Annotated in this window: 47 protein-coding genes and 1 riboswitch (2 of these 48 running past the window's edge); of the genes, 18 read left to right on the top strand and 29 right to left on the bottom strand. The window is 58.1% G+C overall.

Annotation, left to right across the window (positions count from 1 at the left end; translation table 11 throughout):
• The 5 genes from KG007_RS09755 to KG007_RS09735 all read left to right on the top strand — a co-directional run.
• Positions 1-1,268: the end of a TonB-dependent receptor gene (locus KG007_RS09755; protein WP_213348524.1), read on the top strand. Its footprint begins 2,098 nt before the window's first position; the window shows 1,268 of its 3,366 coding nt (coding positions 2,099-3,366); the start codon falls outside the window, past its left edge; its stop codon occupies positions 1,266-1,268.
• A gap of 12 nt (positions 1,269-1,280) precedes the next feature.
• A complete protein-coding gene (locus KG007_RS09750; RefSeq protein ID WP_213348522.1) occupies positions 1,281-3,200 on the top strand; it encodes a RagB/SusD family nutrient uptake outer membrane protein in 1,920 nt (639 codons plus the stop codon).
• 98 nt (positions 3,201-3,298) lie between these two features.
• Positions 3,299-5,176 carry an alpha-1,3-galactosidase-related protein gene (locus KG007_RS09745; protein ID WP_213348520.1) on the top strand — a complete coding sequence of 626 codons (1,878 nt, stop codon included), beginning with the start codon at positions 3,299-3,301 and terminating at the stop codon, positions 5,174-5,176.
• Positions 5,177-5,432: 256 nt separating this feature from the next.
• Positions 5,433-8,543 carry a glycoside hydrolase family 2 TIM barrel-domain containing protein gene (locus tag KG007_RS09740; protein WP_213348519.1) on the top strand — a complete coding sequence of 1,037 codons (3,111 nt, stop codon included), beginning with the start codon at positions 5,433-5,435 and terminating at the stop codon, positions 8,541-8,543.
• A 117-nt stretch (positions 8,544-8,660) separates the two neighbouring features.
• On the top strand, positions 8,661-9,701 hold the full coding sequence (locus KG007_RS09735; RefSeq protein WP_213348517.1) for a nucleoid-associated protein: 1,041 nt from the start codon (positions 8,661-8,663) through the stop codon (positions 9,699-9,701).
• 5 nt (positions 9,702-9,706) lie between these two features.
• Here KG007_RS09735 and KG007_RS09730 read toward each other — a convergent pair whose 3' ends face one another.
• From KG007_RS09730 to KG007_RS09720, 3 genes are read right to left on the bottom strand one after another with little or no spacing between them, the layout of a single operon-like run.
• Entirely contained in the window at positions 9,707-10,099 is a 393-nt protein-coding gene (locus KG007_RS09730) for a hypothetical protein (RefSeq protein ID WP_195461088.1), read from the bottom strand.
• A 2-nt stretch (positions 10,100-10,101) separates the two neighbouring features.
• Positions 10,102-10,821 carry an SDR family NAD(P)-dependent oxidoreductase gene (locus tag KG007_RS09725; protein WP_213348515.1) on the bottom strand — a complete coding sequence of 240 codons (720 nt, stop codon included), beginning with the start codon at positions 10,819-10,821 and terminating at the stop codon, positions 10,102-10,104.
• Positions 10,822-10,874: 53 nt separating this feature from the next.
• Positions 10,875-11,435 carry a Crp/Fnr family transcriptional regulator gene (locus KG007_RS09720; protein ID WP_213348513.1) on the bottom strand — a complete coding sequence of 187 codons (561 nt, stop codon included), beginning with the start codon at positions 11,433-11,435 and terminating at the stop codon, positions 10,875-10,877.
• A gap of 122 nt (positions 11,436-11,557) precedes the next feature.
• Between KG007_RS09720 and KG007_RS09715 the strand changes: the two genes are divergently transcribed.
• From KG007_RS09715 to KG007_RS09705, 3 genes are read left to right on the top strand one after another with little or no spacing between them, the layout of a single operon-like run.
• Positions 11,558-11,953, top strand: a complete 396-nt coding sequence (locus KG007_RS09715; protein WP_213348511.1) for an HsmA family protein — start codon at positions 11,558-11,560, stop codon at positions 11,951-11,953.
• Between the two features lie 18 nt (positions 11,954-11,971).
• Complete coding sequence (locus KG007_RS09710; RefSeq protein WP_213348509.1) at positions 11,972-12,397, top strand: DoxX family protein; 426 nt, start codon at positions 11,972-11,974, stop codon at positions 12,395-12,397.
• 19 nt (positions 12,398-12,416) lie between these two features.
• The gene (locus tag KG007_RS09705; protein ID WP_195461083.1) at positions 12,417-12,827 is read left to right on the top strand and encodes a secondary thiamine-phosphate synthase enzyme YjbQ; all 411 of its coding nucleotides are present in this window, start codon (positions 12,417-12,419) and stop codon (positions 12,825-12,827) included.
• A gap of 68 nt (positions 12,828-12,895) precedes the next feature.
• Here the strand turns inward: KG007_RS09705 and KG007_RS09700 are convergent, their stop codons facing one another.
• Positions 12,896-14,233, bottom strand: a complete 1,338-nt coding sequence (locus KG007_RS09700; protein WP_213348507.1) for an LruC domain-containing protein — start codon at positions 14,231-14,233, stop codon at positions 12,896-12,898.
• Positions 14,234-14,558: 325 nt separating this feature from the next.
• Here KG007_RS09700 and KG007_RS09695 point away from each other — a divergent pair, with 325 nt between their 5' ends.
• Genes KG007_RS09695 through KG007_RS09680 form a run of 4 tightly spaced genes read left to right on the top strand, consistent with a single transcriptional unit; the run spans position 14,559 to position 16,511 of the window.
• Entirely contained in the window at positions 14,559-14,819 is a 261-nt protein-coding gene (locus KG007_RS09695) for a DUF6582 domain-containing protein (protein ID WP_195461081.1), read from the top strand.
• Between the two features lie 57 nt (positions 14,820-14,876).
• Complete coding sequence (locus tag KG007_RS09690) at positions 14,877-15,335, top strand: YqaA family protein (protein WP_195461080.1); 459 nt, start codon at positions 14,877-14,879, stop codon at positions 15,333-15,335.
• Between the two features lies 1 nt (position 15,336).
• Entirely contained in the window at positions 15,337-15,783 is a 447-nt protein-coding gene (locus KG007_RS09685) for a GNAT family N-acetyltransferase (RefSeq protein WP_195461079.1), read from the top strand.
• Positions 15,784-15,785: 2 nt separating this feature from the next.
• Positions 15,786-16,511, top strand: a complete 726-nt coding sequence (locus KG007_RS09680) for a DUF5131 family protein (RefSeq protein ID WP_213348505.1) — start codon at positions 15,786-15,788, stop codon at positions 16,509-16,511.
• Positions 16,512-16,515: 4 nt separating this feature from the next.
• Here the strand turns inward: KG007_RS09680 and KG007_RS09675 are convergent, their stop codons facing one another.
• The 10 genes from KG007_RS09675 to KG007_RS09630 form a co-directional block, all read right to left on the bottom strand.
• Positions 16,516-16,854, bottom strand: a complete 339-nt coding sequence (locus tag KG007_RS09675) for a TIGR04076 family protein (protein ID WP_213348503.1) — start codon at positions 16,852-16,854, stop codon at positions 16,516-16,518.
• Positions 16,855-16,985: 131 nt separating this feature from the next.
• The gene (locus KG007_RS09670; protein WP_213348501.1) at positions 16,986-17,510 is read right to left on the bottom strand and encodes a ferritin; all 525 of its coding nucleotides are present in this window, start codon (positions 17,508-17,510) and stop codon (positions 16,986-16,988) included.
• A gap of 188 nt (positions 17,511-17,698) precedes the next feature.
• Positions 17,699-18,142, bottom strand: coding sequence for a PepSY-like domain-containing protein (locus tag KG007_RS09665; RefSeq protein WP_195461076.1), 444 nt, complete (start codon positions 18,140-18,142; stop codon positions 17,699-17,701).
• An 83-nt stretch (positions 18,143-18,225) separates the two neighbouring features.
• Positions 18,226-19,515, bottom strand: coding sequence for a sensor histidine kinase (locus KG007_RS09660; protein ID WP_213348499.1), 1,290 nt, complete (start codon positions 19,513-19,515; stop codon positions 18,226-18,228).
• The gene (locus KG007_RS09655; RefSeq protein ID WP_195461074.1) at positions 19,512-20,189 is read right to left on the bottom strand and encodes a response regulator transcription factor; all 678 of its coding nucleotides are present in this window, start codon (positions 20,187-20,189) and stop codon (positions 19,512-19,514) included. Before KG007_RS09655 ends, KG007_RS09660 begins: the two co-directional genes overlap by 4 nt.
• A gap of 124 nt (positions 20,190-20,313) precedes the next feature.
• The gene (locus KG007_RS09650; RefSeq protein WP_249413302.1) at positions 20,314-21,291 is read right to left on the bottom strand and encodes a glycosyl transferase family 90; all 978 of its coding nucleotides are present in this window, start codon (positions 21,289-21,291) and stop codon (positions 20,314-20,316) included.
• Between the two features lie 103 nt (positions 21,292-21,394).
• Positions 21,395-22,399: a beta-ketoacyl-ACP synthase III gene (locus tag KG007_RS09645; protein ID WP_195461072.1), complete on the bottom strand. Its 1,005-nt coding sequence runs from the start codon at positions 22,397-22,399 to the stop codon at positions 21,395-21,397.
• A gap of 24 nt (positions 22,400-22,423) precedes the next feature.
• Entirely contained in the window at positions 22,424-23,371 is a 948-nt protein-coding gene (gene plsX, locus KG007_RS09640; RefSeq protein ID WP_195461071.1) for a phosphate acyltransferase PlsX, read from the bottom strand.
• A 150-nt stretch (positions 23,372-23,521) separates the two neighbouring features.
• Entirely contained in the window at positions 23,522-23,707 is a 186-nt protein-coding gene (rpmF, locus tag KG007_RS09635) for a 50S ribosomal protein L32 (RefSeq protein WP_141427982.1), read from the bottom strand.
• A 42-nt stretch (positions 23,708-23,749) separates the two neighbouring features.
• Entirely contained in the window at positions 23,750-24,346 is a 597-nt protein-coding gene (locus KG007_RS09630; protein ID WP_195461070.1) for a YceD family protein, read from the bottom strand.
• Between the two features lie 201 nt (positions 24,347-24,547).
• Between KG007_RS09630 and KG007_RS09625 the strand changes: the two genes are divergently transcribed.
• On the top strand, positions 24,548-24,952 hold the full coding sequence (locus KG007_RS09625; protein WP_195461069.1) for a hypothetical protein: 405 nt from the start codon (positions 24,548-24,550) through the stop codon (positions 24,950-24,952).
• Positions 24,953-25,412: 460 nt separating this feature from the next.
• On the opposite strand, the gene gap is transcribed toward KG007_RS09625, so the two are convergent.
• The 4 genes from gap to KG007_RS09605 all read right to left on the bottom strand — a co-directional run bounded on the left by gap (position 25,413) and on the right by KG007_RS09605 (position 28,523).
• A complete protein-coding gene (gene gap, locus KG007_RS09620; protein ID WP_195461068.1) occupies positions 25,413-26,429 on the bottom strand; it encodes a type I glyceraldehyde-3-phosphate dehydrogenase in 1,017 nt (338 codons plus the stop codon).
• 186 nt (positions 26,430-26,615) lie between these two features.
• Entirely contained in the window at positions 26,616-27,371 is a 756-nt protein-coding gene (locus KG007_RS09615; RefSeq protein ID WP_195461067.1) for an ABC transporter ATP-binding protein, read from the bottom strand.
• Positions 27,368-28,111, bottom strand: coding sequence for an MlaE family ABC transporter permease (locus tag KG007_RS09610; protein WP_213348495.1), 744 nt, complete (start codon positions 28,109-28,111; stop codon positions 27,368-27,370). The genes KG007_RS09615 and KG007_RS09610 overlap by 4 nt, the downstream gene beginning before the upstream one ends.
• Before the next feature lies 1 nt (position 28,112).
• Entirely contained in the window at positions 28,113-28,523 is a 411-nt protein-coding gene (locus KG007_RS09605; protein WP_213348493.1) for a DUF4834 family protein, read from the bottom strand.
• Between the two features lie 335 nt (positions 28,524-28,858).
• On the opposite strand from KG007_RS09605, the gene purB reads away from it, so the two are divergent.
• Positions 28,859-30,214: an adenylosuccinate lyase gene (purB, locus tag KG007_RS09600; RefSeq protein WP_213348492.1), complete on the top strand. Its 1,356-nt coding sequence runs from the start codon at positions 28,859-28,861 to the stop codon at positions 30,212-30,214.
• A 70-nt stretch (positions 30,215-30,284) separates the two neighbouring features.
• Here the strand turns inward: purB and KG007_RS09595 are convergent, their stop codons facing one another.
• From KG007_RS09595 to KG007_RS09555, 9 genes are all read right to left on the bottom strand, one after another.
• On the bottom strand, positions 30,285-31,925 hold the full coding sequence (locus tag KG007_RS09595; protein ID WP_249413301.1) for a PL29 family lyase N-terminal domain-containing protein: 1,641 nt from the start codon (positions 31,923-31,925) through the stop codon (positions 30,285-30,287).
• 252 nt (positions 31,926-32,177) lie between these two features.
• A riboswitch (cobalamin riboswitch) is annotated at positions 32,178-32,378 on the bottom strand.
• Positions 32,379-32,955: 577 nt separating this feature from the next.
• Positions 32,956-33,717 (bottom strand): S1/P1 nuclease, encoded by a 762-nt coding sequence (locus KG007_RS09590; protein ID WP_249413300.1) that lies wholly within the window; start codon positions 33,715-33,717, stop codon positions 32,956-32,958.
• A gap of 11 nt (positions 33,718-33,728) precedes the next feature.
• A complete protein-coding gene (locus tag KG007_RS09585; protein WP_213348488.1) occupies positions 33,729-36,479 on the bottom strand; it encodes a BACON domain-containing protein in 2,751 nt (916 codons plus the stop codon).
• 17 nt (positions 36,480-36,496) lie between these two features.
• The gene (locus KG007_RS09580) at positions 36,497-38,452 is read right to left on the bottom strand and encodes a calcineurin-like phosphoesterase family protein (protein ID WP_213348486.1); all 1,956 of its coding nucleotides are present in this window, start codon (positions 38,450-38,452) and stop codon (positions 36,497-36,499) included.
• Between the two features lie 19 nt (positions 38,453-38,471).
• On the bottom strand, positions 38,472-40,604 hold the full coding sequence (locus KG007_RS09575) for a BACON domain-containing protein (protein ID WP_213348484.1): 2,133 nt from the start codon (positions 40,602-40,604) through the stop codon (positions 38,472-38,474).
• 17 nt (positions 40,605-40,621) lie between these two features.
• On the bottom strand, positions 40,622-42,130 hold the full coding sequence (locus KG007_RS09570) for a SusD/RagB family nutrient-binding outer membrane lipoprotein (RefSeq protein WP_015547446.1): 1,509 nt from the start codon (positions 42,128-42,130) through the stop codon (positions 40,622-40,624).
• Between the two features lie 13 nt (positions 42,131-42,143).
• Positions 42,144-45,749 (bottom strand): SusC/RagA family TonB-linked outer membrane protein, encoded by a 3,606-nt coding sequence (locus KG007_RS09565; protein ID WP_249413299.1) that lies wholly within the window; start codon positions 45,747-45,749, stop codon positions 42,144-42,146.
• A gap of 229 nt (positions 45,750-45,978) precedes the next feature.
• The gene (locus KG007_RS09560) at positions 45,979-46,977 is read right to left on the bottom strand and encodes a FecR family protein (protein WP_213348482.1); all 999 of its coding nucleotides are present in this window, start codon (positions 46,975-46,977) and stop codon (positions 45,979-45,981) included.
• A gap of 124 nt (positions 46,978-47,101) precedes the next feature.
• Complete coding sequence (locus KG007_RS09555) at positions 47,102-47,632, bottom strand: RNA polymerase sigma-70 factor (RefSeq protein WP_195461059.1); 531 nt, start codon at positions 47,630-47,632, stop codon at positions 47,102-47,104.
• 512 nt (positions 47,633-48,144) lie between these two features.
• On the opposite strand from KG007_RS09555, the gene KG007_RS09550 reads away from it, so the two are divergent.
• A complete protein-coding gene (locus KG007_RS09550; RefSeq protein WP_213348480.1) occupies positions 48,145-49,617 on the top strand; it encodes an amino acid permease in 1,473 nt (490 codons plus the stop codon).
• Here the strand turns inward: KG007_RS09550 and KG007_RS09545 are convergent.
• Both KG007_RS09545 and KG007_RS09540 read right to left on the bottom strand, forming a co-directional pair.
• Positions 49,614-51,995 (bottom strand): TonB-dependent receptor, encoded by a 2,382-nt coding sequence (locus KG007_RS09545; RefSeq protein ID WP_213348478.1) that lies wholly within the window; start codon positions 51,993-51,995, stop codon positions 49,614-49,616. The genes KG007_RS09550 and KG007_RS09545 overlap by 4 nt on opposite strands.
• 17 nt (positions 51,996-52,012) lie before the next feature.
• Positions 52,013-52,891 carry a bile acid:sodium symporter family protein gene (locus KG007_RS09540; RefSeq protein ID WP_213348476.1) on the bottom strand — a complete coding sequence of 293 codons (879 nt, stop codon included), beginning with the start codon at positions 52,889-52,891 and terminating at the stop codon, positions 52,013-52,015.
• A 154-nt stretch (positions 52,892-53,045) separates the two neighbouring features.
• Here KG007_RS09540 and KG007_RS09535 point away from each other — a divergent pair, with 154 nt between their 5' ends.
• The 3 genes from KG007_RS09535 to KG007_RS09525 form a co-directional block, all read left to right on the top strand.
• Entirely contained in the window at positions 53,046-53,642 is a 597-nt protein-coding gene (locus tag KG007_RS09535) for an RNA polymerase sigma-70 factor (protein ID WP_213348474.1), read from the top strand.
• A 116-nt stretch (positions 53,643-53,758) separates the two neighbouring features.
• Entirely contained in the window at positions 53,759-54,724 is a 966-nt protein-coding gene (locus KG007_RS09530) for a FecR family protein (RefSeq protein WP_213348472.1), read from the top strand.
• 40 nt (positions 54,725-54,764) lie between these two features.
• Positions 54,765-57,671 carry the 5' portion of a SusC/RagA family TonB-linked outer membrane protein gene (locus KG007_RS09525; RefSeq protein WP_213348470.1) on the top strand. It continues 465 nt past the right edge of the window, so the window shows 2,907 of its 3,372 coding nt (coding positions 1-2,907); its start codon is at positions 54,765-54,767; its stop codon lies off the right edge, out of view.

The raw sequence follows: 57,671 nt of genomic DNA, 5'->3' as shown, positions 1-57,671 counted from the left end.
GGAAAAAGTTCGGGTTCTTCCCGTCGATTGCCCTGGGTTATATCATCTCCAACGAGAAATTCTTCGAACCGCTTACCAAAGTCGTCAGCCTGCTGAAACTGCGCGGCTCCTACGGCCTGGTAGGTAATTCGCTCACCAGCGAACGCTTCCAAGGCTATACACACCTGACGATGGACGGCAAGAGCTATTCGTTCGGCCCGGCATTCAACAGTTCGATGAAGGGTGCGGTAATAACCCGCTACGGCAACCCCTACGCCACGTGGGAAACCTCGCTGAAAAAGAATATCGGACTGGAGCTCGGCTTGTTCGACAACCGGTTCCTGCTGATCGCCGATTTCTTCCGCGAAAACCGGGAACGCATCCTGCTGATCCGCCAGACAGTGCCGGCGACGGTCGGCATGGGCAGTGCTACGCCGTTTGCCAACATGGGCAAGACACGCAACGAGGGCGTAGACCTCTCGCTCGAATACAACCACGTCTTCAATCCCGATTTTCTCCTGACATTCAAAGGTACGTTCACCTATGCAAAAAACACCCTGCTGTTCCGGGACGAACCGGAATACGAATGGGATTACCAGTACGAGCGCGGCGGTCCGATGAACCGGATCGGACCGGCCTACGTTGCACTGGGGCTATTCAAGGACCAGGCCGATATCGACAACAGCCCCGACCAGTCGGCCGTGATGGCCAACGTCAAACCGGGCGACATCAAATATCAGGACCTGAACGGCGACAAAAAGATCGACCAATACGACAGGACCTATATCGGCGATCCGTATATTCCCCAGGTCGTATACGGCTTCGGTCTTTCGGCAAAGTATAAACGATGGGATTTCTCGGTCTATTTCCAGGGTATCGCAAAGGTGTCGATCTACATGAACGACATTCATCCGTTCGGCGTCTATCACAAGAACGTACTCGGATTCGTCGCCGAGGACTACTGGTCGGAAAACAATCCGAATCCCGACGCCGCTTATCCGCGCCTTTCGCATACCGACGGCCGCGACAATACGGAGGTGCTCTCCTCCTACTGGCTCCGCGACGGCGCCTTCCTGCGCCTGAAAAACCTCGAGATAGGCTACTCGTTCAAATGGATGAGAGTCTATGTTTCGGGCGCCAACCTGCTGACATTCTCCCCCTTTAAACACTGGGACCCGGAATTGGGCGGTTATGACAACAAACCGGAATCGTCCAGCGACAACCGGGGCAACGGACTCCGTTATCCGCTTCAGAGAATCGTGAACATCGGAGCGCAGTTTAACTTTTAACGATCGACAATTATGAAACCGCAATATCTACTAATATCGCTCTGCCTCGTGCTGGCCGGATGCAGTTACCTGGACCTGGAACCGGAAAAGAAAGGAACGCTCCAGGAGGTTTTCGAAGACAGGACCTCTGCGGAAAAATTCCTGTACGGATGCTACGGCTACCTGCCCGCTTCGAACGACTTCAACGGCGAACCGCAGATATGGGGCGCCGGGGACGAAGTGGCCCTCACCTCCCAATGGGGAACCGACTGGCACTGGGCCAAAGCTCCCCATACGGGACAGATATCGGCTGCGGAGCCGTTGTATAACTACTGGTCGCACCACAAAAGCAAAAAACAACCCTCGCGCTGCGCCGCTTATGACCTCTACGGAGGCATTCGGCAATGCTACACCTTTATCGACATGGTAGACGATGTTCCCAACGCCAGCGACGGCGAAAAGGCGCGATGGAAAGCCGAAGCAAGATTCCTGATCGCCTATCTCCACTATTCGCTCCTGCGGCTTTACGGTCCCATCTGTCTCGTTGGCGGCATTGTCCCCAACGACGCCCCGGAAGAGGTCTATTATCCGACCCGGAGGCCCTATGACGAATGCGTTAGCTGGATTGCAAAAAGATTCGACGAAGCGGCCGGCGAATTGAAGGCCACGCGGGCTTACTCGGCGCTGGACATGGGCCGCGCCAACTATGTCGCCGCCCTGGCAATCAAATCTCGGATGCTGCTTTATGCCGCCAGTCCGCTTTTCAACGGCAATTCGGAATACTACGCCGACTTCAAGAACAAGAACCGGGAGCAACTCATCAGCCAGACTTACGACAAAGAGAAGTGGAAGACGGCACTCGATGCGGCTGCCGAAGCGATCGCCGCCGCCGAAAAGGAGGGCTACAAATTATTCCGATTCAAATCGGACGGATCGCTCACGCCGGCCGAGGCCGCCTACCAGACAGCCCGGAATATGATCACGACGCTTCCCCGCGAAATTTCGGATAACCCGGACATGATCTGGGTCGACTCCCGGAGTCCGGTAAACAGCCAGCAGATGTATGCGATCCGCGGACTCACGAACAACTCCGTGAGCGTTCCCTACGGCGGGGTTTCGCCGTCGTTCCGCATGGTCGAAACCTTCCTGACGAAGAACGGACTTCCGATCGACAAAGACCCGGAATTCGACTATCCGCATCGGTACGACCCGGTCCAGGACGAATACGGGGAGTGGACCGCCAAGATGCACCTGGGGCGCGAAACCCGGTTCTATGCGGACATCGCCTACGACAGGGCCCACAATTACGAACTCCGGGGCAACTACACCCTCTACCTGCGCATGGGCGAAAAACATCCGACGACCAAGCTGACGATGGGTAACGATCCGAACCGCGACATGCAGACAATCAACGGCTATCTCGTAAAGAAAACCGTGCATCCGAATTCGTATTTCCCGAACAATTCGATCTCCGCAGGCCGTATCGACTACGCATGGCCGCACATCCGGATGACGGAACTCTACCTGAACTACGCCGAGGCGTATGTCGAATATTACGGGACACTCGGCGGACTGGCCCTGCAATACATGGACGATATCCGCGACCGGGTCGGAGTCCCGCGGATCGACGATGCCTGGAAAGGCATTGCCGGAAAAGATTACCGGGAAATTATCCGCCAAGAGCGGACGATCGAACTGATGTTCGAGGGACACCGTTACTTCGACGCCCGGCGGTGGAAAATCGCCCACCTGACGTTCGCCGAACCTTCGAAGCGCTGGAACTGCTTCCCCACAGGCTTCACGACGGCCAACGTGCAGCCGTACGACAGTTACCTTACGATCATGCCGTCGATCGAAACTTCCAAAATATTCGAACAAAAACACTATCTTTATCCGATCGATGCGGAAAATATTTCCAGCAACAAAAACCTGGTACAGAATCCGGGATGGTAAACAAGCAAATTAATAGACGGGAGGAATGTTTGCCGGGTATGCAATGTTCCGGGAACGCCTCCCGTCCTGATTGCTATAAAAACTAAAAACTGTATAAAATGAAGACCTTCGGAGCGATATCCCTGTTTTTGCTTTTATTTTTGTCGGCAAGCGCCGCACCGCCTGCCGCAGACACGATCCGCATCACACAACTCGGGCTCCGGCCCGATTCGCGGGTCAATGCGACGCCATTCGTCAACGAAGCCGTAAAAATGTGTAAGGCCAAACCGGGAAGCGTCCTCTTTTTCCCGAAAGGCCGCTACGATTTCTGGCCCCAGCATGCCATCGAACGGGATTACCACGAGTCGAACACCTCGGATATCAACCCCAAACGTCTGGCGGTGTTTTTCGAGGGAATCGACGGCATTACGCTCGACGGCGGCGGATCGGAATTTATCATGCACGACCGCATCCAGCCCGTTACGCTCGACAATTGCAGCAACGCGGTCCTGAAAAATTTCACGGTCGACTGGGATGTTCCGCTGATGGGACAGGGAGAAGTTACCGGAGTCGGGACGGATTATTTCGACCTCCGTATCGACCCCTGCAAATATCCCTACCTGATCGAGAACGGCAAACTCGTATTCGTCGGCGAAGGCTGGAAGAGCGCTGTGACACGGATGATGGAACTCGACGTATACACCGGGGTCATCCAGAACGGCGACCAGGCCCTGGGCGGCAAATGGTATCAATACAAAGCGGCCGAGCTGGTTCCGGGCGTTGTCCGGATTCAGCGCGACGGAGGATTCGGGCGCTATCCGAAAGCCGGCAATATCCTGGCACTCCGCCACGGCGAGCGCGACCACGCCGGAATATTCATCAACGAAAGCCGCAATGTCTCGCTGAACGACATCACGATACACCATACGGCCGGACTCGGAATCCTGTGCCAGTATGCGGAAAACCTGAGTTTCGACAATGTCGACGTGGTCCCGAACAAGGCGAAAGGACGCTACTTCAGCGGCCACGACGACGGCATCCACGCCATGGGCTGCAAAGGCTACATCCGGGTCAATAACTGCGAATGGCAGTACCTGATGGACGACCCCATCAACATCCACGGGACCTGCGTCCGCATCACGGAAATACTCTCCCCGACCCAGATCAAATGCAGGTTCATGGAGTCGATGAGCGTCGGCCTGAGGTGGGCCGTCCCGGGGGACAACGTCGGATTCATCGACAACAAAACCCTGTGCACGGAGGAAGAGAATGTTACGAAATCATTTACCAAACTCAATGACAGGGAGTTTATCCTCGAAACCGAGAAACCTTTCTCCACCGGAATCAAGGCGGGCATGGCGCTGGAAAATCGCACCTGGACGCCGGATGTGGAGATTCGCAACTGCCGTTTTTTAAGCAACCGCGCGCGCGGGCTGCTGGTTTCCACGCCCGGAAAAATCGTCGTCGAGAACAACTTTTTCGCGTCCAGCGGCTCGGCGATCCTCATCGCCGGGGATGCGAACTACTGGTATGAAAGCGGAGCCGTCAAAGACGTACTGATCCGCGGGAACCGCTTCGACGCTTCCTGTCTCTCGTCCATGTACCAGTTTACCGAGGCGATCATCTCCATCCTGCCCGAAATTCCGGAACCCGATCCTTCGCGTCCCTTCCACCGCAACATCCGCATCGAGGAAAACCATTTCTGTGCGGCCGATTACCCGGTCCTCTACGCGACCTCTGTCGACGGGCTCTCCTTCTGCGGCAACACGATCGAACGAAGCTATGAATTCCGTCCGTGGCATCCGCGCAAAGCCGGAATCACGATCGACGCATCCAAAAATGTGAAGATACTCGACAACAAATTCGTCGGCGAAGTCCTCGGCAAAACCATCAGCGTCGAGAACATGGACAAACGCGAGGTGAAAGTATCTCCGGGATCGCCCTACAAGGTCGTCTGGAACAAGGCCGCAACGCGTCCGGGCCTCAAAAAACGATAGTCGCTTAAAAGCGATTCCGCCAGCGTGATTTTGTCCGGCTCCGGGCAGAATCGCGCTTTTTATGCACCCCTTAAAACCGGCCTTTTACATTTTTTCGGCAAAAACAGATCGTAAATGCTCAAAAGCCATTGTTTTCAGGCACTATATTTTGGAGTTTCCCTTCATTTTTACGAAATTTACCCAATCGGGCCGCACTGACCGTTCAGCGACAGGAACCGCCCGACATCCGCTTAAACCTTAAAAAACAAAATAACCGATGAAGAAAACCCTCTTATGCTGGCTGGCCGTAGCGACTGCGCTGACGGCGGGCGCGCAAAACAACGAATGGCAGGATGCCGGTGTGAATGCCGTGAACCGGATGCCGATGCACGCCGCCTACTTTGCCTATGAATCGCCCGTGGCGGCACAGGCCGGTGACAAAACCCGCTCGGAACGGTTCGTTACGCTGAACGGAAACTGGAAATTCAACTGGGTGCGCAATGCCGACCAGCGTCCGACGGACTTTTTCCAGGTCGGATTCAACGACAAAGGCTGGAACGACATGCAGGTTCCGGGACTCTGGGAACTGAACGGTTACGGCGACCCGGTCTACCTCAACGTCGGATATGCCTGGAGGGGCTGGTTCAAGAACGATCCGCCGCACGTTCCCGTCGAGCAAAACCACGTGGGTTCCTACCGCCGTACGATCGACATCCCGGCTGCATGGGCGGGCAAGCAGATCGTCGCACATTTCGGCTCGGTGACCTCGAACATCTACCTCTGGGTCAACGGCCGTTATGTGGGTTACAGCGAGGACAGCAAACTGGAGGCTGAGTTCGACCTCACGCCCTACGTGAAACCCGGCAAGAACCTGATCGCATTCCAGGTTTTCCGCTGGTGCGACGGCTCCTACCTCGAAGACCAGGATTTCTTCCGTCTTTCGGGCGTAGGCCGCGACTGTTACCTCTATGCGCGCGACAAACGCCGGATCACCGACATCCAAGTCAACGCCGTACCGTCGGAAGACTACGCTTCGGGAACCGTGACGGTTAAAACCACCTTCCCCAAGCAGGCGCGGGGGTGCAGCGTCGAACTGACGCTTACCGATGCCGAGGGCCACAGCGTCGCCTCACAGCAGTTGCGCGTCGCCAAAGAGGAGGAGCGCTGCACGCTCGACGCCGGGAAAATCGCGCTGTGGAGCGCCGAGACACCCGTGCTCTACGACCTGACAGCCACCCTCCGCTCGGCCGCGGGCGAAGTGATCGAGGTTATTCCGCTCCGGATCGGATTCCGCGACGTGAAAATCGCCGGCGGACAGTTGCTGGTCAACGGCCAACCGGTGCTGATCAAGGGCGCGAACCGGCATGAAATGGATCCCGACTACGGCTATTACGTCTCCGAAGAACGCATGTTGCAGGACATCCGCATCATGAAGGAGAACAACATCAACGCCGTGCGCACCTGCCACTACCCCGACGATGCCCGTTGGTACTCGCTCTGCGATGAATACGGTATTTACGTGGTCGCCGAGGCCAATATCGAATCGCACGGCATGGGCTACGGCGAAAAGACGCTGGCCAAGAACCCGCTCTATGCCAAGGCACACCTGGAACGCAACGAACGCAACGTGATCCGCAGCATCAACCACCCGTCGGTGATCATCTGGTCGCTGGGCAACGAGGCGGGCGACGGTCCCAACTTCGACGCCTGCTACGACTGGATCAAGCAATACGACCCGACACGCCCGATCCACCACGAACGGGCCGTCTATTCGCCCGGCAGCCGCAACACCGACATCATCTGCCCGATGTACTGGAGCTACGAACAGTGTGAGAAATACCTCGCCGAGAATCCTTCGAAACCGCTGATCCAGTGCGAATACGCCCACGCCATGGGCAATTCGATGGGCGGATTCAAGGAGTATTGGGACCTGATCCGGCGCGAGCCCCGCTACCAGGGCGGATTTATCTGGGACTTCGTGGACCAGTCGCTGCACAAGAAGGGCCGCGGCGGCGTGACGGTTTACGGCTACGGAGGCGACTGGAACCCGTACGATCCCTCTGATTTCAACTTCTGCGACAACGGCCTGATCGGACCCGACCGGATTCCGAATCCCCACATGGAAGAGGTATGCTACTACTACCAGTCGATCTGGACCACATGGGCCGACGACAAGGAGAAAAACGCCGTCGAAGTCCTCAACGAGAACTTCTTCCGCGACCTCGCGAATTACGACCTCCACTGGGAGGTGCTGTGCAACGGAGTTCCCGTACAACGGGGCGTTGTCGCCGAAGTGAAAGCCGCACCGCAGCAGACTGCCCGGATCGTACTCCCCTACGACCCGGCGAGACTGCCCGCCGAAGGCGAACTGCTGCTCGACGTGGCTTATAAACTCAAAGCCGCCGAAGGCGTCCTGCCCGCAGGCCACATCGCAGCGCGCGCCCAGTTGCCGATCCGCGAATACGCCTTCGCGGCGCCTGCGGCGAAATCCGTTCCCGAAGGGGAAGCCCTCACTGCGGCGGACAACCACAACGATTTCCTGATCGTCTCGGGCAACGGCGTACGGCTCGACTTCAACCGTCACACGGGCTTCATCACCCGCTACGAGGTCCGCGGCATGGATTACCTTGCCGACGGTTCGACGCTGCGTCCCAACTTCTGGCGCGCACCGACCGACAACGATTTCGGCGCCGGGCTGCAAAACAAAATGGCGGTCTGGAAACAGCCGGAGATGAAACTCAAGACGCTGACCCACTCGGAGGCCGGCGGCGTGGTGACGGTGAAAGCCGGCTACGAAATGCCGCAGGTACAGGCTACGCTGGAGATCGAATATGCCGTCGACAACACGGGAGCCCTCACCATCGCCCAGTCGCTGCACGCTGCGACGGGCGTCGAGGTCCCCGACATGTTCCGCTTCGGCATGCGCCTCGAAATGCCCGCCGGATTCGACCGCCTGCAATACTACGGCCGCGGCCCGGGCGAGAACTACGCCGACCGCAAATCGTCGGCTTTCGTGGGACTCTACCGCCAGAGCGTCGACGATCAGTTCTACCCCTACATCCGCCCGCAGGAGACCGGCACGAAGAGCGACCTGAGGTGGTGGCATCTCTCGGACATCGGCGGACGCGGGCTCACAGTGACCTCCGACGCTCCGTTCTCGGCCTCGGCGCTCCATTATTCGCAGGAGTCGCTCGACGAAGGAGCCGTAAAACGCCAGGGGCATTCGCCCGAAGTCGAAAAACAGGAGTGTGTTTCGGTATGCCTCGACAAGGTACAGTACGGACTGGCGTGCATCAACTCGTGGGGCGCACTGCCGCTGCCCGAGTACCGGATTCCCTATGCCGACTACACCTTCCGCGTGAAGATCGCACCTGCGACCCGCTTATAGGCCGTCGTACACGACCAAGGCCGGAGCCCCGAGGGGTTCCGGCCTTTTTATTGGCTCCGGGACTTGCCCGGGAGACAAAAAATGCGCATCTTTGTCGTCCGTTAAACAATCCGAACAATGCTCTATACCGAAGATACCCGCATCGAAGCGCTGGCCGTACACGTCGTCGGCAACAAATCGAAGGACGAACCGCTGATGGCCTCGCCCGAACTCTCCGCACAGGTCGCCGACGAGGGGCTGATGCGTACGCTCACAGCCTATTTCCTGGACGGGTTCAAGTCCGAAGAGTGCTACAACCTCTACCACGAGACCGACCTCACGTGCAACGAGGTCTGGAATTTCGTCTGCAAGATATTCGACGATCCCGGGGCGCTCCACGAGCACTCGGTGAGCCTCGCCAAGCACCTCTACGAAAGCGGCATGCACCCGCAGATCAAGGGCGGCGAATTTTACGTAGTCTACTTCGCCGATTGCAGTTTCGGCGGCGAACGCACCGACGCCGTGGGACTGTTCAAGTCCGAGACGCGCGACACGTTCCTCGATGTCGAGCACGAGCCCGGAGGCGTACACATCGCAGCCCGCGAGGGCATCGACATCAAGCGGCTGGACAAGGGGTGCGTCGTCTTCAACATCGAGCGCGAAGCGGGTTTTGCGGTCTGCATCGTCGACAACACCAACCGCACCGAAGCCCGCTACTGGATCGACGATTTCCTGCGCGTACGCCAGCGGCAGGACAACTACCACAATACGCACAACACGCTGGCCATGTGCAAGAAATACGTCACGAAACACCTGTCGAAGGAGTTCGACGTTTCGAAAGCCGACCAGGCCGAGATGCTCAACGAAACGATGAAGTACTTCCAGGAGCAGGACAGTTTTTCGATGGACGACTTCTCGGAAAAGGTGATCCGCCAGCCGGAGGTCGTGGAGAGTTTCACACGTTTCAAGCAGGAGTACGAACAGGACCGCGACATCCGCATCGAGGATGAATTCGGCATTTCGGATTCGGCGGTCAAGAAGCAGGCGCGGTCTTACAAAAGCGTCATCAAGCTCGACCGCAATTTCCACATCTACGTCCACGGCAACCGCAACCTGCTGGAACAGGGCGAGGACGAAAAGGGCAAGTTCTATAAAGTCTACTACGAAGAGGAGGAGTAGGCGCGTCAGCAGATTCCTGCGAGCAGGAGCAGGAAGAGCGCGAAAAACAACGCCCAGTGGCACAGCCGGAGGTAATAACGTCCTCCGGCTTTTTCACAGAGGAGCGACACCAGCCAGAAGACGCTCCAGCCGCCGAACACGAGCAACAGCAAGAGTTCGAGCGCCGAATTGCGGGGCAGGACGCCCGTTCCCAGCAGGAGCAGGAATACCGCAGCCAGGAACAGGTCCACCGAGATCATCTGAACCCCGCAGCGGCCCATCAGCCACGCCTCATACGCTCCCGGACGGGCAGTCGCCGCATCGGGCCGCGCCACCGAATAGAAGCGATTGCCCGAAAACACATGTACGAAGAATGCGGCGACGAGCAGTGCTCCGGCCGCAAGGAACCAGCAATTCACAATTAACCCATTTTGCGGTAAATACACTCTGGCAGGTGTTTCAGCACCCAGGCAAGCAGCCGCCAGCGCCGTGTGACAACCGCCACCGGACGGCGGCGGCGGATGGCCCGCACGATCTGGTCGGCGGCCTTACCGACGGGCATCACCCAAAACAATCCTTCGCCCTTGGCCATGGCCGTTGCCACGAATCCGGGGCGGATATCGGTCACACAGACCGTCCGACTGGATTTTGCCGCCCGCTGCCGCAGGCCTTCGGCATAGTTGATCTGGTAGGCTTTCGAGGCGTTGTAAGCCGGAGCCGCACCGCCGCCGCGCAGGCCCCCGACCGACGTGATGACGACCAGGTGGCCGCAGCCCTGCCGCTCGAACAGGCCATAAGCCCAGTCGACCGCCGCCGTCCAGCCCACGACGTTGGTCCGCAAAGCCGGTTCTTCCAGCGCATAGTCCAGTCCGGAATTCAGGTCGCCCGTCCCGGCGGACACCACACACAGGTCCAGGCCGCCCAGGCAGGAGACAAGGCGTTCCAGCGCCGCACAGGATGCGGCAGGGTCGGCAATATCGGCCGCGGCATAACAGAAGCCGCCCGGATTCGAGGCAGCCAGTTCCGCCAGCAAGGCTTCGCGCCTCCCGGTCACACCGACGCGGTATCCTTGTGCCGCAAGACGTTCGGCCACCGCACGGCCTATACCGGAGGTAGCCCCTATGACAATCGCTCGTTTCATAGCGCCAAAGTTAACGGCTTCGGACGAAAAAAGGCTTGACGCGGATCAAGAAATCAGAGAATCCGGCGGCGGATACGGCTCAGGGTCTCGGGACGCACTCCCAGGTAGGAGGCCAGTTCACGCAGGGGAACGAGTTGCAGCAGGTCCGGACAGCGTTCCAGCAAGGCCTTGTAACGCTGCTGCGGGGAAGCGGCACAGCGGTCCAGCAGACGCTCGTAGACCTCGGCCAGCATATGCTGGGCAAACGTGCGTCCCAACCGTTCGCGGGCGGCATCGGTGCGGTAAAAGGCTTCGAGCCGTTCGCCCGGAACCAGCAGGGTTTCCGCATCGCACATCGCTTCGATCATGACCTGCGAGGGCGTCCCGTTGCACATCGAAATATAGTCGCCGACGAACTCCCCGGCAAAGGCATACCCTACGACATGTCCTTCCCCGGCGGCAGCGGCATGTACATAACGGAATGCGCCACGCACGACCAGCCCGCAGCGATGGATGCGGAAGCCCTGTGCGGAAAGCCGTTCGCCGCGGGCCAAATGCCGCACAGCACCTTCCCGGCGAATGAAATCCGCCAGTTCGGAAAATTCCGACTCCGGGATATAACGGTTGAAATTCATCCCTGCAAAGATAGCGCAAGGAGCGCGCAACGCCAAACCCGCCTGCACATTGTCGGGCCGCCGCTGTTGCAAAAGCCCTCGAAGGTATTATATTTGCAGGAGCATCCGAAACAGAAAATGCCATGCATTCCGTCGAAATCCACCTGCTGACAGCAGCTATCGCCGTGATCTCCTCGGCACTCGTATTCTACACCGTCGGGGTGTGGGGCGAACGGCTCCAGCACGGCCTGCGGCTGTGGCATGTAGTCTTTTTCCTGCTGGGCATCGCGGCCGACATCACCGGAACGACGCTCATGGAGCACATCGCACGCCTGACGCACGCCCACGACCGCATCCACACCGTCACGGGGGCTATCGCCGTCGTACTGATGCTCATCCACGCCATCTGGGCCGTTGCAACCTATTTCCGGGGATCGGAACGGGCGCGCCGCCGCTTCAGCCGCTTCAGCATCGCCGTCTGGTGCATCTGGCTGATTCCCTACTGCATCGGCGTATATATCGGCATGACCATGCATTAAACCCAAAAAACGAATGATATGACTGCAATCCTCCGAATCCTCTTTCCCGCAGCGCCCTCCGGCGCCGGGGCTTCGTGGCTGCTGCTGGCGGCCCGCATCGTCTTCGGCGTACTGCTGATGACCCACGGTATCGCCAAATGGCAGAACTTCGACACACTCTGCACGACGTTTCCCGACCCGCTGGGCATCGGAAGCCAAACGTCGCTGCTGCTGGCGATCTTCGCCGAAGTGATCTGTTCACTGGGATTCATCACCGGAACGCTCTATCGGCTGGCGCTGATCCCGATGATCTTCACCATGTGCATCGCCTTCTTCTCGGTCCACAAGGGCGACCCGTTTGCCGTACGGGAACTGGCCATGCTCTACCTCGCAGCATTCGTGCTGCTCTGGATCGCGGGACCGGGACGCTACGCCGTCGACAACCTGATCGCACGTCGCCTCTGAGGCGGAAAATCCCGACAGCATGGCAATTCAACGCGAATTTACGCTCCGCCCGCGAAGCCGGGGCTTTCATCTTGTGACAGACGAAATCGTGCGCAACCTGCCGCCGCTGCCCGAGGCGGGCCTGTTGCACCTCTTCATCCGCCACACTTCGGCCGGACTTTCGATCAATGAAAATGCCGATCCCGACGTGCAGCACGACCTCACGGCGATTTTCGACCGGCTGGTCCGCGAGCGCGAAGGTTACTACACGCACACCGTCGAAGGCGACGACGACATGCCGGCACACGCCAAATCGACCCTTACGGGCGTCGACCTCACCATCCCGATCATCGGGGGCCGTCCCGGACTGGGAACCTGGCAGGGCATCTACCTCTGCGAGTTCCGCAACAGAGCTTCGGGCCGCCGGATCGTAGCGACCGTCATCGGATAGCCGCCCGGCCGACCGACAAAAAAAGCCTGCACCGAAAGATGCAGGCTTTATGATTCGTTGCGGTCCGCTTACCAGTAGCGCGGAACCAGATCGTGGTCGTAATTCTTATACCAGCTGCGTTTCTGCGTGCCGTTGCTTTCGATCCACGCCTTGAGGTCGGGATAAGCCGAGAAGATGCTCACGCGGTCGTAAACATGGGGCGTGCCGACGGGAAGGCGCAGTACCCAGACATCGTTGTTCTTGCTGCAATAGGGCACGCTCGACATCAGGCCCTTGCTGTCGGACTCGTAATTCTTGTAACGATAGCTCGGGGCAAAACCTTTCTGGTGAATCTCCGCCGAACCGTATGCCGACTTGAGCACCATGAAGAAGTCGTGCTTCTGAGGATAGGATGTCACGTCACGGAAGGCCTCCGCCTGCCTGCGGCTCTCTTCGCCGGTAAGTTTCGAACGGTCGGGCACACCCGAGATTTTAACATAGGCGCGAATCATCGGCTTGCCCGCCTCGATTTCTCCCCGGGTCGTCTGGTAGTGTTTGCCCTGGACGAGGTTGTCCAGTCCGTCGAACAGGATCAGCACCTTGTCGGGCCGGGTCTTGTCCACCTCGATGGTGAAACTGTTGTCGGTGATCGGGGTCATGACGCCCTGTCCCTCTTTCTTATAAACGATGGTCTCCACATCCTTGATAAGCGACGTGTCGAAATCCAGTTGCAGGCCGGCCTTTTTGGTGTGGCTGCTGCCTACGCCGCGAATGTCGAGCGTAACGATAAGTCCCTCCTTATATCCGTGTGCGGGGAGCAGGGCCGGCGTGGTGCACTCGACCGTTTTGAGGTCGTACTCCACCACCAGGTCGTTGAAGTCGGCGTCCGATGCGGCGAAGTCGGGCCACATGTCCTCGACCATGATAACGCCCGAATTGTAGTAGTATTGGTAGTTATCGACCTTCTGGTAGACCGAATGGACAGCGTCGACCGGGAATTTGTAGTCTACATCGTCCTCGCCGTTCACCGAATTCACGGCAAGTGCAACGACACCGTCGGAACCCGATGCGGCAGGATATTTCACATACAATTTTTCAGCGCCTGCGGGAACAGCCATCGTAAACGTACGGGCCTCGCCCGACGCCAGGTATGCATGCTCCACGAGCAGCGAATTTTCCTTGCAGTCCTCCTCCGAATAGACCGAGACACTGGTCTCCACGGGCGACTCGAGCGTCAGGTTTACATTCGCCTCGGTCGACCAGCCGAAACCAGCGGGCACTACGGGAGTCACAACAGGCTCTTCGGGAGTCACAACAGGCTCTTCGGGCTTGTTGCCCGGGCCTTCCGGAACGACGTTATCGTCACTGGTGCATGCCCAGAACAGGGCTGCGGTAATCAAAGCACAGAACAGGAAAAGTTTTTTCATCATGCGTAATGTTAAGCATCCATTATTAAGTCCTACCGCGGACAGGCTTATCTTTCAACTTCTTTCCCCCGCGCCTATCTATCGGTTTTCGCCCAAAAGCAACACTTTTTAGCTCGCACAAATATAAGCAATTATTCTGCTACGCCCCAAAAAAAGGAGCATATTTTCAATTTATTCTTCAAATTTTCTGCAAAATAGGCCCCCGGAAGCCTCCAAAGGTCATTCGGACAAAAACCACGAAGACGGGCTGAAATGGATATATTTTTAGCGGATTTCTAAATTCCGCTGGCCCGGATTTTGCCGTTTTGGATAAAAAACGAATACCATGACCGCAAAAACCGCCTCATCCGACCGGCTCACCGCCGAAGAACGCCACGAACTGCCTGCCTCGGCGTTCGGAATCCCCGAGACCCGCGAATTTCCGCTCGTCGACGCAGCGCACGTCCGTGCGGCGGAAGCCTATTTCCGCTACGCGCCCGACGACAAAAAAGCCGCCCTCGCCCGCCGCATTCTCGCCCGGGCCGATGAATTCGGCGTCGAAGTCCGCAGCCGCACAGTCCGTGGCTGGGCCGGGGAGCGGGTGTAACCGAAAAAATCGCTATCTTTGTCCGGAGGGCCTGCAAAAGGGCCCGACCGGACACGTATGGAAGCGATCACCCAATTTCTTATCGACTGGGGCTACTGGGGCCTCTTCCTCTCGGCGCTCATCGCCGGGAGCGTCCTGCCGTTCAGTTCCGAAGCGGTGATGGTGGTACTCGTAGGCATGGGCCTCGACCCTGTGTGGTGTATCGTCGCGGCCGCGCTGGGCAACACGCTGGGCGGCATGACCTGCTATTGGATCGGAACGCTGGGCAAAACCGAATGGATCACCAAGCTCGGCGTTTCGACGCGCCAGTTGGCCCGGGCCCGGAAGTTCCTCGCCGGACGCGGAGCGCTGATGGCCTTCTTCGCCTTCCTGCCCACCATCGGCGAAGCCATCGCCATCATGCTGGGCCTGATGCGCAGCAACGTGTGGCTGACGAGCGGCGCGATGCTCGCAGGCAAGACCGTGCGTTACATTGTCGTATTGGCGACCTTCCAGGGCGCCCTATCCCTTTTCTGATATGGAAATCCGCAAAACGGAAACACCCTCGCGGGAACTGCTGCTGCTGGCCGACGAAGTGGAAGCCTCGGTGGCTGATTACATCGGCCGCGGAACATGCTATGCCGCCTATGACAACGGGCGGATCGTCGGACAATATGTATTGATCCATACACGGCCTTTCACGGCCGAGGTCGTGAACATTGCCGTCGCGCCCGACCGCCAACGGCAGGGCATCGCCACGGCGATGCTCCGCCACGCCGCCGAAACGGCCCGAAGTGCGGGATTCCGCCTTCTCGAAATCGGCACAGGCGATTCGGGTTTCGGGCAAATCGCCCTCTACGAACGCTGCGGATTCGTCCGCTGCGGCATCGACGAAGACTATTTCCGCAAACACAGCCCCGCCCCCATCTTCGAGAACGGCGTAGAATGCCGCCACATGGTCCGATTACGCATGGAGTTCATGTAGCCATGTCCGTTTCATGGAATCCCTGGCACGGATGCCGCAAGATCAGTGAAGGCTGCCGCAACTGTTATGTTTACCGGCAGGACGGACAACACGACAAGGACAGCCGCGAAGTGCGGCAGACGGCGGCGTTCAACCTCCCGATCCGCCGCAGCCGCGACGGACGTTTCAAAGTCCCCGCGGGAGAGACCGTCTATACCTGTTTTACGTCGGATTTCCTCCTGGAAGAGGCCGACGCGTGGCGTGTCGACGCATGGGAGATGATGCGCATGCGCAGCGACCTGCGGTTCATCTTCTTCACCAAACGCATCGACCGGCTGGCGGCCGTGCTGCCGCCCGACTGGGGCGACGGTTATGAAAACGTCGTCATCGGCTGCACGGTCGAGAACCAGGCGATGGCCGACTACCGGCTGCCGCTGTTCCTGAAAACCCCGGTCCGCCACCGGATCGTCATCTGCGCCCCGCTGCTGGGGCCGCTCGACATCGCCCGTTACCTTTCACCTGCCATCGAAGAGGTCGCGGCCGGGGGCGAATCGGGCAACGAAGCCCGGCCGTGCGACTACGCATGGGTGCTCGGGCTGCGCGAACAGAGCGTCGCCGCAGGCATTTCCTTCTGGTTCCACCAGACCGGGGCACGGCTGGTCAAGGACGGACGCCTCTACCGCATCCGCCGCTGCTACCAGCACGCGCAGGCCCGCAAAGCGGGCATCGACTACAATCCGAAACGCTGAAGCGTCAGCGCACCGGATCGTAAGCGATCGTCGACTCCTCGTCGGTGCGTTCGATCTTCATGATCACGGGCCGCAATCCGTCGTTACACGAACAGATCGCCACGCCCTCCTTGTCGATCCAGTCCCCGTAATAGAACCTGCCCGCGCCGTGCGACAGCGCGAACACATACTGGTAGACCGCCTTCCAGGCCTCGTCGCAGAACCCTTCCGGCTTGGCGTAATCGGCATAGAAGACTTGTCCTTCGCGCATCATCGGGCAGCGGTCGAATCCGGGAGCGGCGTACTCTTTGGCGAGCTCTTCGTTGAGCATGGTTTTGAGGATCGTGATTTTACAGCGTTTCATACCAACAGGATTTTAGGGCAAAGATAACAGAAAACCGGACCCTGCAAAATCCCGGAGCCCCGAAAATACGAAAGCCCGGCCTCCTCGCGGAAGCCGGACCCTCTGAAAATAACTATGACAAAAACTTTTATTTAGGCGTTAGCGTTCGCCAGGGGCGAAGCCTGTGTATAGGTGCGGGCGGCCAGCTCCTTGTCGAGCATGTAGAGCCCGAACTTGTTGCCCTCGACAGCCTCGCAGGCGGTGATCATGTCGCGTGCCGACTCCTCCTCCTCGACCTGCTCGTCGACGAACCAGACGAGCATGTTCGACGAAGCGTAGTCCTTGTCCCCGGCGGCAATGGCGGCCAGGTTATTGATCATGGCCGTAACCTCCTTCTCGTGCTTCAGCGTATCCTGGAACATTTCCAGCGGCGAAGCCCACTTGTTACGCACCTCCTCGATGGGAAGCAGCTTCACTTCGGCATCGCGCGAAAGGATATAGTTCATGAAGATGCGCGCGTGGTCCTGCTCCTCCTGGAACTGAACGTAAAACCAATTGGCAACGCCTTTCAGCCCTTTGGCTTCGGCGTCCATCGACATCGAAAGATAGAGATAAGCCGACCAGAGCTCGGCATTGATCTGCGCGTTCATCGCTTCGTGTAATTTCGTGCTTAACATAACGGTATTGTTTTAAGTTTGCGGTTTGTGATCGTTTGTGATACAAATATACAATAGTTTTTCGTGATTTGTATCAAAATAGCTATCATATTATTTTATACATAAATAACGCCTGATTATATCTGCCTACAAGACGACGCACGGCCCGATGGGTCGTGCGTCGTTGCTGGAAGTCAATCGGATGCGGATCAGTCGTCGATCTCGATCAAGCGGAATTTCAGGTCGAATTTCAGGTCGAGGCCATTGTCGAGTTTTACCTCGTAGTCGCGCGTGTCACGGTCGATCGAGACGATCTTGCGGCCGGCGAAGTTCTTGGCAACGTAGTTGCGGATCTCCTGCGGAACGATCGCCGCAGGAACTTCGCCGTACTTGCAGTCGACCTCCGTCCACTGTCCGTCCTTGGCGAACTCGACCTTTGCACCGTTGACGAAGACCACCTTGTAATCCTTGCTGAACAACTCCTCGTCAACCTTGGCGTAGGAGACATCAACGCCCGTGAAGTGCGTCTTGACAAACTGCTGCGACACGGCAGGAAGTTCGTTGACAGTAATCATCCGGTCTTTACCGGCAAAAGCGGGAACCGAAGAGGCCATGATAGCCAGGGAAGCGAGAAGAATCGTGAGCTTTTTCATAATCGTAATCTTTTAATTAAGTTTCATAGTGCAAAGATGCGGCCCGAAACTGAAACGAATCTGAAAAATCCTATTTTCTGCAATTATTTTTTCGCTGTCCGGAAATCGATCGTGAAGCAATGCCGCTTATCCATATAGGAGTAGGCAACCTTCAGGCCGTAGAGCCGGCAAACGGCATCGACCACGGCAAGGCCCAGCCCCGTCGAACCCTCCTTCTTCGCCCCCTGGTAGAACCGGTCGAAGATATGCCCGGCATCGAGCGGGCTGCCGGCTCCGCTGTTGCAAACCGTAAAGCGCTGCGGGGTAATATCCACCGTCACTTCGCCGCCCTCGTCGCCATGGACAAAAGCGTTTTTCACGAGATTGGCAACCACGCTCCCGGCCAGCGACGGATTCATCCGGACCGTAAGCCGCCCCTGTTCCGCAAGCGTGAAACGCATGTTGCGGTAGGCGTAAATCTCCTCCATATCCTCGGCCGTACGGCGCACCAGCGCGTTCATGTCGACCTCTTCGGCCTCGGGGAACTGACCGTTGTCGATCTTCGACAGCAGCAGCAGCGAGCGGTTGAGCCGCACGAGGTAGTCCAGCGTCCGCTGCACCTTGGCGATCTCGCCCAACTGCTCCTCCGTGAGCGACTGTGCATCGTCGACCAGCATCTCCAGCCGGTTGCGGCATACCGCCAGCGGAGTCTGCATCTCGTGCGAGGCGTTGCCGATAAACTGTTTCTGCCGCTCGAACGACGACTCGGCGCGCTCGGCATAGCGCCGCGCGGCGTCGTTCAGCCGCCGGAACTCCGTAACGGAGGTTTCGACTGTCAGCGGCGCGTTCTGCGCCCCCACGGTATAGCCGTCCAACCATCGCAGCAGGGCATAAAGGGGCCGCATCGTCCGGTAGAGCACGACGACCGTAACCAGCAGGATCATCAGCAGCAGGAACAGGTAAAGGCAAACCATCCAGTAAAGAATCGACTCCCGAAGGTCGTCTTTTTCGATCGTCGGGGTCATCACCGTCAGTTCGCGCCATTGTCCCGCGCCGTCGCGAAAAACCTTGCGCAACACGCGGGCCGGCTCTTCGTCGTCGCGTTCGGGAATGAAAATCTCTTCGTCCGAATAGCGTTCATGGTACTGTGCGGCGGCGTATTCGGCCGACACGTCGTGCAGGAAATAGCCGTTATTGCCCTCGGCGGCCGGCTCGGGGAGCTCCCGCCCGGCGAGGACCCGTTTGACGATCACCTCGGCGCGGGCTTCGAGCGCATCGTCCACCTCGTCGTTGATCTCGTCAACCAGCGTAAAGTAGAACAGCACGGCCCATGCCGCCAGCAGCAGCGACAACGCCCAGGAAAGGTGCAGCAGGATGCGGTAGACCAGTTTCACGGCTGTACGAGTTTATAGCCGAAACCATAGACAGCACGGATCTCGATATCGGCGCCCGCGTCGTGGAGCTTGCGGCGCAGGTTTTTCATCTGCGCATAGACGAAATCGAAATTGTCGGCCTGGTCGATATGATCGCCCCAGACCCCTTCGGCCAGTGCGGTTTTGTCGACCGTATGGTTCGGACGATTCATAAAATAGAGGAGGATGTCGTACTCCTTGCGCAGCAATTCGACTTCGCGGCCTGCCACCTCGACCCGGCGGCTGTCGGGCCACAGGCGCACGTTGCCCGCATCGAGGCTCTCCTGCCCTTCGCGTTGGTTGCGGCGCAGGACGCTGCGGATACGGGCGCTCAGCTCCGCCAGGTGGAACGGCTTGGGAAGGTAATCGTCGGCCCCGAGTTCCAGCCCTTCGATTTTGTCGTCGAGCGAATCGCGGGCCGAAATGATAATTACCCCGGCACGGTTACGCCGCGTTTTCAGCTCTTCGAGCAGCCGCAGTCCGCTCCCGCCGGGCAGCATGATATCCAACAGGATACAGTCGTAGTCGTACGCAGCGATCTTGTCGAGCGCAGCTGCGTAATCGGCCGCCTGCTCGACGACGTAATGCTCCCGGACAAGGGTCCGGGCCATAATCTCCCGCAGGGAGGGTTCGTCTTCGATGATGAGTATTTTCATAAAATAGTCCTATTTCCCGGCCGGGTTCCTTCGAAACGCTCCGACATGTCATCGCCTCTTAAAACCCGCCTCTCAGGCGGGCAAAATTACGGCCGGAATCCGAAAGGAAACTGAAATACCCGTATCAGCACTGCCCGGTTCGCCGGAAATAGTTCCGCAGCACCAGCAGCGCGATGAGTTTTTCGCGCTCACGGTCCCGGAACTGAGCAATATACTCGTGCGCGTGCGCGATGATTGCCTCGGCCTGGGCGGGGTGCTCGATATAGTAACGCATCCGCTCTTCCAGGTCAGAGTAGTCGGGCTTGATCTCCACATAGTGATAATCGGGAATGAGCGTTCCCTCCATGAACCACGTTTCGTAGGTCGGACGCGGCATCACAGCCAGCGAGTTCGACGACATGATCCACTTGAGGTTCGTCGCCACGTCATAGCCTTCGATCGCCAGAATAAACTTGTACTTCAGGTGGTCGTACATCGAAATATGCGGTTTGACCCACTCCGCAGGATATTCGGGACGGGGCGTCGAAATCCCGGCATCGCAGCAGTCCGAACCGAAATACATGCGCATGAAGCGCTCCCGATGGGGACGGCGCGTGATCGCCAGCCGGAAAATAGCCCTGTCGGCCTTCTCCCGGAACGGGATGTCGTCCCGCAAAAAAATGAAATGGCGGACTTTGTCCAGATTCAGCAGCACCGAATTGGCATTGTCGTCCCCGATGGGCCGGCTCTTGACGATCGACGGAACTTCGGGAACCGTCGTCACATCGCCGGGAATGGTATTCCACAGCAAACTGTCGCTGAACCAACGGGTGAACTCGTAGGTATCGAAGAAATAGGCCGTCCGGACGCCCTTGCGGAATTTATGATCTCCCAACGGATGCAGTCCTTCGAGGGAGGACGCCGCAACTGCCGGATCGAGTTTGTTGTAATAATCCGCCCGGCGGCAAATATATTCCCAGTCGGCACGGCTCTCGGCCGCTTCAAGCACACGTTCCAGGCGCGACTGCAGCAACCGTTTCGGCGTCGCATAGCGCCCGAAACTCCGCAGGAACCAAAACAGTTTAATCTGCTTGTTGTGGAAAATACGGTTCAGACGGTTCATCGGCAATCAATCGGTTTAAAGCAACAAAGATAAAAAAATTCCGGGAACAGGAATAAAAAAAGGCGGAAACATCCGTTTCCGCCTTTTATCGGGATCGTCCCGTTTATGCTTCCGAGCCGTCATAGGCCCACTTCACATAGGTAGCGCCCCAGGTATATCCGCCGCCGAAAGCAGCCAGAATCAGGTTGTCGCCCTTGCGGAGCTTGTCTTCATAATCGTAGAGGCACGTCGGGATCGTTGCGGCCGTGGTATTTCCGTTGCGGTCGATATTGATCATGCACTTGTCCTGGGTAATGCCCATACGGCGCGCCGTAGCGTCGATGATACGCAGGTTGGCCTGGTGGGGAACCAGGTAGCGGACATCGTCGCCCTTGAGGTTGTGACGCTCCATCATCTCCACCGAAACGTCGGACATCTTCGATACGGCAGCCTTGAACACGGCGTGGCCGTCCCACATGATCGTATGCCAGTTGTTCTGCACCGTCTCGATCGAAGCCGGGAAGCGCGAACCGCCCGCCTTCATGTAGAGCTGCATCTCGCCCGAACCGTCGGAACGCAGGATCGAATCCACGACTCCGTAACCTTCCGTGTTGGCCTCCAGGAGTACAGCGGCGGCGGCGTCGCCGAAGAGCGGGCAGGTCGAACGGTCGGTGTAGTCGACAATGCTCGACATCTTGTCGGCGCCGACGACGATGACCTTCTTGCTCGTGCCGGCCTCGATGAACTTAGCACCGGCGGTCAGAGCGAACAGGAAACCGCTGCACGCCGCCGAAACGTCGAATGCGAAGGCATTCTTGCAACCGGCCTGGTCGGCAATCAGGTTACCCGTCGAGGGGAAGAACATATCGGGAGTCACGGTAGCGCAAATCACCACGTCGATCTCCATGGGATCGACACCCGTCTTATCCAACAAATTGATGACCGCACGGGCGCCCATGTAGGAACTTCCTACACCCTCGCCCTTGAGGATATGGCGCGTCTTGATTCCCGTATGCGACATGATCCACTCGTCGTTGGTATCGACCATCCGGCTTAATTCGTCGTTGGTGAGGATGTATTCCGGAAGGTATTGCCCTACACCTGTTATAGCTGCTGTTATCTTACCCATTAGCTTTGGCTTTTCGTGTTTTGATTAGTTTTGAAACGCACGTTGCAGTTTCGCTGTCAGATCGGCTTTGATGACCTGCTCGGTCGAGAGGATCATGCTCTTGATGGCCTGGGGCGAAGAGCATCCATGACCGATGATGACGGGCGCATTGACGCCCAGGACGGGAGTTCCGCCCACATTTTCGTAATTCATGGCATCCCAGAAGGCGTTGCGGCAGCCCAGGGCCATGTTGATGCGGTAGAGGCCTTCGGCCATTTTGAGGATCGTATTGCCGACGAATCCGTCGCAAACGACCACGTCGGCCACTTTGCCCGAGAAGATATACGAAGCCTCGACGTTGCCCACGAAGTTGATTCGATTATCCTCCTTCAGCATTTCGTACGTGGCCTTGCTCTGGGCGTTGCCCTTGGTCTCCTCCTCGCCGATGTTGAGCACCGCTACGCGCGGACGCTCGATGCCCAGCACCGCCTCGGCGTAAATCGAGCCGATCAGGCCGTACTGCGCCAGTACTTCGGGCTTGCAGTCCACATTCAGTCCCACGTCCAGCAACAGCGCAGGAGAGCCTGCAACCGTAGGAACGACGGACGAAATCGTGGGACGAACCACTCCTTCGATCGGTTTGACGGCATACATCGAACCGACCATCATGGCTCCGGTCGAACCGGCGCTTGCGAATCCGTCGATAGCGCCTTTTGCCAAATGGCCGAAACCGACCGTAATGCTCGAATCGGCCTTGGCCTGGAAAGCCTTGGCCGGATGGTCGCCCATCTCGATTACCTCGGTGGTTGCAACGATTCCGAACCGCTCGGCGGGACACCCCTCCGAAGCGAGTACGGATTTAATCTTCTGTTCATCGCCGAACAGCACGATCCGGCTGTCCGCCCCAATCGCATCGAGTGCCATGACGGCCCCTTTGACGGCCGCTTCGGGAGCGTAATCGCCGCCCATGGCATCTACACCAATCTTTATCATACTCGTACGAGTGTTGGTTGATATCTTCGTCTCGCTCCGCCCCGGCTCCCGGAAAACACACGCAACTGGGATGCAAACGGCCGAAAGGAGACCTTCATAAATTAAAAAAGAGGCACTCCCCGAGAGGATGCACTCTTTTGAGCGCCGGATTTATTCGGCAGCTTTCTTCTCGATAGCGAGCTTTCCGCGATAGAAGCCGCACTCGGGGCATACGCGGTGGTACAGCACGGCTGCGCCGCAGTTCGAGCAGGTTACGACCGTCGGAACGACAGCTTTGTAGTGAGTTCTGCGCTTATCGCGTCGCGTCGACGAGACTTTGTGTTTAGGATGTGCCATTTTAAAATATAATTTATAAGTTTAAACGTTTCTTTTCCGTGTTTATTTCGCGGCGTCGGGGTCTTTTCCCTCGCCGCTCTCCGCGCCTTCGGCTTCCATCTGCTCGCGCAGGGCCGCCAGCTTGGCCCATTCGCCGTCATTGTGTTCCCCTACGGCCTCGGCCGCAGCTTCGATCGAAGCGAACTCCCGGTCCGAAACGATCCGGAAGCGTTCGAGCATTTCGGGATTGCACTCCCCGTCGGGATGCACCCGCTGGTAGGGCAGCGACAGCACGATGCTCTCGTAGATGTACTGCGCGAGTTCCACCCGGTCCTCGCCCGGCAGCATCCACATCACTTCGCCGTCGTATTCGTGCACCTCGTCGGAGAATTTCACCACGAGCTGCCCCTCGAAATCGATGGGTACACGGCAATCCTCCAGGCAACGGTCGCACTCGACGACGACATAACCCGTGATCCGTACGTCGAGTATGAGCTGCGTCTCCGAGCGGTCCATGCCGACCGAGACCTCACACCGTCCGTCTTTGATCTCCGTGCTCCCGAAGGCCTCGAACAACGATTCGTCGACTTCGAACCGGAAGTCGTGACGACCATTTTTCAGCCCTTTGTAAGCAATCGAATATCGCTGAGCTACCTCCATTTGAGCATATTTAGTGCGCAAAGTTACGAAAAAATAAGACATATGCAAAGAAAACCACGAGTTTTAGCACTCCCGGCCCGGCAGGGTGCAAATAAATTTGGCGTTGCACGACAGTTGTATTATTTTTACGGAAAAATAGCCTGCGCACGTTCGATGGAGCCAATCCGGCCCGGCATCCCGCCTGCGCAGCCCCGGCAGAATATGAGCGAAAAAGGATTTACAATCGAAGTCACGAGCCGCTACGAAGGGTGGTGGCGCTACAATGCAGCACTGATGTGCGGCTGTTTCGACGCCGCAAACCAGCGCATCGGCTTCGCCTCGGCGGCCTCCGACGTGGCCGACGTAGGTTCGAACCTCACCGAACGCCCCGACGGCATCGCCGCAGACCGCTCCGCGGTGCTGGAGACCATGCCGTGCGACCACCTCGTGCTCTACCTATATATTATTCCCAATACGCTGCCCGCGGGCAACGACATCGAAGCGAACAAGCCTTTCGAAATCGAGTTGCGCATCTCCTACGCCGGGCGGCGCCTGCGGACCGAAAAGCGGGCGATCAACCAGTGGTCGGGCGCCTCGGTCGAAATGCGGGTGGAGTCGGGAAAATAAGATTATTCGACAGCTGAAAAGGAGCCCTCCGTCTTAGTGCCATGACGCCGCGTTCCATACCAGCACCCGTGAACCTGCTCGATTTCCCCCGAACTATTATTCCGGAGCGAGCACACGAACGGAGCCGTAACGTCATAGGTAATATGAGTTACAACCACCCGATACTGTGTACCGGACGGTAAATCCGGGCCGGCCGTAACCGTCATCCGGATCCAGTTATCCGTATAAACCTCATCGGGGACAAAAGGAACTATGCAAAAACTCCCCGATGTCAGATTGCCGTCACTGTCAACCTCCGGAACCGAAACTTCGGGAGCATTCAGCGGACCGTCCAGCGGTGTTTCAAATACGAACCAGGAAGAAATTCCGGTCTCCGATTCATGCGAATGCCGCATCAATACCGGGCGCAAAAAAAAGAGGGAACCTTTGCAGGTTCCCTCCCGTTTATCGAATGGCTCGATTATTTGTTGTTGAATGCAGCCATCTTCTCGATGAGCATCACAACCTTGTTCGAGTAGCCCCACTCGTTGTCATACCAGGCTACGAGCTTCACGAAGTTGGCGTTCAGCGCGATACCGGCCTTGGCATCGAAGATCGAGGTGTTGGCGTCGCCCGTGAAGTCGGTCGAAACCACGTCGTCCTCGGTGTACTCGATGATACCCTTGAACTCGTTCTCGGCAGCGTGCTTCATGGCAGCCTTGATCTCGTCGTACGAAGCGCCCTTCTCCAGACGACAGGTCAGGTCGACTACCGAAACGTCGAGGGTCGGAACACGGAATGCCATACCGGTCAGTTTGCCGTTCAGGGCGGGGATCACCTTGCCTACGGCCTTGGCAGCACCGGTCGACGAAGGGATGATGTTGCCGCCGGCAGCACGGCCGCCGCGCCAGTCCTTCATCGAGGGACCGTCGACAGTCTTCTGCGTTGCGGTGGTAGCGTGAACGGTCGTCATCAGACCCTCGACGATACCGAACTTGTCGTTGATAACCTTGGCAAGCGGAGCAAGGCAGTTCGTGGTGCACGATGCATTCGAAACGATCGTCTGGCCGGCATAGCTGTCGGTATTGACGCCGCATACGAACATCGGGGTGTCGTCCTTCGAAGGAGCCGACATTACGACATACTTGGCTCCTGCTGCGATGTGGGCCTCGGCCTTCTCCTTGGTCAGGAACAGACCCGTCGACTCAACGACGTACTCGGCGCCTACCTCGTTCCACTTCAGGTTTGCGGGATCCTTCTCGGCGGTCACGCGGATAGCCTTGCCGTTTACGATCAGCTGGCTCTTCTCTACGTTGTAGTCAACCGTACCGTTGAAGCGGCCGTGAACCGAGTCGTACTTGAGCATGTAGGCCATGTAGTCTACGGGTACGAGGTCGTTGATACCTACAACCTCAACGTTTGCGTTGTTGCACGCTGCGCGGAACACCAGACGGCCGATACGACCGAAGCCGTTGATACCGATTTTAATAGTTGCCATAAGATTTTGAATTATTTGTTAGTAAAAAATTGCGTTATTTTTTTAACAGCACAAAAGTACACACTTTATACAATTTTCGCAAATAAAAAATTAAATTTTTTTACGAACCACGGACGCACCTGTTTTTCAGGCCGCCCCGGACTGCCGCAGGCTGTCGTTTCCCCGACCACACAGCCGGTTCCGCCCCTATTGCACGGCTTTTTTCGCCCGTTTAGCCATGGCCGAAGCGAAGACGAAATCGTTGAGTTCGCGGTTGTCGGCATGCAGGATGTCGTCCTTCGTCCCCTCCCACCATTTGCGGCCGTCGTGGATGTATACAATTTTCTCGCCGATCTCCATCACGGAGTTCATGTCGTGGGTATTGATGATCGTCGTGATGCCGTATTCCTCGGTGATTTCGTGAATCAGGTTGTCGATGACGATCGAGGTCTGCGGGTCGAGGCCCGAGTTCGGCTCGTCGCAGAACAGGTAACGGGGATTCATCACGATAGCGCGGGCAATGGCCACGCGTTTGATCATACCGCCCGACAATTCGGCCGGATAAAGGTTGTTGGCATTGTCGAGCCGCACGCGCTGGAGACAGAAATTCACGCGCTCCATCTTCTCCGCCTCGCTCTGCGAAGTGAAGAGGTCGAGCGGCAGTTTGACATTCTCCACAACGGTCGAGGAGTCCAGCAGGGCCCCGCCCTGGAAAATCATGCCGATATCCTTGCGGATGGCTTTGCGTTCGCGGAAACCCAGCCGGGTAAAGTTCACGTCATCGTACCACACGTCGCCCGAATCGGGCTCGTGCAGTCCCACCAGCGTCTTGAGCAGCACGGTCTTTCCCGAGCCGCTGCGGCCGATGATGAGGTTTGTTTTCCCGGTTTCGAATTCCACCGAGATGTCGTCGAGCACCACCCGGCCGTCGAACGACTTGACGATATGTTCGGCGCGTATCATATGAGCAGGACTTGTGTCAGGATAAGGTCGAAAAGCAGGATCACCACGCAGCTGGCCACCACGGCGCGCGTCGAGGCCGTACCGACTTCGAGCGAATTGCCCCGGGCATTGTAGCCGTAGAAGGCCGAAATCGAGGTGATGATGTAGGCGAAAAAGACGGTCTTGATCAGCGTGTAGGTGATCGAATAGGGCTTGAAATCCATCAAAAGGCCGTCGACATAGTCGGCGGGGATCATGATGCCCGTCGCGGCGGCGATCAGGTATCCGCCCAGGATACCGATCAGGATCGAAAGGATCGTCAGGAAGGGAAAGAAGATCATCGCGGCGACGATCTTCGGGAGAATGAGGTACGAGGCGGAGTTGACGCCCATGATTTCGAGAGCGTCGATCTGCTCGGTGATGCGCATCGTACCGATCTCCGAGGCAATGCTCGACCCGACCTTTCCGGCGAGGATCAGCGCCACGACCGCAGACGAAAATTCGAGGATCATCGTCTCGCGCGTGGCATAACCCACCAGCGAACGGGGAATGAACGGCGAATCGAGGTTGATGCACATCTGCAACGTGATGACCGCACCGATGAAGACCGAAATAAGTGCCGTCAGGCCGATCGAATTGATACCGAGGACCTCCATTTCGTAGACGATCCGCCGACGGTAGATCGCAGCCTTCTCCGGACGGGAAAAGACCTTTCCCATCAGCATGAAGTAGCGCCCTATGAGTTCGAAAATTTTCAGCATGCTATTCCTTTTCCTCTTCGAAATCGACGTAGTCTCCCACGTCCTTCGACACGCGCTTCTCGGGCGTTCCCGGGGTTTTGTGCACCTTCACTTCGCCTTCGCGCTGTTTGCGCTGCTGTTCCGCAAAGGGCGAGCCGAACCCGCTGAAACCTTCCGGCCCGGACCGCTGCCCGAAGCCTTCGCCGAACTGCTCCTCCATCTGCTTGCGAACCTTGTAGATCCGCCAGCGGAAGGCCAGCATCAGCACGACGATCAATAAAATAAGTCCCATAAAAAAGTACAAAATAAACAGTGCGATGCCTTTGAGCAGCGCAGGAGCGCCGAGCGCCAGTATGACAACGACGAGCGTCGTCAGCGGATTGCGCTGTACGAACCTCACCAGGGAGTCGATGATTGCCAGTATAAAATTCATTCCGATTTCGGTTTACATCCCTGCAAAGACAGTGCAAGCCGGGCGCAGCGGCAAATTTATCCGACGCTGCCGGCGTGCAGCCTGTCCGAGCAAAGTTTATCTTTGCAAAGGTAGGGAAAATTATGCGTATTTCAATTAAATGTCGTAAATTTGGCGTTTGAAAATTCCCGGCATCGTCCGTTTGCTCCCGGGCCGCACTTCCCGCCGCAGGCGGTGGAACGAACCCCTGTCCGGGGCGAAGGTTCGGAGGCGGATCGGATTTGCAGACCCGCCCGCCGGCCGTGATGCCCCGCCGGAAACAGCGCACAAAACGATACGTAAAAAATAACAAAACAATGTCAACTCTCCTGAGCCCTCTCACAGCCATTTCGCCCGTCGACGGGCGTTACCGTAATAAAACGGAGAAACTAGCCGATTATTTTTCCGAGCAGGCACTTATCCGCTACCGCATCCGCGTCGAAGTGGAGTATTTCATCGCGTTGTGCGAACTGCCGCTTCCGCAGCTTGCCGGTATCGACCGTTCGAAATTCGCCGCCCTGCGCGCCCTCTACCTCGATTTCTCGGCCGCCGACGCCGAGCGGGTGAAGGAAATCGAGTCGGTAACGAACCACGACGTAAAAGCCATCGAGTACATTATCAAGGAGAAAATGGACACCCTGGGACTGGAGTCCTACAAGGAGTTCGTGCATTTCGGCCTCACCTCGCAGGACATCAACAATACGGCCATCCCGCTCTCGCTGAAAGAGGCGATGACAGGCGTCTACTATCCCGTCGTCGAGGAGGTCCGCGACAAATTGGCGTCGTTTGCCGAGCAGTGGCGCGAAGTTCCGATGCTGGCACGCACACACGGACAGCCCGCCTCGCCGACGACGCTCGGGAAGGAATTCATGGTCTTCGTCGAGCGTATCGAAAAGCAACTGGCCATGCTCCACGACATCGCCGTTCCGGCGAAGTTCGGCGGCGCCACGGGCAACTTCAACGCCCACCGCGCAGCCTATCCGCAGTACGACTGGGTGGCTTTCGCCAACCGGTTCGTGGGCGAGACGCTGGGCCTCTGCCGCTCGCAGTACACCACGCAGATCGAGCACTACGACAACCTAGCTGCCATCTTCGATAACATGAAGCGCATCGACACCATTCTCGTCGACCTTTCGCGCGACATGTGGACCTACATTTCGATGGAGTACTTCAAGCAGCAGATCAAGGCCGGGGAGGTCGGTTCGAGCGCCATGCCCCACAAGGTCAACCCCATCGACTTCGAGAACGCCGAAGGGAACTTCGGCATCGCCAACGCCGTCTTCGAGCACCTCGCGTCGAAACTGCCCGTTTCGCGCCTCCAGCGCGACCTGACCGACTCGACCGTGCTGCGCAACATCGGCGTGCCCATGGCCCACGCGGTGATCGGTTTGCTGTCGTTGCTGAAGGGGCTGAACAAAGTGATCCTCAACCCCGAAGCGCTGGCGCGCGACCTCGAGAACAACTGGGCCGTCGTAGCCGAAGGCATCCAGACCATCCTGCGCCGCGAAGGTTTCCCCAAACCGTATGAGGCATTGAAAGCACTTACCCGGACCAACACCCACATCACCCGCGAGTCGATCGCAGCGTTCATCGAGACGCTCAACGTCGCCGAAAGCGTCAAAGAGGAACTGCGTGCGCTTTCACCCTCGACCTATACGGGTGTATTCCGGTAGGCCGGCATATACACCGAAAACTAAAGGCAGGACCCGACGGGTCCTGCCTTTGTTTATTCGGAACGGTTCGTTACTCCTTGCAGCAACGCACCGTGTAGCCGTAGGAACGCTCCTTGTCCAGTTCGATATTGATCGAGCCGGTTCCGCTCGACAACTTACTGCGGAAGAAGAGGTGATAGGACTTCACCGAAGATGCTTCCACCGACCAGTAAGCGCCCGAACCGCCGGTCGAGGCACGCAGGCCCACAATGGCGCCCGAACTGTAATTGCGATAACCCTGCGCCGGATACCAGGCCGTCTGCCCCTCGTGGGTGTAGGTCATGCCGTAATTCGCCCCGTCCCATACGGAAACCCCGTCGATATACTGGCGGCCTGCGCTCATATCTTCCCAGGCATCGGTTTTAGGAACCTTATATCCCGGAGGACAGGGATCGTTGAGCGTCTTGCTTTCGCCCCAGAGTTTCGGATTCGGCGAGGCGAGCCAGTTGTAGCCGGTTCCGACCGTATTGTTATAGAATGTCATGGGATTGGCCGCAGCCCCGGCTGTCGTCGTCGTGCTTTTGCTGAAAGCCCAGCCCAAGGCAGGATAGGCCGGATTCAGCACCGTGCCGTTTTTCGCCTCGAGGAAAGCGTTGGCCGAAGCCTCGGCTTTTTTGCCGCCGTAGAACGGGTCCTTGCGGCCCCACTGGTAATACATGCCGTAGGCATCCGTACCGCCGACAGTCGTGCCCACGGCGCCCAGGTTGCGGTCCATGAACACCGTGCCGTTCTTGTAGGTCATCGTCTGCGGGGCATCCGTTACCCAGACGTGCCAGCTCCATACAATTACGCCGTCTTCCATCAGGGCGACGAGGGCGTTGCCCCTGCCGTCGCCGACCGTCAGGGAGATGTCGCCGGAGGTCTTGTCGAAAGCAACGTCCGAAACAAGCCCCTCGGAATCGGTCCACAGCCAGTCGGCCGTCATGCCGTCCGTCAGGGAGATCGCCGGCTCGAAACCGACACCCTCACCGGCGCCGTTTCCGCGCACTTTGGCATTGAAAACATACTTCCCGGGAGCCGGAACCACATAGCAGTTGGCCGTTCCCGCGGCACTTAGGTCGTTGACCTGCGCAGCCGAAAGCGTCCCGCCGTCCGCCAGCAGTATCTCCACCTTGCCGTCCCCGGCCGTTACCGACCGGAACAGGGCCACCCGCTCGTCGCCCGTGGTTTTGATCGGGTTTCCGGCGGCGTTCACGATCTGCCACGGCATTGCAGCGGCATCCGTCGTCACGGTCCAGAAACCTTTATCATCGCGCCCCATGACGGGAACAGGTCCCGAAACAGGCATTTTCGCTCCGGCGGCATCTTTCAGCCAGGGAGTATCCTTCTCCGCGGCCAGCGTCCAGTAATAAACGTCTCCGTCGGCGGCAATGCCCACCAGCGGCGCCTCCGCGGCCTCCGCATCGCAGGCTACCGTAATCTGCGTACCGTCGCGAAACGTAAGCAGCACGCTGCCTTCGGCCTCGGCCAGCGCCCGCACTTCCGAACGCGACACGGCTTCAGCCAGCGCTTTCAGCGAGACCAGTCCGGCGTTCAGGTCTTCGATTTTCTGTAACAGTTCAGCCGAGGGAGGGGGTACGGGTTTGTCTCCGTCCGGGTCCGAGGGGCCCGATTCGCTCTTGCAGCCGCCTAGGAGCAGTGCCCAGGAGCAGATCATAAGTAACTTTTTCATCATGCTTTGTTTTTCAGTTAATGGTTCCATCTGTTCTGTCTCGTCCGTAACGGACAAACATCACGGTGGATACCGCACAGGCAGAAACAGGCATAATGACCCGGCAAAGCATGGCGACGACTTCCTCATCCGACCGTAAAAAAGTCTGTCCGAAGAGGTTCGCTCCCAATGGAAAAAGAAGGCTGAAGTAAATAAGTACGTACGGAAAACCGCCGGTAACGACTTCAGGCGCTCCCTTTCTCCGCAGGAGCAAACACCCTATCTCGCAAGGCAGGTCTTCTGACTTGTCCCCCGGCGCAACGCCTTCCCGGTCCCGGAGGACCAGTGGCTCAGATTGTCGCGACGAGAATGCCCTTTCGGGCGGGACTCACAGCAGCGGGAACTGTTGCCGATTCACACGGCATTCCCTTTTAATTCCCCTCCATGGGGAAACCATTGCACCGCGAAGGTACGGCTTTTATCGGCAGGATGCAAACGATCCGGCGGATTATTTGCACAGGATACGAAAACCGCTTCTGCACAACAGGCCGGACCGTTTCGACCAAAATGCGCCCTTTTCCCGACTGACACCGCAGCAACTCTGGCACGCGCTTTGTACTTATTCCAGTCAACTGCGGAACAGCAACCGCAGTGAGGTTTCTTCATTTATTTAAGTTTGGGTTAGTAGTTTTAGGAGGGCAACCTCCTGGGGGCAGCAGGCAATCGTGAGATTCCCTGCTGTTTTTGTATGTGCCCGCGCGGCCCTCCGAAAACTCCTTTCAACCGGTTCACGCAGCAACCCTCCCCACGCATGCAGAACGGCACGAAGGCCGACAGTGCGCTAACGGCACATCGCCTGCCCGGAAACCGGACGCGAAGTGCCGTTAGCACCCTGCTGCTGCGCAGCATCCCGCACACGCCGGAGCCTTTGCCCTGCTCCTGCGGTCGTTAGCAGTTTACAACCGAAAATCAGTTTCGAAAGGCAACCTCCCGGGGATAGCAGGCAATCGTGAGATTCCCTGCTGTTTTTTTGTCCCCGGAGGTCCTCCTACTAACCGAACAATTCGTTGAGCACCGCAGCCAGGCGGTACGAGGCCTTGATCAACTGGCTTTCGGGCAGCAGGTAGGTGTCCAGCACGAACTGCTTGTCGTAGGTCTCGTCGGCCCGCTGCCAATCGTAGATCACCCGGCACGCGACGGCGGTTTCGTGCAGCCATTCACGGGGCGTACCCTTGGCCATGGCGGCCTTCTCGCGCTTGGAGAAGGTGTCCAGCAACTGTTGATACTCGCTGTAACTCCAGCCGTGGGCCCCGTCCAGCACACCCCAGTCCCACATCGCATGGTAGGACATCTTCCTGCCGTTGAGGTCCGCGCGGCCGCTCTTGCAACCGGCGTATTTGACATGCGAGGGACAGTGCATGTCACCCACGATGTGGATCACATACATCAGGTTCAGCCGCACGAGCGAATCGCTCATATTCCGGTAGTCTTTCAGCCGGTCGACGGCGCGCATCAGTTCGACGACGCAATTGGTCTTCCCCTTGCGCAGGGTGTCGACCAGTTGCATGCCGGCATCCACATAACTCACATGCTCGACGTTTCGGAATTCGGGCGTATCGCGGTACTTGTCCATCCACGATGCGTAGTAAACGATCGAATGGTCGAGGTAGCGGGCGATATTCCTCTTCGCCCGGGGCGTCAGGTTGCATTCGGCGATATACGCAATGGCGTCGTGGCGTGTGCGGTCCCATGCCTGCGACGGCAGCGCCGCGCAGAGCATAAGGCTCAACAAAAACAGTTTCAGGTTTTTCATTGTCTTTCAAATTAACGGGTTAACGATTCGGCGCGGAAGTTATCGAACTGCACGCGGTTCTTGCTTTTGACCGCCGGGGCGAACACCACGCGGGTCGTAGCATCGGCTCCCGTGATCGTGAAAGAGAAACCCTCCCACGCATTGCCGCGCGACAAGGTGAACGAAATGATTCCGCCCGAAGCGCCTTCGATGGTCCCGGCGCCCTTCAGGCTGGCCGTCAGGGTTTTGTTCGTATCGGCCGCACCGGAGAAATACTGGAAGAAATAGGTGGCGTCGAAGCTGACCTTCACGTCGTCCGTACCGGTAATGCCGGTGAATGCCGGGGTGATCAGGTTGCCCAACGCCGACGACGAATTGAGGTGAATATACCCCGGACGGGTGTAAACGCTCTTGTTGGTCGCATCGTAACCCCAGCCGTTGAGCGACACGGTTCCTTCCTTTTCCAGCAGGTCGAGGCGCACCATCGTATCCACCGTACAATAGGTGTTGATCCAGTCGGTGTTGGTCGCCAGCAGGGCACTGCCGCTCCAGGGATCGGCCCAGGAGAAATCGTCCTGGAAGTAGACCGTGGCCGTCGAAGGAAGAATATCGGCCCGAACCGCCGCCGAAGGCTCCGACGAGCGGAACGTCTGCGGAATCTCCACCTTCGAACTGTTGTAGTTCATGTGGTTGGCCACCACGCGGAAATTGAAATAGGGGTAATTGCCGAAATTCTTCCCGGCCAGCCCGCCGATATGTACACGGGGTTCCCACGTTTTACCCGTAGCGACCACCTGTCCGTTCGGCAGTTCCACAAAATAGGTGTAATCCGTCGCATCGGACACCTCGGCCCAGGAAGCCTCGAAACCATAGGCGCTGTTGGCGGAAACGGTCACGCCGGAAGGCGTCGCGAGCTGGGGCAATCCGCCTCCGGACGACTTTACATCGCCCTCGACGGGATCGCTCCAGGCGGATTCCTTATAGGTCTTGTCGCCTTCGGCGGGCAGGGCGCGGACCGTCAGGCGGGCCGAAGTCCCGGCGATCAGTCCGGTAAATTCGGCCGACAGCTCCGTCGTCTTGCCGCTGCGCGAGGCGACCACCTCGCCGCAGTTGAGACAGGTGTAGGAATACTCGTACTCCGCGGCCTGCGAGACCTCGGTCCAGGCGAACTTCACAGAACTTTCGGTAGCGGCATCCTGGTCGAACGTCACCGCAGGAACCGCCAGCGGTATCAGGTCTACCGAAGGTTTGTCGTCCGGGCCCGCCTTGACGATCCGCACGTCGTCCAGGAACCAGCGGTTGGCCTTGGTTTCCTCCACCGATTCGAAGACCAGTTGTGTGGCGTCGGTCGCGCCGTAGACGATCAGCGTCTTCTCTTCCCACTGCACCGGCGTTTCGGTCTGCATGACGAGCACCTTCTCCGTCGACACACCGTCGTTGACCGTACCCGGACCGATCACCCGCACCTGCATGGTCGAGGGATCCCACGTGCCGTTGGCAGCGACGTAAATACAGCATTTGAAAGTAACCTTGAGATCCGCCGCACGGTTTTTCCGGATGTCCAGCGTCGGGCTTACCAGGCCTCCGCCGCAACCCGCCGCATTGGAACCGCGCCCCATCTTGACATAGCCGATACGCAGGTAAACGCGCTCCTTGAGTTTGTTGTCATCGGTCTTCCACCCCGATCCGACGAGGGCGTTATAGGCCTCCTGCCCGTGGCTTGCCGCCGTTATGCCGTTCCAGTAGGTTTCTGCCGTAAGCGGCGTAGGATACGTCCCGATGTAATCGGTTCCGCCGTATACGTCGGTCACCCACGAAAAATCGTCCTCGAAATAGACGTAACCTTCCGGCTTGCCGTCGTCGCCGCCGACCTGGAAAGCAACCTCCTGTCCCTCGCCGAAGTTGCCCTCGTAAAGGCGGAAGTCGTCGATGCGGTAACCGCCTGCGGGGGCTTCGACCTTAAAATCGAGCGTGGGATTGTCCTCGCCGACCCAGAACCGCGCCAGGACCTCTTTCCAGTCGCCTGCGCCGTCGATCACTTCGTATTGCAGGGCGATCAGTTCGTCGCCGCCGTTCCCGACGAGCACCCGGAACCGGTCGGGCGTCAGTTCGCCGCCGGGAGCCAGCACGCCCATCTTCAGGCGGAAATAGGAGTCGTCCCGGGTCGCCACGTCGCGCACGGAAAACGAGGGTGTCACAGTTTCCGGGCCCTCTCCGGGAGCCTCCAGCACGATATTGTTACCGCCCGAAGCCTCGTCGTAGCCCGACGAAGGCGTGTCGGCCGACACGAAAGCGTTTACGCCGGAGAATCCCACCGCCGAAGCACCGACGCCTTCCGGTTGCCACGCCGTATAGCCGCCCACGGCGACCGGCTCCGCAACGGCCGAAGCCCCGGCCCCGGTGCGGATGTAGTAGATAAGTTCATCGGAGGAACCCTGCGTCACCTCGATCTGTGCGGTCACGCCGTCCAGCGAATCGAACCGAAGCGTCGTCGAACGCCTGCCCCCGGGATTCACGGCCGCGGTGACCTTCACCGTCTGGTTGCCGTACGCCGCACGGGGCGCGACGGTCAGCCAGTCGGCATCTTCGTCGAGGTTGATCACCCAATAGACATTCGACAGGACATCGAACGTGACATCGCCGCCTTCGTAGGTCATTCCACGCTTGTTGGCGCTGACCGAAGAAGCGCTGAGTGCGAGCGTCTCATCCCCGGTCCGGTCCGTACTGCAGGCCCCGGCGACCAGCGCCGCGAGTCCCAACAGCCATATACTGTACTTTTTCATGCTCTTCGTTTTTCAGGTTATTTCAAGCTCTTCACAAAGGCCTTCGGCCGCTTCATCCGTTCCGAATAGACATTGCCGAAACGGTCGGTGACCGTGATTTCGAGTTCCGACACGGGCGACGACGCCGTCACGCTGAACATGTGCGACGAGCAGCACGACGCCCAGTCGGCATTGGCTTCGTATTTGGCCTCCACGCGGGGAATGTCGAAGGTGATCGTGTGCAGCGGGTCGCGGTCGAAGACGCGCTTCACCTCAAGCGGCGAACCGTCCTCCCGCACCTCGACCTTCCAGGCCGGATCGTAGTTCCAGACATTGATATAAACAACGTTATCGCCCACTTTTCCATAGTCGTCGCCCTTGTTGTCACGGCTCGCATACTGGGCCAGCAGCGCCTTGTAGGTGCTGTTGTCGAGGTGCTTTTTCACGGTGTTCATGTCGTACGTGCGGAACTGGTATCCGGCAGGTTCGCCGATGCCCTTGTAGCTCCACTTCACGTCGGTCGAATTGACCGTATAGATTCCGTAACCGGCAGGCGACCCGTCGACGCAGATGGCCCGGTCGGAAAAGAAGGTACTCCACCACCATGTTTCGCAGACGGCGGCCGTGTTGTGTTCGATCACCTTGTCGTTGATGACCATCGTGGAGTTGTGGTGCGTATGCCCCGTTATGAAATGCACCTCGGAGAAATCCCGGACGGCATTCATCAGCGCCCCGGTTCCACCCGTGGCGCTCGGCATCTTGGCCGTGTTGGCGAACGAGGCGTTGTAATTTTCGTAGAGCTGGACATGCAGGCAGACCACCAGCGGCGCCGTCTTATCCTCGACGGCAGCCAGGTCTTCGGCCAGCCAGGTCATCTGCGCCAGCGACACGACGCGGTTGTAGTCGCGGCTGCCCAGCACGCCGTCGCTGCCGCCCGTATTGATCCAGTCGATGTCGTCGAGTACCACGTAGTGCACCTTGCCGAGGTTGAACGAATAGTAGTTCGGGCCCAGCGTCCTGCAATAGGAAAGCTGCCCCGGGGCGTCGCCCTGCACATAGGGGTCGTTATCGTGGTTGCCCATCGCGTGGAATACGGGCACGGAATATCCGTTCCGGGAAAGCCACTGCCGGTAGTGCGGAAGCCGGAAATTACGGTCGTACCAATACCTGTCCCAGGTCATGTCGCCCGCCATGAGGCAGAAAACCGGCACGGGGCTGGCATCGGCAAAAGCCTGCGTTTCGGCGATAAACCCGTTTTTGAAATTGCGCAGGTCGTTCTGCTTGTCGGCCAGGTGCAGGTCGGCGCCCACCAGCATGACGTGATTTTCGGTATCGGCCTCCTCCAGTTCGAAGTTATGCTTCTCGCACACCCCGGCCTCGTCGGTCAGTCCGGCCCAGAAGCCCATCATATTGTTATCGAGCGCAGCGGGCAGGTAACCCTGGGGAATCGTGATAAAGACATACCCCAGCGTCTTGAGCGACGGAATCCAATAGTAACCGTTCTCATCGGTGGTGACCGTCTGCAACCCGTCCGACACGCGGACGCCCGGCACGCCTTTGTCACCGCAGAAAACAATGCCCTTGATGTTCATGCCCTCCTTGTCGGGAACTTCCTGGTCGGTCGTAAGGTAGATTTTCACTGTGGCGACATACTGTTCCTGCACACCGCGGACCACATAAACGTCGTAGCTCTCCCGGGCGATCGCCGCAGGTATCACCACACGGGCCGTCTTGGCCGTAACGCCGCTTACCGGCAGATCGAGCACGGCGGCGTCGGCCCGGAACGAAACCACGTCGCCCGCCTCGAAGCCCACTCCCTGCAGGGTCAGCGTCTGCCCGGCATACACGCTCATCACGGGCGCGAGGTAGAGATTGCGCACCAGCCTCCGGGGCTGTTCGAACTCCGGGGAATCGCTCTCCGAGCACCCTGCCGCGAGCAGGAAGCCCGCGAGCAGGACGAAGAGCATTTTCAATTTGAATTGACCTATTTTCATCGTTCGGATTTTTAACGGTTTATAAATCGAGGCACGACATGCGTACGACACCGATGCGGCTGGTTCCCGAAGCGGTGTTCTCCGTGTCGCTGGCATTGCGCTGGCGGGTAGCCCGCAGACGGATCGAGAAACTTTCGCGGTCTTTCAGCTCGTCGGGCAGCACGAAGAGGTATTCGGGCGCTGCGATGCTGTTGTGCCAGTTCGAAGCCACGTATTCGTTGCCGATCGGCGTCCAGGTTTTGGCATTGTCCGTATCGGCCCACTCCATCTGGAAGTACATCGGGCCTGCGGTGTTGCTCGAGGCCGTAAACTGGAGTGAAATCTGCCCCGTAAAGCCTTTCGTCGAGAGGTTCGAGAGAATCCAGCAGCAACCGTCCGTATCGGTATTGACCGCAGCGGTATTTTTCCACCACCCCTGCGCCATCACAGCGACATACTGCACCCCTTTGGTGTTGCCGTAAGCCGGGAGCCATACATTCTTCACCGCATCCCATGTCGCCGCCGTACAACGGGCATGCGCCCACGCCAGGTACATCTGCTGCGTATTGCCCGAAGTCGATCCCAGCACGTCCTCGCCGACCGAATGTTTGAGCTGTCCCTGTCCGACGGACGCCGTCACCGACTGCATGGCGCCTGCATTGTCGGTCCACGGACCGATCTGCATGACGGTCTTCGAAAGGCGGCTTGCGGCCGGGGCCTTGAAGTTGGTGATGTCCGACTCGCGGCGGATGCGCACGCACCAACTCTCGACCGGACGGCGCATCTGGTCGCGGCCGTCGTAAACGTCGCATTTGTAACGCTTGTTGACGATACCCGTGATATCGCCGGCCCCTTCGGGAATCATCGAAAGCGCCCGCTCGGTGAACGACCACGTGGTGTAGAGTTTAGCCGTATTGCCCTTGGCGTCGCGCAGGTAATGGCCGTACTCGATCGTCAGGTCGTTGTAATCCGCCGAAGCCTGATAGGCGGCTCCCTGTTTGATACCGAGGTACGACACTCCTTCGTTGATGTTGACCAGCGTCCCGTAAGGCAATGCGAATTCAACGTTGCGCAGCGTCACCAGCCGGTTCTCATACGCCGGCAGCTTCGTCAGGTCGTCGATCACGACCGGTTCGACGGGTGTTCCCGCCACGGCGCTCTGTACGGCCGTCGAGGAGAGCCCGGCGATCTTCAATCCGTTGGTATAGGCGTCGCGTTCGATATGCTGTCCGTACATGTGGAGCGTAACGACCTGGTTCAGGTCGCAGGTATTGTCCGCCGCATCGTCGAATTCGATCCACAGGCCTCCGGTCTCGTCCTGGATGAACATCGTGTTGTTCACCTGCTCGCCGCCTCCGGTCGAATAGGCCACCGGATAGTTGCGCGTCGTACGGTCGCTGATCACGCTGCCCGCGACATAGACGTTGCGCGCGATCTTACCCTCGCCCATCGCCAGCAGGTCGGCGACCGTGATCTTTTCGGCCTCCTCGAAGGCGCTCGACCGGTCGGCCTGCATGATGGCGAACACACACGACACCGAAGTGCCGTAAGCCCGGATACGCACCTGCGCTTCACGCGGCTCGGAGCCCGGATTCGCCGCACAGGTGAAAGTCTGGCTCACAGGCGTGAAGTCGCCGATCGTAACCCACGAGGCATCGGCCGGATCGACCAGTTCGGCCACCCAGTCGATATTCGACTCGACGCCCACGGTGAAGGTCTCGCCCTTGACCGAAACGGTCTTGCCCGACTCCTTGACGTTGACCTTCAGTTTGGGCTCGTCGCCCGCCTGGTTGAACCGGATCGTCGCCACCGAAAGGCCGTCGACCACGATATTCAATGTCCCGTGGCGCTGGTAGGCCGTCGTATTCTTCTCGACCATAGCCGAGAAACGGGCGTCGCCGACACCCTCCGTCGGCCAGTAGGACAGCCATTCGAGGTCCTCTTCGTAGGTGGGTACGAGTTTCCAGCTTCCGTAGTTGGAGTACATCAGAAAATCCTGTGTCCCGCCCGCCGTATTGAACGACACCTCCTGAATCCCGTTTTTGTCGTTATCAAGGATATAGACATATTTCTCCTGCGTCTCGTCCTTTTCGCACGACGTGGCCAGTGCCGCCGAAACCAAGGCGGCCGCCCCGGCGGCAAAGATGCAAAGACGTTTTATCATCGTTTTCATAGTCCAGTCTTTTTCGGTTATTTGATTCCTTTGTCGACGGCAGCCTTACTCCACCAGACGGGGGTCTTCATGTCGTCGGCGCCGCCGTAGTAGGTCCTCAGGCGTTCGACGGCCGCATTGTAATTCTCCTTGTTGGTCTCCATCGTATTGGTCGGATAGACCAGACGCGTCGGCAGGATGTGGTCGTTGAACGTACCGCTGCCGATCGTCAACACCGGATACCCCGTGCGGCGATAATCGGCCCACGCCTCGTAACCGACCCAGAACAGGGCCACGTATTTCTGGTTGATGATCGATTCGAGCGTTCCGTCGTAGGGGACATTCGCCAGGAAATTCTCGATCACCTTGTCGGTGATGTTCAGTCCCGTCGTATCCACCTCTTTCCAGTAATTGATCGAAGCCCGGATGGCGTTCTGGTAACAGGCGGCGGCATCCCCCGCGATCCATCCGCGCTGGATGGCTTCGGCCTGGATGAACAGCACTTCGTCGTACTTCATCAGCGCGTAAGGTGAAGCATAATCGCCCAGATTGGCTTTGTTGAGGTTTGCGATACCCGTAAAATCGGCCTCCTGCGATTCGATACCGCTTTGGCCGCCTTTCCAACCCTCGGCGCCCGACGGTTGCTGGAACCAGATACCGATGCGCGGATCGCCCGAATGATTCATCATGTCGACGATCTGCTCCGCAGGGCGGCGTCCGGTCGAGGTGGTGAACTGCGTATTCAGCTTCGTGCCCCAGTAGTTGACGAAAGGCTCCACGCTTTCATAAGACATTTTGGCATTGTCGCCGTTGCTTGCAAAAACCGGATACCGGTCCGGATTATTGAAGATTTCGGCGATCTTCGCGGCGACGCCCATGGCCGCATTGCGGTTGCTCAACCGCATGAGCAGGCGCAGGTAGAGCGAATTGTTGAACTTGCGCCATTTCGAAATATCGCCTTTGTAGAGCAGGTCACGCTCGGCGCTGGGTAGTTTCAACGAACTGTCGTAAAGCGAATTGGCATGCTCCAGGTCGGCAAGCAGCGCCCGGTAGACCGCCTCCTGCGAGTCGAACACCGGCTGTTTGATACCCTCGGACGAACCTTTGAAAGCCTGCGAATAGGGAGCGTCGCCGAACAGGTCGGCAATGTTCTGCAGGAACAGCGTCCGCAACGTGAGTGCAATAGCCTCGTAATTGGGGTCTTCTTTCCGGACAGCCAATTGGCGCATGTGGTCGGCATTGGCCGCCTGCATGTAGAGATTGCTCCAGGCCGACGCACCCACCGAATTCTCGATCACATAACGGTGGTAGGTGTTGTTGCCCGAGCCGGCGATCGTATACTGGATCAGCTCGCCGTTGAGCTGCCAGGTCCGGTAGAGGAATACCTCGGTCCCCGAATAGAGCAGTTCCTGGATCATGCCCGCAGGGGATATCTTCCACTGTTCCATTTCGTTGGGGTTGGTATTGTATTCTTCGAATTTGGTCATACAGGCGCTTGCCGCCGTGAGCAGCAGGGCCGGGATCAAGATATATTTCAGCATTTTCATAATCGCGTCAGTTTTAGAATCCGAGTTTGAGACTGAATCCGTAGGAACGGGTCATCGGGTAAGCGCCCGTCTCGACGCCGCGGTAGAGCGACGATCCCGAAAGCGAAGCCACCTCCGGATCGAACTGCGGGAAATTCGTGATGCAGAACAGGTTCGTGGCAAAGAACGACAGCGAGACGTTCTGGAACACCTTGGTCTTGGAGCAAAGTTTCTTCGGCAGCGAATATTCGACCCGCAGTTCCTTCATTTTCAGATACGAGGTGTCGAAAACATTGGATTCGGTGTTGCCGCGCGGATAAATGACCGTATTGTAGTAATCGACCGCATCGGTGGTGATGGTGTTGTTCGGCGAATAGACGCCGTCGGCGGAGACGTTGACGCCCGGATGAATCAGACCGTCGTAACGTCCCTCGAGCGAATTGGTCAGCTTACCCATGTAGGAGAGGATCGAATTGGTCAGCGAGTAGGCTTTGCCGCCATACGAGGCGGCGAACGAAGCGGAAACGGTCAGGCTTTTATAACTCACCGTCGTCGTCAGGCCGGCCTTCCACTGGGGGTAAATACTGCCCAGGTCCTTGAGGTTGGTAGCGTCGAGGATGGGATTTCCGGTCGAGGCATCGACGATATGCTGTCCCGAACAGTCGATCTTATGCCCGTCGGCATCGTAGTAAAAAGCACCTTTGGGCGCTGTTTCGAGCCCGTATCCGTAGATACGCCCCAACTCTCCGCCCGGATAGGCGTAGATGAAGACTTTGCTGCCGATGGTATTGCTCGCATTGAGCTGCCAGACATTGACGCCCGGGGCCAACTCGACCAGTTCATTCCAGTTCTTCGACCAGTTGGCATCGATATTCCAACGCCAGTTTTTGGTTTTCACGAGCTGGAACCGCGCCGAAAGTTCGATACCCTCGTTACGCACGCAGCCGGCGTTGATGACCATCGACGAAGCGCCGGTCGCCCAATCGGAGGGGACGTTGATGATCTGGTTCGTCGTCTCCGAACTGTAATAAGCAAAGTCGAAAGAGATGCGGTTTTGCAGGAAGTGGCCTTCGAAACCGACCTCCCAGCTCTCGACATTTTCGGGTTTGAGCCGGTAGTTTTTGGTCGATCCGGGCAGTTTGTAAGCCCCGGTGAAAACCGATGAATTGGAGTAGGAACCCAGGAGCTGGTAAGGCTCCGTATCGTTACCCACGTTGGCCCACGAACCGCGAATCTTGAGCATGTCGATCCACTTGGCCTTATTGCGCAGTTTGAACACCTCGTCGAGCAGCACGCTGGCGCTCACCGAGGGGTAAAAATAGGAGTTGTAACCGGGAGCCAGCGTACTCGACCAGTCGTTGCGGCCGGTAATATCAAAAAAGAGCATGTCGCGCCAACTGAGCGAAACCAACCCGTAGAACGAATTGATCGACTTGGTCTTGCGCAGGTTGTCCACATCGAGTTTCCCGTTGACGTTCTGCAAAATGAACACGTTGGGTTCTTCGAGCATATTGGCCGTCAACCGCACGGAATGATACTTATAGAGCATGTTGTTACCGCCCAGCGACGCGTTGAGCGAAAAATCGCCGAACGTATCGCGGTAGCTCAGCAGAAAGTCGTTGTTGAGTTCGATGTTGCGGATCGTTTGTTCGCGGTACATTCCGTCGAGGTAGGCATGCGTGTACTGCGGTTTCTGCTGCGTACGGAAATCGTTGCTGAAGTCGATGCCCGAACGCACGGTCAGCGACAGTTTCTCGGGAATAATATGCCCCGTCACGCTGGCATTGCCGTAAACACGGTCTTTGGCCTGCGTATTCAGACACTCGTAAACAATGAAATAAGGATTGTCCATCGATCCGTTAATCAACTTCACCGAAGAATCGCTGCCCGAATAGTAGTCGACCAGCCGGCCGCTGTTCCATTCGTTGTATGCATCGCGGGCCGAAGCGCTTACAGGCTGCCAGAGCAACGTTTTCAGGGGCGACGAATTGCTGTATCCGCCCACGGGCAGGTTGTCCGAATTTTTGCGGTAGTAGCTCAGTTTCAATCCGGCCTCGATGTATTTGTTCCGCTTGCTGATAGCCGAAAGCGTGAAGTTCTGGGTGCTGAAACCCGTATTGGGCACGATCCAGTCGTTGCGCGTATCCTTGACCGACACGCGCAGCGACGAGCCATGGCCGTCGCTGGCGTCCACCGCCAGACTGTTGGTGTAGGTGACGCCCGTCCGGAAGAATCCCTTGTACCAGTCGCATACTTCGTACGGAAGCCGCGTATAGGTCCCCGTCGCCGGATCGAACGAGGCATACATGTAACGCATCTGCCCCTGGATTTTCTCGCCGAACTGGTAACGCGAATGGAATGCATTTACTTTTTTGCCGGTATCCGAATGATCGGCGTCGACCGTGTAGAACGAATATTCGTCGGGATTCAGGCCGTTGGTCATATGCCCCGTATTGATGGTCGTTTTGCGGAAGTCGCCGGCGCCGTATACATTCTGGAAATCGGGCCAGTAACCCGCCTTGTCGAAGGTTACCGAGGTGGTAAAAGTAACCCCGATGCCCTTCTGCTTGCGGCCCGACTTGGTCGTAACGATGATGGCGCCGTTGGCGGCGCGAGATCCGTAAAGCGCCGTTGCAGCCGGGCCTTTCAGCACCGAGATCGACTCCACGTCGTCGGGATTGATGTCACCGGCGCCATTGCCGTAGTCGATCGGGGCGTCGTCCGATTCGTAAGAACCCGACGACGTATTGGAATCCATGCCGCTGCCGATGGGCACGCCGTCGACCACGAACAGGGCCGTATTGTTGTTATACGAGAGCGAGCCCTCGCCGCGCAGCGTGACACGGACCGATCCGCCGGGTCCTGCGGCCGACTGGTCGAGATTCAGACCGGCAACCTTACCGGCCATACCGCTCAGCCAACTGCCGCTGGCATTGTTGGTGATGTCGTCGGAGCCGATCTTCGAGACGGCATAGCCGAGGCTCTTCTCCTTACGGGTGATACCGAGGGCCGTCACCACCACGTCCTCGATGCTGTTGGCCGCCGCCCGGAGCTGGAAGTCGATACGCGTACGGGCGTTCACCGTCTCCGTCACCGAATCGTAACCCAGATAGGAACAGACAATTTTGCCGTTTGCCGGAACATTCAGCGTATATTCGCCGTTGGCGCCGGTGCTCGTACCGAGGGTCGTACCCTCGACGATCAGCGTCGCACCGACGAGCGGCACGCCGTCGGCATCACGCACCGTACCGGTTATTTTCACATTGGGACGGGCCTTGTCGGCCGCCTTGCGCACGAGCACGACCTGTGTTCCCCGCACCGTAGCCGTCACCTCGGGGATCGCCTGCGCGATGACCGCCTCGACGGAGGCGTCGGTCACGCTGAGCGAGACCCGGCGGGCGGGATCGAGATCCGAAATGTTATACACGAAAGTGTAGCGGCTCTGCTTTTCGATGGTTTGCAGCAGCTCTTTTACCGTAATATTCTTGACGTTAAGCGTCAGTTTACCGTCGCGCGAAGAGGAAGGAGGCACTGCAACGGCAGCAGTAGCGACCACCAACGCCAGCAAAACCGGCAGGACACGCCGCAGACCGCAACGGGCACGGTACGCCCGTTTCTGAATGGAAGTTTGAAGTTTCAAGGCAATAAGGTTTTTGAATGCACGAAAAAAGGTTCACACGTTCCGGACAACCGTCGGTTGCGGCCGCCGGAGAAGGCCTAATAATCGAAAGCAGGAATGCGTAAAGGTCTTGTCATAGCGATGAAAGTTTTAGAGTTAGTTTTATATCATATTGATTACCAACATATTACATTTCAGCAACAAATAAGTTATCCCACGTTGTCCCAAAGAGGACATCGTACAAAACGGTCTATCTGCGTGTTATGAAAATTGTTCCCCCGGAGGATTCGTAACGGATCGGAACCACCAGTGCGATGGCATCCAGAATCTCCTCGAGCGGCTCGCTGCGCAGCGAAAGCGTGAGCCGCGCCTCGAGCCCGACATCGTCCGCGATGTCGAACTCGACGTTATAGCGGTGTTCGAGGTTGACGAAAACGGCGTCGAGACGCATCTCATCGAGTTTCTGCGTTTCGAACATCCACTTATTGTAATTATTGGCATCGACAGCCTGGTAGTCGATCTTTTTCGAATTGCGGTAGGCGACCAGCCGCTCGTCGGGACAGAGCGTGACGGGCAACTGCCCGGCACAGGTGGCTTTGACCGAGCCGGAGACAAGCACCAACTCGGCATAGTCCAGGTGCTCGTAACATTTCAGGTCGAAGACCGTCCCCAGCACCTCGACCTCCATCAGCGAAGTCCGGACACGGAACGGTTTCGAAGCATCGCGCACGACGTTGAAGAGCGCCTCGCCTTCGAGCCGTACGGAGCGCAAATCGCCGTCGAACGACTCGGGATAGTAGAGGCGGCTGTCGTAGTTGAGCCAGACCTGCGTACCGTCGGGCAGCACGAAGCGGCCCTTGCTGTCCTCGCCCGTAACCACAAACACCCCGTTTTCGGGTTTCAGGAACAGGCGGGCGCCGAGGGCGCCGAGTCCCAGCACCACCCCGCAGACGGCTGCAACGGCCGCCATACGCCGCCACGATGCAGCCAGACGGGCAATGCGGCCCTTTTTCGGAGCCGCGGCAGACGAAGCCGCCGGCATCGACTGCATCAGCCGCTCGAACGACTGCTCATAGGCAGCACCGTTCACCGGGCCGAGCTTCGCCGCGTTCCACTCCTCGAGCAGTTGTTCCTCCGCAGCCTCGCCGCCCGCATGCTCGTCCAGCCAGCAGCGGAACTGCTCCTGCACCTCGGCGGGCATGTCGTTGTTCGCGAAATCGGAAACTATGTTCTTGGTCTTTTTAGTCATGGCTTTTTTCCGTGGGGAAGCATCGTGCGGCAAAATGCCGGGGCGCCGCAGTCCGCTGTCATCCTCTTACACATACTAGACGATCCAGCGGCGCAACACCCCTACGCCGAAATGAAAATAAAATTCAGGAAATTTCCTTTTTGATGCTGCCGAGCGCTTTCGTAATCTGGTTTTCAACGCTTTTGGGGCTGATATTCAACTCCTCGGCAATTTCACGGTTGTTCTTGCCGCACTCGCGCGACAGGCGGTAGATTTCATACCTCCGGGCAGGCATCTTGCTGACGGCGGCTTCGATCTGGCGCGACAGTTCGGCCGTGTCGATCCGCTCCGTAACGTCGTCGCAAAGAATCTGCCCGTCGACCCGGGCGCTGTTTTCGAACTGCATCCGGATCCGGCTGTGCTTACAGATGTCCAGCACAGCATTGCGCGTCATGCGGAACAGGTAAGCGTTGAGCGACTGAACCTGGGCCAGTTCGCGGCGCTGCATCCACAGTTTGGTGAAGATATTCTGCGACACGTCCTGCGCCTCGTGGATATTCTTCAGCATCTTCATGGCGAAGGCCTCCACACGCGGGGCGTATTTCAGGAAGACAAGCCGGAAGGCATCACTGTCCCCGCCGCTCATCCGCCGTAAAATATCTTTCTCATCTTCCATATCAGGATGCTATATATTTTCTTTTACAGCTATTATCATTGAATATCCGTCACAAATAAAACAATAAAAGAAATAAAAACAAAATTATTCCGATGAAAATTCCATTACAAGTCCCGATAATCGACCAAACGGTCTGCGGCGCGCCCCGGCTACGGGTTCGGCACGCACTTTGTACTTACTTCAGTCAACTGCGGAACAGCAACCGCAGTGAGGTTTCTTCATTTATTTAAGTTTGGGTTAGTAGTTTTAGGAGGGCAACCTCCGAAGGCAGCAGGCAATCGAGAGATTCCCTGCTGTTTTTGTGTGTCCGCAGGCGGTCCGGCCCGAAGGCCGGCCGGGCGCGTGCCGCCCCGCTGTTTCCGGATGCCGCGGAGTTCAAAAAAAGCCACCGGGTATTCCGATCGGTCCCATGCGGCGCTCCGTCGGCCGATTTTCCTGTCCGATAACGCGCTCCGGCACGAAAACTGTGCGGCGACCGATGACAGAAAACAGCAAAATCCAACCTATCCACCATGGCAAAACAAAAAAATATCACGACGACACAGTTGGCGCTGATGACCGCTGCCGCCGTCATCAGCCTGCGCGGCCTTCCGATGATGGCCCAGGAGGAGCTGACGATGTTCTTCTACATCTTCTTCGCGACGTTTCTCTTCCTGATCCCCGCGGCACTCGTGGGCGCCGAACTGGGCAACGCCTTCGCCGACCGCGGCGGCGGCGTCTACACCTGGGTCAAGGAGGCCTTCAACCGCCACCTGGGTTTCTCGGCCATCTTCCTGCAATGGATTCAGAACGTCGTCTGGTATCCCACCGTACTGGGATTCGCCGCCGCATCGATCGCCTACATGATCGGCGTCCCGGCGCTGGCGCAGAACGGCCTCTACGTCGGGCTGTTCTCGATCGCGATGTACTGGTGCGCGACGCTCGTCACGCTGCGCGGCACGTCGGCCATCTCGGGCATCACGTCGAAAGGATTCCTCATCGGCACGGTGCTCCCGGGCATCGTCGTGATCGTGATGGCGGTCATCTGGATGGCGGGCGGCAACGAAATCGCCCTGAAGGAGATTCCGGCCACCGTCTCGCAGGTCGTCAACGTCGACGCCGCACAGCACGTCCATCCGCGCCTCTTCCCCCACATCACGGGCATGAGCGACATCGCCTTCCTGGCGGGCATCCTGCTGCTGTTCGCCGGCGTAGAGGTACACGCCGTCCACGCACCGGAACTGAAAAAGCCCCAGACGCAGTTCCCGCGGGCGATGTTCCTCGCGGCGCTGATCTCGTTCGGGCTGTTTACGCTGGGCGCGCTGGCCGTGGCCATCATCACCCCCTACGACCAGATCAACCTCCAGTCGGGACTCTTCACCACCTTCCAGATCGTCTTCGACCGCTACCACGTGGGCTGGCTCTCGAACGTCATGGGACTGCTGGTAGCCTTCGGCGCGCTGGCGGGCGTGATGTCGTGGATTTCGGGTCCCAGCCGCGGCCTGCTGTGGACAGCCAGGGACGGAGCGCTCCCCTGCTTTCTGCAAAAGACCAACAAGAACGGCGTACAGATCAACATCCTGATCATCCAGGGCTGCATCGTGACGCTCCTTTCGTCGCTCTACATCGTGATGAGCGATGTCAGCGTGGCATTCTTCCTGCTGAGCGCCCTGACCGTGGGACTCTACCTGATTATGTATATGATGATGTACGCCGCGGGAATCCGCCTGCGCTACACACAGCCCAAACTCATCCGCAGCTACCGCGTGCCGGGCGGAAATACGGGCATGTGGCTGATCGGAGGCGTGGGGTTCCTCGCCGTGCTCTTTTCGTTCGTCGTCACCTTCTTCCCGCCTTCGCAGTTGCCCGTAGGCAGTCCGGCGATGTATACGTGGCTGGTCGTGACCGGCACGGTGGTCTTCCTCTCGATCCCCTTCATCATCAGTTTCGCGATGGACAGGCGCAACGCCCGTAAAAGCGCCGCAAAAGCGGCTCCGAAAGCTTAAAACTCGACCGTCAGGCCCAGCGTCGGCAGGAGCGTGCCGCTCACCTGTTCGAGGTATTTCATGCGGTAACGCCGCTCCGACGCGGGAGCCGATGGATTCTCGACCTCACCCGTAGACATCAGCACGTCGGGCTGACGCAGTTTGCCGCCCGCAACGTTCTGCAGGTCGATGTAGATACCCAGCATGCAGCGGCGGAAATAAAACACTTTGTCGACACGTACGTCCAACTGGGCAAAGGCGTCGAGCCGCCCGGCGTTGTATTTCGAATAGTCGTAATAGGGCCGTCCCTGCGCATCCCACGCCTCGACGAGCGACGATTTTTCCACGTCATAGGGCGTATAGGGCGCACCGCCGACGGCGCTCAGTTTCGCGCCGAAGCTCCAATGCCGCGGCAGATCGTAGGTTCCGCTGACGTTGACCACGAAACGGTTGTCCCACGCCGAAGCGATCCACGGGGCCGAACGGTCGTTGCGATACTCCGAGCGGAACACGGTCACCGCCCCCACGACGCTCACGCGTCCCGGAATCTGCCAGCGGGCCATCGCCTCGACGCCGTAAGCGCGCCCCTGCGCCGAGGAGACCAACTCTTCGTTGCCCACCACGCCGTAGTCGTTGCCTTTGCAGGAGAGCGGAATTTCGTCCGTAACGGAGAGGGGCACATCGCCGTAGCGTTTGTAAAATCCCTCGACCGAAACGATCAGCCGGTCACGCAGCCGCCAGTCGACGCCCGCGCTGAAAACCCCGACCCGCATGTAGTCGAGCGATTCGTTGACCAGAGCATCGTTCTCTTTGAATCCCAGCGCCGTGTAGGGCGGCAACTGGTAGTAAAGTCCCGCACTGCCGCTCACCGACCAGCCGGGACTCACGGCATAGGAGACCGAAGCCCGGGGCGAAAGCTGGCGCCACACCCGCGCCATGCGCGACGAATAGTCGCACCCGTCGGCCCTGAGGCCCGCCGAGGCGGTGAACCGCTTGTCGGCCGAGGCGTATTCGGCCCCGGCGAACAGCCCCCAGCCGACGATTCCCAGCCGGGTATTGTAATCCGACAGTTGCGTTTTATCGGTATAGAGCCGCTGCAACGTGCGGTTCGTGTAGTTCGAATAATTCACCTCGACACCCTCGCGGACGGTCCAGCGGCCCAGGTAGGTCCGGTTCTCGGCCCGGAGCGTGGTTTTCTGCTCCACGGAGCGCAGACGCAGGGTCAGGTTATCCTCCGAGGAGTCGTCGTTGCGCAGGTATTTCAGGTTGCGGTTGTTCAGGTAGTTGTGGCTCAGCGTCACGGTCTGTACGTGGCGGCCCGCATAATGGCGCCACGAAGCCCCCACCGTAAAGGTTTCCTGCCGGATGCGGGGCAGGTAGCTCAGCAGGTACTCGGCGTCCTCGCCCTTCTCGTCGACGTTGAGACGCATGTTGTCGAACCCTGCAAGCGCCAGCACCGTCAGTTCGTCGCGCTCCGAAAGGCGCGTCCTGACCTTTGCCTGCCCGTCAATGTAATTGGGCAGGAACGGCAGTCCCAGCATCTTGAACAGCAGTTGCAGATAGGACTGGCGGACCGAAAACAGGTAAGTCGTCTTATCGCCGATGTGCCCGCTGCCGCTCAGTCCCACCTCCGAAGCGCCCAGCGTGGCCTTGAAGGTCTGCTTCTCGGCGTTGCCGTCGCGCAGGCGGAAGTCCAGCACCGAACTCAGCGCTCCGGCCCGGTCGGCCGGGAAAGCGCCCGTATAGAAACTGATTTCGCGCACGAGGTCGGCGTTGACGATGCTCACCGGACCGCCCGTCGCGCCCTGCGTAGCGAAGTGGTTGATGTTCGGAATCTCGATCCCGTCCATGTAAAACTTGTTCTCCGAAGGTCCTCCGCCCCGCACGATCAGGTCGTTGCGGTAGCCTACAGGTGAAAAGGCCACACCGGGATAGGAACGCACGATGCGCGACACGTCGCGGTTCGAGCCGGGACTTTTCTCGATCTCCTGCAAGCCTATTACCTTCAGCCCCACGGGGCTCTCCGCCGTAACGCGGAACGGCGACGGCGAGACCGTCACGGCTTCCAACTGCGCGGCGTCCTCCTCCATCTCGATCTCGACGAAAGGCGTGGCGGCCGACACCATGTATTCAGGCGTCGTGAGGCTCTTGTAGCCCACCGACGAGACCGCCAACCGCCAGATGCCCGGTTTCACGCGCTCGATGCGGAACCGCCCCAGCGAGTCGGTCGAAGCACCCTTCTGCTCCTGCCCGGCCAGCACTACGGCGGCATAAGCCACGGGCTTACGGCTCAGACGGTCGATCACCCGCCCGCTGACGGGATAACTCCCGCCCTGCGCCTGCACGGCAAACGCCGCAAACAGGCAAAAAACCAAAATCGCAACTTTCAGGAATTTCATACGGCAAAGATAGTCAGTTACGCACCGCCCGACGCCGCTTCGCCGGAATATTTCGGCAGTAATTTCAAGTACGCGAGCAGGATCACATTCATCAAAAGGGCATAGACAATGGCCGGGATGGCCATTTCGCCGTTGTTGAAGATCAAAGGCGAGGTCGCGATGGCGATCGCCTGCGCGGCGTTCTGCATCCCGACTTCGATGACGATCGTCCGGCGCACCGCCCGCCGGAGCCGGAATACCCGGGCCAGCAGCGACCCGGCCCCCATTGCCAACAGGATCAGCGTTCCCGCGGCCAGGCCCAGCACACCGAAGTTTGCCACGATCGCCGAGGCATACTGCACGAAGAATACCGCGGCCAGCAGCATCAAAGCGGGAAAAGCCACGCGCCCCAGCAGGGCATGCACGCGCTGTGCCGCCCGAGGCCGCCAATACCTGAAAAACGCCCCGCACAACATCGGCAGGAACAACAGAACAATGTTCTGCATCAACAGTTTGCCGACCGGCAGGGAGATGACCGCATCGGTATGCACCGCAACGAAATGCGCGACAAATTCCATCACCAGCGGAATCGAGACCAGTGTAATAAGGCTGCTGAGCGCAGTCAGCGTCACCGAAAGGGCCACGTCGCCCTTCGCCAGCATCGAAAAGACGTTCGACGAACTTCCGCCCGGGCAACAGGCGATCAACAGCAGTCCCATGAACCAGACAGGCGGAAGACGGAACACGAGAGCCACGCCGAAAGCGATGAGCGGCAGCAACACCAGTTGCCCCAGCAATCCTGCGACGACAGCCGCCGGACGGCGGATCACCCCGGCGAATGCCTGCCGGTCGAGTTCGATGCCGAGCTGAAACATCAGCACGATCAATATGGGCAATACGATCCAGATTGTATTCATATAATAAGTAACGCAATACGGCGGCCCGGGAAGCCTCACGTCCCGGAAGCCGGTTTCATTTCACCGCAAAGGTCCGCCTTTTTTTGAAAATCCGGACTGTTTTCCGGAAAAAATTGTACTTTTAAACTTTCATTTAAGCACGAAACGACAGTTTATGTCCCTTCACACCAAATACGACATCCTCGACAACCGGCTGGTCATCCGCCGGCTCAACGCCGGGGACAAGCAGTGTTTCGAAGCCTGTTATCGATTCTATTACAAAGGATTGTGCAGCTTCGCCTCACGCTGGGTCTCCCTCCCCGTGGCGGAAGATATCGTACAGGACACCATGCTGTACATCTGGGAAAACCGGGACAAACTGATGGAAGAACTTTCGCTGAAAGGGCTTCTGTTCATGATTGTCCGCAACAAGGCGCTGGACCGCGTCACCCGCCAAAACGTCCATTCGCGCATCCACCTGCAATTGGAAAAAACCTTCGCCGACCAGTTCGACTCCCCGGATTTTTACCTCGGGACAGAACTTGCACGGCTCTACCACGAGGCGCTCGCGCAACTGCCCGAGCAGACGCGCCGCATCTTCGAGATGAGCCGTTTCCAGGGTATGACCCACCAGCAGATCGCCGCAGAGATGGAAGTGTCGCCCCAAACCGTCAATTACCACATCGGCCAGGCCCTCAAGGTTCTCGGCGTCGCCCTGAAGGACTACCTGCCGCTTATCGCCCTGTTTTTCGAAATTCCCGGCAACAACTGAAACGCCCTCTCCTGAAATCAATTACAACAAGACAAAAACGAAAGCCCGAAAAAATTTCGGGTTTTCGTTTAGTAACTATTCTCCCTTAATCGTATTACATACAGAAACCGCCTTTTATGAAAGAGATCGACGACAACCTGCTAACCACGTTCCTCGAAGGAAAACTCGACGAACAGACCAACCGCGAGATCGAAACCTGGTACGACGCCTCCGAAGAGAACCGCCGCCGGCTCGAAGCGCTCTATTTCGTGCTTTTCACCGGGGACCGGCTCCGGGCGGCCGCATCGGTCAACACCGACCAGGCGTTCAGGTCGCTGCAGCGGCGCATCGAACTGCGGCGGCAAAAAAACAAACCTCAATGGCGCCGGATCGCGATGCGCTATGCCGCCATATTGGTTGCGGGCGTAATCGTCGCAGGCATGTACATCTACCAGAACAGACCCGACGACCGCATCTGCACGGTCAATGCCGAAAACAGCGAATGCACCGTAACACTGCCCGACGGCTCCGTCGTACGCCTCACCCGCAGTTCGGAACTGAACTATCCCGCCGTATTCAGCGATAAAAACCGTACGGTACACCTCTCCGGCGAGGCCTTCTTCGAGGTCAGCAAACGCAACGGCGCACTGTTCACCGTCACGACGGTCCACGACGCCGAAGTCGTCGTCCGCGGAACCAAATTCAACCTGAAAGCCTATAACGACAGTTCCGACATCGAAACCGTACTGGTCGAAGGAGCCATCGATTTCCGCGCCGCCGAGCATGTCGTGGCCCTGCATCCGGGACAAAAAGTCTCCTACAATCCCGCAGACAACGACCTGACGCTGCAAACGGTCAACATCGAAGCGGAACTCTCCACCCGGCTGCGCACCTTTCGGCACGTAGACCTCTCGCAGATTACGGCAGTAATCGAAGATTTCTACGGCCTGGGCATCACCTTCCGCAGCGATGCGCTCAAAGGAATCCAGTTCACCGGAACCCTCGATTTCAACATGCCGATCGACCATATCCTGGAGGTGCTGACCCTCTCGACGAACACCCGGTTCTCCCGCCACGGCGAGAAAATTACGATTTACAAATAATTCAACATAATTTTATTAATCCAATCTTAACCAAACCTCTATGAAACAAAAGTTACTCTGCACACAGCGTGCCTGGTATCTACGGCTGGCATGCCTGTTACTCCTTATTCCGTGGGGGGGGGAAATCCAAGCCGCTTCGTCGCTCCAGGATACTTCGGTGCGCGTTGAAAACGTAACCACCCTGAAAGAGTTGATCCAGCAGATCGAGGCGCAAACCTCCTACCGGATCTCCTACCAGGGCAATCTGGCGGACAACGTTCCGGCAAAAATCTCGAAATCGACCAAATCGGTCTCGCAACTGCTCGATGATGCACTGCGCGGAACCGGCATCACCTACATCATCCGTCAGAACAACATCATCCTGACCCGCACGGCGGCGCAAAGCGCTGCTCCGGCTCCGGCCCCGGCTCCGGCAGTCTCGCAGAAACACCACATCACGGGACAGGTAATCGACGCCGCGACCCGGCAGCCGATCATCGGCGCCACGGTCTGGATCAAGGATTCGGCACTCGGTACGAGCACTGCTTCGGACGGCTCGTTCGACTACGCGTTCTCCGGCAACTTCGGGTTCGTAACCATCTCGTACGTCGGCTACCAGACGCAGGAGTTTCCGCTCAACAGCATTCCCAAAGTGATCACGCTCGCTCCGGACAACAATCTCGAAGAGGTCGTCGTCGTCGGTTACGGCGCCCAGAAGAAAGCCAGCATCGTCGGTTCGATCGCCACCGTTGCGGTCAACGACATCAAGATGCCTACGGGTAAGATTTCAAACAACCTGGCCGGACAGCTCGCCGGCGTCATCTCCGTACAGCGTTCGGGCGAACCGGGCGCCTCGTCAAGCTTCTGGATCCGCGGTATCAGCACCTTCGGCTCCAACAAGACGCCGCTGGTGCTGGTCGACGGCATCGAACGTGACCTCGACCTGGTGGACATCGAGGACATCAAGGAGTTCTCGATCCTCAAGGACGCCGCCGCCACCGCCGTCTACGGCGTACGCGGCGCCAACGGCGTCGTACTGATCACCACCCGCGGAGGTATCGTGGGCAAGCCGCAGATTTCCATCAAATTCGAAGCCGGCATGGTACAGCCGACCAAGATTCCCGACATGGCCGACGCCATCCAGTTCGCCGAAATGTACAACGCGGCGGCCGGATACGAGGTCTACTCGCAGAAGGACATCCAAATGTTCCGCGATGGTTCGGACCCCGACCTGCACCCCAACATCGACTGGGTGAAAAAACTCTATAAGGATTATTCGTTCAACCAGCGCGTGAACATCAACGTCACCGGCGGCGGTTCCACGGCCAAATACTATATCTCGGGCGGTTTCTACAACGAGGACGGTCTTTTCAAATCCGACAACATGAAGGAGTACAACACGTCGGTTTTCTACCGCAGGTTCAATTTCCGGTCGAACGTCGAGGTCCAGCTCCACAAATACACCAAACTGAACGTCAACCTGGCCACCACCTTCGAGCGCAAGAACCAACCGGGTTCGGACGCAACGAACGACAGCGGAACCGGCATCTGGGACTATGCGCTCAAGACCGCACCCAATGCTTTCCCGGCAGTCTACTCGAACGGTCACCTCGCCGGTCCGGCCTCGGGCCAGGGCGAGAACCCCTATGCACTGCTGACACAGAGCGGCTACCGCGAAATCTTCTACAATACGGCGCAATCGCTTTTCTCGCTGACCCAAGACCTGGGCGACTGGGTAACCAAGGGGCTTACCGTCTCGGTCAAAGGATCGTTCGACGCCAGAAACGTCAACAACCTGATTCGCAAGAAAACCTCGCCCCAGTGGCTGGCCACCGGCCGTAACGAGGCGGGTGAACTGGAATTCAACCAGACAAAGATCGGCGAGGAAAACCTCTCCTACAAGGCTGCCAGCACCGGTTACCGCGCCGTCTATTTCGAAGCCGCAGTCAATTGGATGCGCACCTTCGGCAAACACGATGTTTCGGCCATGTTCCTCTTCCAGCAGTCGCAGAAGAACAACGTAGGCAGCAAAAATTCCAACGGGGAAGAGCTCTCCGAACTGGCACTGCCCTACCGTCATCAGGGTATCGCCGGCCGCATCACCTACAATTACGACAACCGCTATTTCATCGAAGGCAACTTCGGCTACAACGGCTCGGAGAACTTTTCGCCCAACCACCGGTTCGGATTCTTCCCGTCGGTAGCCCTCGGATATGTCGTTTCGAACGAAAAATTCTTCGAACCGCTCCGCAATGTCGTCGACATGGTCAAGCTCAAAGCCTCCTACGGCCTGGTCGGTAACGACCAGATCGGCGGTAACCGCCGTTTCATCTACAACGAAACGATCAAGAGCGGCGGCGACAGCGGCAGCTACTATTTCGGAACAACCCCGTCCAACAATTCATCGGTCCGGCTGGGCGACTGGCCCAACGCGAACGTAGGCTGGGAGAAGGCGAAAAAATTCAACGTCGGCGCCGACCTCTCGTTCTTCAACAAACTGCGCATATCGGTCGACTATTTCAACGAACACCGCGAAGGCATCTTCCTCAAACGCGGCTCGATCCCGATGTACGTCGGACTGAGCACCAAACCGTGGGTGAACATCGGCAAGATGCGTAACAGCGGTATCGACGCCTCGCTCGAATACCACCAGCCCCTCGGCAAGGACTTTCACCTCACCGTGCGCGGTAACTTTACCTATGCCCGCAACATGGTCGTAGACAAGGACGAACCGAGTTGGAAATATGCTTACCGGAATGCAACCGGACAGGCCCAATACCAGAAATTCGGATTGGTCGCCGACGGTCTGTTCAAGGATCAGGAAGACATCGACTCCTGGGTGAAACAGAGTTTCGGCGATGTCAAGCCGGGCGATATCAAATATGTCGACATCAACGGAGACGGGATAATCGACAGCTACGACGTAAAACCGATCGGCTACCCCGACATCCCCGAAATCGTTTACGGG

Origin of the sequence: Alistipes montrealensis (assembly GCF_018362775.1) — a bacterium.
In the GTDB taxonomy this organism is placed as follows: domain Bacteria; phylum Bacteroidota; class Bacteroidia; order Bacteroidales; family Rikenellaceae; genus Alistipes; species Alistipes montrealensis.
Note: the sequence above shows the minus strand (reverse complement) of the source record. Positions and strands in the feature narration are given on the sequence as shown.

What these genes read in the sequence shown, in the direction of transcription:
- KG007_RS09705 (WP_195461083.1), top strand. Translation starts at nt 12,417, where the DNA reads ATGGCAATTCAACGCGAATTTACGCTCCGCCCGCGAAGCCGGGGCTTT.
- KG007_RS09710 (WP_213348509.1), top strand. Translation starts at nt 11,972, where the DNA reads ATGACTGCAATCCTCCGAATCCTCTTTCCCGCAGCGCCCTCCGGCGCC.
- KG007_RS09745 (WP_213348520.1), top strand. Translation starts at nt 3,299, where the DNA reads ATGAAGACCTTCGGAGCGATATCCCTGTTTTTGCTTTTATTTTTGTCG.
- KG007_RS09595 (WP_249413301.1), bottom strand. Translation starts at nt 31,925, where the DNA reads ATGAAAAAGTTACTTATGATCTGCTCCTGGGCACTGCTCCTAGGCGGC.
- KG007_RS09610 (WP_213348495.1), bottom strand. Translation starts at nt 28,111, where the DNA reads ATGCTGAAAATTTTCGAACTCATAGGGCGCTACTTCATGCTGATGGGA.
- KG007_RS09740 (WP_213348519.1), top strand. Translation starts at nt 5,433, where the DNA reads ATGAAGAAAACCCTCTTATGCTGGCTGGCCGTAGCGACTGCGCTGACG.
- KG007_RS09625 (WP_195461069.1), top strand. Translation starts at nt 24,548, where the DNA reads ATGAGCGAAAAAGGATTTACAATCGAAGTCACGAGCCGCTACGAAGGG.
- KG007_RS09550 (WP_213348480.1), top strand. Translation starts at nt 48,145, where the DNA reads ATGGCAAAACAAAAAAATATCACGACGACACAGTTGGCGCTGATGACC.
- plsX (WP_195461071.1), bottom strand. Translation starts at nt 23,371, where the DNA reads ATGATAAAGATTGGTGTAGATGCCATGGGCGGCGATTACGCTCCCGAA.
- KG007_RS09720 (WP_213348513.1), bottom strand. Translation starts at nt 11,435, where the DNA reads ATGAATTTCAACCGTTATATCCCGGAGTCGGAATTTTCCGAACTGGCG.
- KG007_RS09570 (WP_015547446.1), bottom strand. Translation starts at nt 42,130, where the DNA reads ATGAAAATGCTGAAATATATCTTGATCCCGGCCCTGCTGCTCACGGCG.
- KG007_RS09645 (WP_195461072.1), bottom strand. Translation starts at nt 22,399, where the DNA reads ATGGGTAAGATAACAGCAGCTATAACAGGTGTAGGGCAATACCTTCCG.
- KG007_RS09530 (WP_213348472.1), top strand. Translation starts at nt 53,759, where the DNA reads ATGAAAGAGATCGACGACAACCTGCTAACCACGTTCCTCGAAGGAAAA.
- KG007_RS09735 (WP_213348517.1), top strand. Translation starts at nt 8,661, where the DNA reads ATGCTCTATACCGAAGATACCCGCATCGAAGCGCTGGCCGTACACGTC.
- KG007_RS09665 (WP_195461076.1), bottom strand. Translation starts at nt 18,142, where the DNA reads ATGAAAAAGCTCACGATTCTTCTCGCTTCCCTGGCTATCATGGCCTCT.
- KG007_RS09655 (WP_195461074.1), bottom strand. Translation starts at nt 20,189, where the DNA reads ATGAAAATACTCATCATCGAAGACGAACCCTCCCTGCGGGAGATTATG.
- KG007_RS09650 (WP_249413302.1), bottom strand. Translation starts at nt 21,291, where the DNA reads ATGAACCGTCTGAACCGTATTTTCCACAACAAGCAGATTAAACTGTTT.
- KG007_RS09555 (WP_195461059.1), bottom strand. Translation starts at nt 47,632, where the DNA reads ATGGAAGATGAGAAAGATATTTTACGGCGGATGAGCGGCGGGGACAGT.
- purB (WP_213348492.1), top strand. Translation starts at nt 28,859, where the DNA reads ATGTCAACTCTCCTGAGCCCTCTCACAGCCATTTCGCCCGTCGACGGG.
- KG007_RS09615 (WP_195461067.1), bottom strand. Translation starts at nt 27,371, where the DNA reads ATGATACGCGCCGAACATATCGTCAAGTCGTTCGACGGCCGGGTGGTG.
- KG007_RS09535 (WP_213348474.1), top strand. Translation starts at nt 53,046, where the DNA reads ATGTCCCTTCACACCAAATACGACATCCTCGACAACCGGCTGGTCATC.
- KG007_RS09690 (WP_195461080.1), top strand. Translation starts at nt 14,877, where the DNA reads ATGGAAGCGATCACCCAATTTCTTATCGACTGGGGCTACTGGGGCCTC.
- KG007_RS09630 (WP_195461070.1), bottom strand. Translation starts at nt 24,346, where the DNA reads ATGGAGGTAGCTCAGCGATATTCGATTGCTTACAAAGGGCTGAAAAAT.
- KG007_RS09700 (WP_213348507.1), bottom strand. Translation starts at nt 14,233, where the DNA reads ATGAAAAAACTTTTCCTGTTCTGTGCTTTGATTACCGCAGCCCTGTTC.
- KG007_RS09575 (WP_213348484.1), bottom strand. Translation starts at nt 40,604, where the DNA reads ATGAAAACGATGATAAAACGTCTTTGCATCTTTGCCGCCGGGGCGGCC.
- KG007_RS09670 (WP_213348501.1), bottom strand. Translation starts at nt 17,510, where the DNA reads ATGTTAAGCACGAAATTACACGAAGCGATGAACGCGCAGATCAATGCC.
- KG007_RS09560 (WP_213348482.1), bottom strand. Translation starts at nt 46,977, where the DNA reads ATGACTAAAAAGACCAAGAACATAGTTTCCGATTTCGCGAACAACGAC.
- gap (WP_195461068.1), bottom strand. Translation starts at nt 26,429, where the DNA reads ATGGCAACTATTAAAATCGGTATCAACGGCTTCGGTCGTATCGGCCGT.
- KG007_RS09585 (WP_213348488.1), bottom strand. Translation starts at nt 36,479, where the DNA reads ATGAAAAAGTACAGTATATGGCTGTTGGGACTCGCGGCGCTGGTCGCC.
- KG007_RS09680 (WP_213348505.1), top strand. Translation starts at nt 15,786, where the DNA reads ATGTCCGTTTCATGGAATCCCTGGCACGGATGCCGCAAGATCAGTGAA.
- KG007_RS09590 (WP_249413300.1), bottom strand. Translation starts at nt 33,717, where the DNA reads ATGAAAAACCTGAAACTGTTTTTGTTGAGCCTTATGCTCTGCGCGGCG.
- KG007_RS09545 (WP_213348478.1), bottom strand. Translation starts at nt 51,995, where the DNA reads ATGAAATTCCTGAAAGTTGCGATTTTGGTTTTTTGCCTGTTTGCGGCG.
- KG007_RS09715 (WP_213348511.1), top strand. Translation starts at nt 11,558, where the DNA reads ATGCATTCCGTCGAAATCCACCTGCTGACAGCAGCTATCGCCGTGATC.
- rpmF (WP_141427982.1), bottom strand. Translation starts at nt 23,707, where the DNA reads ATGGCACATCCTAAACACAAAGTCTCGTCGACGCGACGCGATAAGCGC.
- KG007_RS09675 (WP_213348503.1), bottom strand. Translation starts at nt 16,854, where the DNA reads ATGAAACGCTGTAAAATCACGATCCTCAAAACCATGCTCAACGAAGAG.
- KG007_RS09605 (WP_213348493.1), bottom strand. Translation starts at nt 28,523, where the DNA reads ATGAATTTTATACTGGCAATCATCGACTCCCTGGTGAGGTTCGTACAG.
- KG007_RS09695 (WP_195461081.1), top strand. Translation starts at nt 14,559, where the DNA reads ATGACCGCAAAAACCGCCTCATCCGACCGGCTCACCGCCGAAGAACGC.
- KG007_RS09540 (WP_213348476.1), bottom strand. Translation starts at nt 52,891, where the DNA reads ATGAATACAATCTGGATCGTATTGCCCATATTGATCGTGCTGATGTTT.
- KG007_RS09580 (WP_213348486.1), bottom strand. Translation starts at nt 38,452, where the DNA reads ATGAAAATAGGTCAATTCAAATTGAAAATGCTCTTCGTCCTGCTCGCG.
- KG007_RS09725 (WP_213348515.1), bottom strand. Translation starts at nt 10,821, where the DNA reads ATGAAACGAGCGATTGTCATAGGGGCTACCTCCGGTATAGGCCGTGCG.
- KG007_RS09685 (WP_195461079.1), top strand. Translation starts at nt 15,337, where the DNA reads ATGGAAATCCGCAAAACGGAAACACCCTCGCGGGAACTGCTGCTGCTG.
- KG007_RS09750 (WP_213348522.1), top strand. Translation starts at nt 1,281, where the DNA reads ATGAAACCGCAATATCTACTAATATCGCTCTGCCTCGTGCTGGCCGGA.